The organism is Streptomyces monashensis (assembly GCF_001866665.1).
Taxonomy (GTDB): Bacteria; Actinomycetota; Actinomycetes; order Streptomycetales; family Streptomycetaceae; genus Streptomyces; species Streptomyces monashensis.
This window is the reverse complement of sequence record NZ_MLYO01000027.1, coordinates 56,560-113,420: the sequence shown is the minus strand read 5'-3', so window position 1 is coordinate 113,420 and position 56,861 is coordinate 56,560. Positions and strand designations below refer to the sequence as shown.

The 56,861-nt window shown below is 71.6% G+C and carries 50 protein-coding genes, 3 tRNA genes and 3 pseudogenes (1 of these 56 running past the window's edge); 31 read left to right on the top strand and 25 right to left on the bottom strand.

Annotation, left to right across the window (positions count from 1 at the left end; all coding sequences use genetic code 11):
* From BIV23_RS17340 to BIV23_RS17310, 7 genes are all read left to right on the top strand, one after another.
* Nucleotides 1–680 carry the 3' portion of an acyl-CoA synthetase gene (locus BIV23_RS17340; RefSeq protein WP_071381767.1) on the top strand. 772 nt of this gene lie to the left of the window's left edge, so the window shows 680 of its 1,452 coding nt (coding positions 773–1,452); its start codon lies beyond the left edge, outside the window; it ends in the stop codon at nucleotides 678–680.
* Entirely contained in the window at nucleotides 673–2,046 is a 1,374-nt protein-coding gene (locus BIV23_RS17335; protein WP_177239927.1) for a carboxyl transferase domain-containing protein, read from the top strand. Before BIV23_RS17340 ends, BIV23_RS17335 begins: the two co-directional genes overlap by 8 nt.
* 185 nt (nucleotides 2,047–2,231) lie before the next feature.
* Complete coding sequence (locus tag BIV23_RS51900) at nucleotides 2,232–2,717, top strand: CU044_2847 family protein (protein ID WP_071381766.1); 486 nt, start codon at nucleotides 2,232–2,234, stop codon at nucleotides 2,715–2,717.
* On the top strand, nucleotides 2,714–4,483 hold the full coding sequence (locus BIV23_RS17325; RefSeq protein WP_071381765.1) for a VMAP-C domain-containing protein: 1,770 nt from the start codon (nucleotides 2,714–2,716) through the stop codon (nucleotides 4,481–4,483). Before BIV23_RS51900 ends, BIV23_RS17325 begins: the two co-directional genes overlap by 4 nt.
* Before the next feature lie 40 nt (nucleotides 4,484–4,523).
* The gene (locus tag BIV23_RS17320) at nucleotides 4,524–5,585 is read left to right on the top strand and encodes an AAA family ATPase (protein WP_071381764.1); all 1,062 of its coding nucleotides are present in this window, start codon (nucleotides 4,524–4,526) and stop codon (nucleotides 5,583–5,585) included.
* Nucleotides 5,575–8,943 (top strand): SAV_2336 N-terminal domain-related protein, encoded by a 3,369-nt coding sequence (locus tag BIV23_RS17315; protein WP_071381763.1) that lies wholly within the window; start codon nucleotides 5,575–5,577, stop codon nucleotides 8,941–8,943. The genes BIV23_RS17320 and BIV23_RS17315 overlap by 11 nt, the downstream gene beginning before the upstream one ends.
* A 160-nt stretch (nucleotides 8,944–9,103) precedes the next feature.
* A complete protein-coding gene (locus BIV23_RS17310) occupies nucleotides 9,104–10,141 on the top strand; it encodes a rod shape-determining protein (protein ID WP_071381796.1) in 1,038 nt (345 codons plus the stop codon).
* A gap of 20 nt (nucleotides 10,142–10,161) precedes the next feature.
* Here BIV23_RS17310 and BIV23_RS17305 read toward each other — a convergent pair whose 3' ends face one another.
* Complete coding sequence (locus BIV23_RS17305; RefSeq protein ID WP_071381762.1) at nucleotides 10,162–11,571, bottom strand: MFS transporter; 1,410 nt, start codon at nucleotides 11,569–11,571, stop codon at nucleotides 10,162–10,164.
* Nucleotides 11,572–11,715: 144 nt separating this feature from the next.
* Here BIV23_RS17305 and BIV23_RS17300 point away from each other — a divergent pair, with 144 nt between their 5' ends.
* The 6 genes from BIV23_RS17300 to BIV23_RS17275 all read left to right on the top strand — a co-directional run bounded on the left by BIV23_RS17300 (nucleotide 11,716) and on the right by BIV23_RS17275 (nucleotide 16,143).
* Nucleotides 11,716–12,648 (top strand): LysR family transcriptional regulator, encoded by a 933-nt coding sequence (locus BIV23_RS17300; RefSeq protein ID WP_071381761.1) that lies wholly within the window; start codon nucleotides 11,716–11,718, stop codon nucleotides 12,646–12,648.
* A 543-nt stretch (nucleotides 12,649–13,191) separates the two neighbouring features.
* Complete coding sequence (locus tag BIV23_RS48610) at nucleotides 13,192–13,329, top strand: lasso RiPP family leader peptide-containing protein (RefSeq protein WP_245790555.1); 138 nt, start codon at nucleotides 13,192–13,194, stop codon at nucleotides 13,327–13,329.
* Between the two features lie 97 nt (nucleotides 13,330–13,426).
* The gene (locus BIV23_RS17295) at nucleotides 13,427–14,356 is read left to right on the top strand and encodes an asparagine synthase-related protein (protein ID WP_071381760.1); all 930 of its coding nucleotides are present in this window, start codon (nucleotides 13,427–13,429) and stop codon (nucleotides 14,354–14,356) included.
* A gap of 99 nt (nucleotides 14,357–14,455) precedes the next feature.
* A complete protein-coding gene (locus BIV23_RS17285) occupies nucleotides 14,456–14,713 on the top strand; it encodes a lasso peptide biosynthesis PqqD family chaperone (protein WP_281250157.1) in 258 nt (85 codons plus the stop codon).
* Nucleotides 14,710–15,132, top strand: coding sequence for a lasso peptide biosynthesis B2 protein (locus BIV23_RS17280; RefSeq protein WP_071381758.1), 423 nt, complete (start codon nucleotides 14,710–14,712; stop codon nucleotides 15,130–15,132). The genes BIV23_RS17285 and BIV23_RS17280 overlap by 4 nt, the downstream gene beginning before the upstream one ends.
* Nucleotides 15,133–15,444: 312 nt before the next feature.
* Entirely contained in the window at nucleotides 15,445–16,143 is a 699-nt protein-coding gene (locus BIV23_RS17275) for an SDR family oxidoreductase (RefSeq protein WP_071381757.1), read from the top strand.
* 103 nt (nucleotides 16,144–16,246) lie between these two features.
* Here BIV23_RS17275 and BIV23_RS17270 read toward each other — a convergent pair whose 3' ends face one another.
* The 11 genes from BIV23_RS17270 to BIV23_RS50350 all read right to left on the bottom strand — a co-directional run bounded on the left by BIV23_RS17270 (nucleotide 16,247) and on the right by BIV23_RS50350 (nucleotide 26,763).
* Nucleotides 16,247–17,344, bottom strand: coding sequence for an alpha-hydroxy acid oxidase (locus BIV23_RS17270; protein ID WP_071381756.1), 1,098 nt, complete (start codon nucleotides 17,342–17,344; stop codon nucleotides 16,247–16,249).
* 47 nt (nucleotides 17,345–17,391) lie between these two features.
* Nucleotides 17,392–18,726, bottom strand: coding sequence for an aminotransferase-like domain-containing protein (locus BIV23_RS17265; RefSeq protein WP_245790554.1), 1,335 nt, complete (start codon nucleotides 18,724–18,726; stop codon nucleotides 17,392–17,394).
* Between the two features lie 3 nt (nucleotides 18,727–18,729).
* A complete protein-coding gene (locus BIV23_RS17260; RefSeq protein WP_071381755.1) occupies nucleotides 18,730–19,638 on the bottom strand; it encodes a prephenate dehydrogenase in 909 nt (302 codons plus the stop codon).
* Nucleotides 19,638–20,555, bottom strand: a complete 918-nt coding sequence (locus BIV23_RS17255) for a phytanoyl-CoA dioxygenase family protein (protein ID WP_071381754.1) — start codon at nucleotides 20,553–20,555, stop codon at nucleotides 19,638–19,640. The genes BIV23_RS17260 and BIV23_RS17255 overlap by 1 nt, the downstream gene beginning before the upstream one ends.
* A gap of 52 nt (nucleotides 20,556–20,607) precedes the next feature.
* Nucleotides 20,608–21,672, bottom strand: coding sequence for a 4-hydroxyphenylpyruvate dioxygenase (hppD, locus tag BIV23_RS17250; RefSeq protein WP_071381753.1), 1,065 nt, complete (start codon nucleotides 21,670–21,672; stop codon nucleotides 20,608–20,610).
* A 106-nt stretch (nucleotides 21,673–21,778) separates the two neighbouring features.
* Complete coding sequence (locus BIV23_RS17245; protein ID WP_071381752.1) at nucleotides 21,779–22,285, bottom strand: flavin reductase family protein; 507 nt, start codon at nucleotides 22,283–22,285, stop codon at nucleotides 21,779–21,781.
* Nucleotides 22,286–22,434: 149 nt separating this feature from the next.
* Complete coding sequence (locus tag BIV23_RS17240; RefSeq protein WP_071381751.1) at nucleotides 22,435–22,629, bottom strand: hypothetical protein; 195 nt, start codon at nucleotides 22,627–22,629, stop codon at nucleotides 22,435–22,437.
* Between the two features lie 4 nt (nucleotides 22,630–22,633).
* Nucleotides 22,634–23,878 (bottom strand): ATP-grasp domain-containing protein, encoded by a 1,245-nt coding sequence (locus BIV23_RS17235; RefSeq protein WP_071381750.1) that lies wholly within the window; start codon nucleotides 23,876–23,878, stop codon nucleotides 22,634–22,636.
* A gap of 144 nt (nucleotides 23,879–24,022) precedes the next feature.
* Nucleotides 24,023–25,027, bottom strand: a complete 1,005-nt coding sequence (locus BIV23_RS17230; RefSeq protein WP_245790553.1) for an LLM class flavin-dependent oxidoreductase — start codon at nucleotides 25,025–25,027, stop codon at nucleotides 24,023–24,025.
* Between the two features lie 77 nt (nucleotides 25,028–25,104).
* Entirely contained in the window at nucleotides 25,105–26,331 is a 1,227-nt protein-coding gene (locus BIV23_RS17225) for an ATP-grasp domain-containing protein (RefSeq protein WP_177239926.1), read from the bottom strand.
* A 258-nt stretch (nucleotides 26,332–26,589) separates the two neighbouring features.
* Entirely contained in the window at nucleotides 26,590–26,763 is a 174-nt protein-coding gene (locus tag BIV23_RS50350; RefSeq protein WP_177239925.1) for a hypothetical protein, read from the bottom strand.
* Nucleotides 26,764–27,108: 345 nt separating this feature from the next.
* Between BIV23_RS50350 and BIV23_RS17220 the strand changes: the two genes are divergently transcribed.
* A complete protein-coding gene (locus BIV23_RS17220) occupies nucleotides 27,109–27,981 on the top strand; it encodes a helix-turn-helix transcriptional regulator (protein WP_177239924.1) in 873 nt (290 codons plus the stop codon).
* Nucleotides 27,982–28,025: 44 nt separating this feature from the next.
* Nucleotides 28,026–28,658, top strand: a pseudogene (locus tag BIV23_RS46350) (transposase); the annotation flags it as partial.
* 258 nt (nucleotides 28,659–28,916) lie between these two features.
* On the opposite strand, the gene BIV23_RS17210 reads toward BIV23_RS46350, so the two are convergent.
* The 3 genes from BIV23_RS17210 to BIV23_RS17195 form a co-directional block, all read right to left on the bottom strand.
* Complete coding sequence (locus BIV23_RS17210; protein ID WP_177239923.1) at nucleotides 28,917–30,167, bottom strand: MFS transporter; 1,251 nt, start codon at nucleotides 30,165–30,167, stop codon at nucleotides 28,917–28,919.
* Nucleotides 30,168–30,820: 653 nt separating this feature from the next.
* On the bottom strand, nucleotides 30,821–31,075 hold the full coding sequence (locus BIV23_RS50345; protein ID WP_071381744.1) for a hypothetical protein: 255 nt from the start codon (nucleotides 31,073–31,075) through the stop codon (nucleotides 30,821–30,823).
* A 446-nt stretch (nucleotides 31,076–31,521) separates the two neighbouring features.
* Nucleotides 31,522–32,001 carry a hypothetical protein gene (locus BIV23_RS17195; protein ID WP_071381743.1) on the bottom strand — a complete coding sequence of 160 codons (480 nt, stop codon included), beginning with the start codon at nucleotides 31,999–32,001 and terminating at the stop codon, nucleotides 31,522–31,524.
* Between the two features lie 146 nt (nucleotides 32,002–32,147).
* On the opposite strand from BIV23_RS17195, the gene BIV23_RS17190 reads away from it, so the two are divergent.
* Entirely contained in the window at nucleotides 32,148–32,372 is a 225-nt protein-coding gene (locus BIV23_RS17190) for a hypothetical protein (protein ID WP_071381742.1), read from the top strand.
* Nucleotides 32,373–32,450: 78 nt separating this feature from the next.
* On the opposite strand, the gene BIV23_RS17185 is transcribed toward BIV23_RS17190, so the two are convergent.
* From BIV23_RS17185 to BIV23_RS17175, 3 genes are all read right to left on the bottom strand, one after another.
* Nucleotides 32,451–32,527, bottom strand: a tRNA-Ile gene (locus BIV23_RS17185).
* A 187-nt stretch (nucleotides 32,528–32,714) separates the two neighbouring features.
* Nucleotides 32,715–32,787: transfer RNA gene (locus BIV23_RS17180), tRNA-Asn, on the bottom strand.
* Nucleotides 32,788–32,793: 6 nt separating this feature from the next.
* A tRNA-Asn gene (locus BIV23_RS17175) sits at nucleotides 32,794–32,866 on the bottom strand.
* Between the two features lie 160 nt (nucleotides 32,867–33,026).
* Here BIV23_RS17175 and BIV23_RS17170 point away from each other — a divergent pair.
* The 4 genes from BIV23_RS17170 (at nucleotide 33,027) to BIV23_RS17155 (ending at nucleotide 38,632) form a co-directional block, all read left to right on the top strand.
* The gene (locus BIV23_RS17170) at nucleotides 33,027–33,332 is read left to right on the top strand and encodes a hypothetical protein (RefSeq protein ID WP_071381741.1); all 306 of its coding nucleotides are present in this window, start codon (nucleotides 33,027–33,029) and stop codon (nucleotides 33,330–33,332) included.
* Between the two features lie 62 nt (nucleotides 33,333–33,394).
* Nucleotides 33,395–34,834 (top strand): FGGY family carbohydrate kinase, encoded by a 1,440-nt coding sequence (locus BIV23_RS17165; RefSeq protein WP_071381740.1) that lies wholly within the window; start codon nucleotides 33,395–33,397, stop codon nucleotides 34,832–34,834.
* A 139-nt stretch (nucleotides 34,835–34,973) separates the two neighbouring features.
* Nucleotides 34,974–36,707 carry an ABC transporter ATP-binding protein gene (locus BIV23_RS17160; RefSeq protein ID WP_071381739.1) on the top strand — a complete coding sequence of 578 codons (1,734 nt, stop codon included), beginning with the start codon at nucleotides 34,974–34,976 and terminating at the stop codon, nucleotides 36,705–36,707.
* On the top strand, nucleotides 36,707–38,632 hold the full coding sequence (locus BIV23_RS17155) for an ABC transporter ATP-binding protein (RefSeq protein WP_071381738.1): 1,926 nt from the start codon (nucleotides 36,707–36,709) through the stop codon (nucleotides 38,630–38,632). The genes BIV23_RS17160 and BIV23_RS17155 overlap by 1 nt, the downstream gene beginning before the upstream one ends.
* Nucleotides 38,633–38,671: 39 nt before the next feature.
* Here BIV23_RS17155 and BIV23_RS17150 read toward each other — a convergent pair.
* A pseudogene (locus tag BIV23_RS17150) lies at nucleotides 38,672–39,971 on the bottom strand (RNA polymerase sigma factor).
* A gap of 132 nt (nucleotides 39,972–40,103) precedes the next feature.
* Here BIV23_RS17150 and BIV23_RS17145 point away from each other — a divergent pair.
* Nucleotides 40,104–40,469: a hypothetical protein gene (locus BIV23_RS17145; RefSeq protein ID WP_071381792.1), complete on the top strand. Its 366-nt coding sequence runs from the start codon at nucleotides 40,104–40,106 to the stop codon at nucleotides 40,467–40,469.
* A gap of 9 nt (nucleotides 40,470–40,478) precedes the next feature.
* Here BIV23_RS17145 and dnaG read toward each other — a convergent pair whose 3' ends face one another.
* From dnaG to BIV23_RS17125, 4 genes are all read right to left on the bottom strand, one after another.
* The gene (gene dnaG, locus BIV23_RS17140; RefSeq protein ID WP_071381736.1) at nucleotides 40,479–42,374 is read right to left on the bottom strand and encodes a DNA primase; all 1,896 of its coding nucleotides are present in this window, start codon (nucleotides 42,372–42,374) and stop codon (nucleotides 40,479–40,481) included.
* A 38-nt stretch (nucleotides 42,375–42,412) separates the two neighbouring features.
* Complete coding sequence (locus BIV23_RS17135; RefSeq protein WP_071381735.1) at nucleotides 42,413–43,678, bottom strand: NAD(P)/FAD-dependent oxidoreductase; 1,266 nt, start codon at nucleotides 43,676–43,678, stop codon at nucleotides 42,413–42,415.
* Nucleotides 43,679–43,782: 104 nt separating this feature from the next.
* Nucleotides 43,783–45,057 (bottom strand): deoxyguanosinetriphosphate triphosphohydrolase, encoded by a 1,275-nt coding sequence (locus BIV23_RS17130; protein WP_071381734.1) that lies wholly within the window; start codon nucleotides 45,055–45,057, stop codon nucleotides 43,783–43,785.
* A gap of 33 nt (nucleotides 45,058–45,090) precedes the next feature.
* Nucleotides 45,091–45,882: a sirohydrochlorin chelatase gene (locus BIV23_RS17125; protein WP_071381733.1), complete on the bottom strand. Its 792-nt coding sequence runs from the start codon at nucleotides 45,880–45,882 to the stop codon at nucleotides 45,091–45,093.
* A 183-nt stretch (nucleotides 45,883–46,065) separates the two neighbouring features.
* Here BIV23_RS17125 and BIV23_RS17120 point away from each other — a divergent pair, with 183 nt between their 5' ends.
* The 3 genes and pseudogenes from BIV23_RS17120 (at nucleotide 46,066) to BIV23_RS53935 (ending at nucleotide 47,535) form a co-directional block, all read left to right on the top strand.
* The gene (locus BIV23_RS17120; RefSeq protein WP_071381732.1) at nucleotides 46,066–46,743 is read left to right on the top strand and encodes a SanA/YdcF family protein; all 678 of its coding nucleotides are present in this window, start codon (nucleotides 46,066–46,068) and stop codon (nucleotides 46,741–46,743) included.
* A gap of 6 nt (nucleotides 46,744–46,749) precedes the next feature.
* Nucleotides 46,750–46,954: pseudogene (locus BIV23_RS53220) on the top strand (molybdopterin dinucleotide binding domain-containing protein); the annotation flags it as partial.
* Complete coding sequence (locus tag BIV23_RS53935) at nucleotides 46,921–47,535, top strand: helix-turn-helix domain-containing protein (protein WP_107471188.1); 615 nt, start codon at nucleotides 46,921–46,923, stop codon at nucleotides 47,533–47,535. The pseudogene BIV23_RS53220 and the gene BIV23_RS53935, both read left to right, overlap by 34 nt.
* Here BIV23_RS53935 and BIV23_RS17115 read toward each other — a convergent pair.
* Both BIV23_RS17115 and BIV23_RS17110 read right to left on the bottom strand, forming a co-directional pair.
* Nucleotides 47,454–47,879, bottom strand: a complete 426-nt coding sequence (locus tag BIV23_RS17115) for a gamma-glutamylcyclotransferase family protein (RefSeq protein ID WP_071381791.1) — start codon at nucleotides 47,877–47,879, stop codon at nucleotides 47,454–47,456. The two genes, BIV23_RS53935 and BIV23_RS17115, sit on opposite strands and share 82 nt — an antisense overlap.
* 136 nt (nucleotides 47,880–48,015) lie before the next feature.
* Nucleotides 48,016–49,554: an MFS transporter gene (locus tag BIV23_RS17110; RefSeq protein ID WP_071381731.1), complete on the bottom strand. Its 1,539-nt coding sequence runs from the start codon at nucleotides 49,552–49,554 to the stop codon at nucleotides 48,016–48,018.
* A gap of 158 nt (nucleotides 49,555–49,712) precedes the next feature.
* Between BIV23_RS17110 and BIV23_RS17105 the strand changes: the two genes are divergently transcribed.
* From BIV23_RS17105 to BIV23_RS17075, 7 genes are all read left to right on the top strand, one after another.
* Nucleotides 49,713–50,447: a TetR/AcrR family transcriptional regulator C-terminal domain-containing protein gene (locus BIV23_RS17105; protein WP_071381730.1), complete on the top strand. Its 735-nt coding sequence runs from the start codon at nucleotides 49,713–49,715 to the stop codon at nucleotides 50,445–50,447.
* A gap of 355 nt (nucleotides 50,448–50,802) precedes the next feature.
* Entirely contained in the window at nucleotides 50,803–51,315 is a 513-nt protein-coding gene (locus BIV23_RS17100; RefSeq protein ID WP_071381729.1) for a hypothetical protein, read from the top strand.
* Between the two features lie 121 nt (nucleotides 51,316–51,436).
* The gene (locus tag BIV23_RS17095; RefSeq protein WP_071381728.1) at nucleotides 51,437–52,111 is read left to right on the top strand and encodes a class F sortase; all 675 of its coding nucleotides are present in this window, start codon (nucleotides 51,437–51,439) and stop codon (nucleotides 52,109–52,111) included.
* 176 nt (nucleotides 52,112–52,287) lie between these two features.
* Nucleotides 52,288–54,912, top strand: coding sequence for a nitrite reductase large subunit NirB (gene nirB / locus BIV23_RS17090; protein ID WP_071381727.1), 2,625 nt, complete (start codon nucleotides 52,288–52,290; stop codon nucleotides 54,910–54,912).
* Entirely contained in the window at nucleotides 54,909–55,259 is a 351-nt protein-coding gene (gene nirD / locus BIV23_RS17085) for a nitrite reductase small subunit NirD (RefSeq protein ID WP_071381726.1), read from the top strand. Before nirB ends, nirD begins: the two co-directional genes overlap by 4 nt.
* Before the next feature lie 63 nt (nucleotides 55,260–55,322).
* Nucleotides 55,323–55,907 carry a TetR/AcrR family transcriptional regulator gene (locus BIV23_RS17080; protein ID WP_071381725.1) on the top strand — a complete coding sequence of 195 codons (585 nt, stop codon included), beginning with the start codon at nucleotides 55,323–55,325 and terminating at the stop codon, nucleotides 55,905–55,907.
* 71 nt (nucleotides 55,908–55,978) lie between these two features.
* Nucleotides 55,979–56,746, top strand: coding sequence for an SDR family NAD(P)-dependent oxidoreductase (locus BIV23_RS17075; RefSeq protein WP_071381724.1), 768 nt, complete (start codon nucleotides 55,979–55,981; stop codon nucleotides 56,744–56,746).
* Nucleotides 56,747–56,861: the final 115 nt, after the last annotated feature.

Sequence of the window (56,861 nt, the reverse complement as noted above, 5' to 3'; positions counted from 1 at the left end):
CGGCCGCGCTGCCGGTGCACGACCACGAGCGGATCGCGGCGGCGACCGGGCGCCGGGTCATCGAGCGCTACGGCATGACCGAGACCCTCATGAACACCAGCGTCCGGGCCGACGGCGAGGCCCGGCCCGGGACCGTCGGCGTGCCGCTGCCGGGCGTGGAGCTGCGCCTCGTGGAGGAGGACGGCACGGAGATCGGCGCGTACGACGGGGAGAGCGTCGGCGAGATCCAGGTGCGCGGGGCGAACCTGTTCACCGAGTACCTGAACCGTCCCGACGCCACGGCCGCCGCCCACACCGCCGACGGCTGGTTCCGCACCGGCGACATGGCCGTACGGGAGCCGGACGGGTACGTCCGCATCGTCGGGCGCAAGGCCACCGACCTGATCAAGAGCGGCGGTTACAAGATCGGGGCGGGCGAGATCGAGAACGCGCTGCTGGAGCACCCCGGGGTGCGCGAGGCCGCCGTCACCGGGGAGCCGGACGCGGACCTCGGCGAGCGGATCGTGGCCTGGGTCGTCCCGGCGGATCCCCAGTCGCCGCCCACCGCCGAGGAGTTGGCCGATCACGTGGCCCGCCGTCTGGCCCCCCACAAGCGCCCCCGCGTCGTCCACCACCTCGCCGCCCTCCCCCGCAACGACATGGGCAAGATCATGAAGCGGGCGCTGGTGGCCGATGCCTGAGCGGCGCTCGGCACGGGAGTTCCTGGCCCTGGTCGCGGACCCCGGCAGCTTCGGCGAACTCCCCGCCCCGCAACGGGAGTCGAAGCCCGACGGGCCGCTTCGCTGGCAGGGCTACGACGCCTCGCGCGCCCGCGCCACCGCCCGCACCGGCGAGGAGGAGTCCGTCGTCTGCGGCACCGCCCGCGTCGACGGCGCCCCGGCCGTGCTGATCGCCTTCGAGTTCGGCTTCCTCGGCGGCTCGCTCGGCGAACGCACCGGGGACCGGCTGGAGGCGGCCCACGGCCACGCCCGCGCCCACCGGCTGCCGGTGGTGCCGCTGGTCGCGACCGGGGGCAGCCGGATGCAGGAGGGCATGCTCGCCCTCACCCAGCTCCAGCGCGTGGCCCGGCAGTCGGCCCTCACCCGCGCGGCGGGCCTGCCGCAGATCGCGGTGTTGCGGGACCCCACGACCGGCGGCGGCTGGGCCACCCTCGGCGCGGGCGCCGACGTCGTCCTGGCCCTGCCCGGTGTCCAGGTGGGCTTCGCCGGCTCGCGGGTACGGCCGGCGGACGCCGACCCGGCCGCCTACACGGCGGAGTCCCAGCTGGCGACGGGCGCGGTCGACGCGGTCGTACCGGCGCGGGAGCTGAAGGAGACGCTGGGGCGGTGGCTGCGCCTGCTCGCCCCCCGGCCCACGGCTCCGGCCCCCGTCGCCGAGGCGCCCCTGCCCCCGGCCCTGGGACGGACGGACCTCCCCCGCACCGGCTGGGACGCGGTCCGGCACGCCCGCTCCCCCGAACGCCCGCGCGCCCACGCCTACTTGGACGCCTACTTCACCCGTCGGCTCGGCATCAGCGGCGACCGGTGCGGCGGCACGGACCCCGACGGCATGCTCTGCGGGTTCGGCGAGCGGGACGGCCGCACCGTGGCCTACGCGGCACAGACCGGCACGGCGACCCGGCCCGCCGGGTACCGCACCGCCGCCCGGCTGATCCGGCTCGCGGACCGGCTGGGGATCCCCGTGCTGACCCTGGTGGACACCCCCGGCGCCGCGAACGACGCGGCGGCCGAGCGGCAGGGGGCCGGCCCGGCGATCGCCGAGGTGTTCGGCGCGGTGGCCGCCGCCCGCGTCCCCGTCACCACCCTGGTGATCGGCGAGGGCGGCTCCGGCGGCGCCCTCGCCCTGGCCGCCCCCGGCAACACCTGGGCCGCACCGGACAGCTACTTCTCCGTGATCGCCCCGGAACTCGCGACGGCCATCCTCAAACGCCCCGCGGACGAGACCGAGGCGACCGCCGGCCACCTGCGCATCCGACCGCAGGACCTGGTGGAGCTGGGGGTGATCCGGGGGATCGTCGAAACCCCGGACCACCCCCGCGCCCCTTAGGGGCGGGCACCACCGGCCGCTGCCTCACCCCCTGATCGCCGGTGCCGAGCGACGGTGGCGGATTCCCGCCAACCTCGGCCGACGCCTCGCCGCTCGCCGGGGAAAACGGGACTTGTGAAGCACCGTCCGTAACATAGGAGTTGGTCAGCGTCACGAACGAGTACGGACGGGGAGCGAGCGGCGCCATGGACGGGTTGATGGAGTTCAGGACCGAGGACGGCGCACTCGTGCTGGCAGAGGACGTCAGTACCCGTTCGGGCGCCCGCCTCGTCTCGCGCGGCGACGGGCCGGCGCTGGCGGCGCGCACGTTCGAGGGCGCGCTGGAGGGGGTCCGGGCGGCGGCCGCGTCCGCGCTGCGGGTCTTCCGGGACGGCAGCCTGCGCCCCGACGAGGTGGAGATCGAGTTCGGCGTGAAGCTGTCCGCGGAGGCCGGTGCGGTCATCGCGAAGGGGTCGACGGAGGGCCACCTGGTCGTCAAGCTCAGCTGGTCGGCGGGCCCGGGCGTGCCGGAGCAGGGCGCGGCACACCCGGTCGGCCCGGGACACGGCGCGCCGGGGCAGACCGTGCCCGGACAGACGCCGCTGCCGGGGCAGACCGTGCCGGGGCAGGGCCGGGCGGGGCAGGACACCGCGGGACCGGCCGCGTCGGGACCGGAGTCCGCCGACCGGTGAGGAGCAGCGCCGCCTGGCATGCCCGGATCCTCTGCGGCGACGAGGTGGGGGCCGGTTTCCTGGTCACCGGCCGCCGGGTGCTGACCTGCGCCCACGTCGTCAGGCGGAGCGAGCGGGCAGCGGTGTCCGTGTCCTTCCCGCACGCCCGGGAACTGGGCGAGGTGCCCGCGTCGGTCGTCGCCCACGGCGGCTGGGCCGGTGCGGTCACCGACCCCGGGGACGTCGCCGTACTCGAACTGGACCGCGACATACCGCTCGCCCCGGCCGCCTTCGCCCCGCCCGACGCCGCGTACGCCGACCCGTACCCGAAGCTGATCGCCTACGGCTTCCCCGAGGGCTACGACGAGGGCACGCTCGCCGAATACCAGGCCGTATCGGGCCAGTTGATCGCCGACGAGTGGCTGGAACTGGTCGCGTGGAGCGGGCACGGGCAGCCGCTCGTGGCCGGATTCAGCGGGTCCGCGGCGACGCTGCCGGACGGCAGGGTGGTCGGCATGGTCTCCGCGGCCTCGGGCACGGCCGAGGTGCGCAAGGGCCGCATGCTGCCGCTGGACGTCATGGCCCGGTACTGGCCCGGACTGGGCGAGCTGGTGCCCACCCCCGGCCACGGCGACGACGCCCGCCGGCGGCTGTACGCCCTGCTGCGGCGGGCGGCGGGCGACCCGGTGTGCGATCCGAACCGGCTGTACGTGGACGCGGTGGGCGCCTTCGGACCGCCCCTGCCGACCGGCGGTTTCGCCTCCCTGGGGGCGGCCGCCGCGTATGTGCAGTGGGAGGTCCCGGACCCGCGGGCGATGGGCCGCCTCGCCGACCGGCTCCAGGAACTGCTGGGGAGCGCTACGGCACGGCCCCCGGCGCCCGCTCCCCCGCACCCCTCCCCCGTACCCCCCTCCTCCGGCCCTTCCGCCTGGTCCCCGGTCGTCGTCGAGATCGATCACAGTGGCGCCGGTCCCGACCAGGTGACCGTCGAGGTGTCCGCGTACCGCGACGGACGGCGCCGGCCGGTGGGTGCGGGCCGGCTGCCGCGGACCGCCGTACGGGCCTATGTGCAGAGCCGTATCGACGAGGCCGTCGCGCACCTCGCCCCGGACGCCGACGAGCTGGTGACGTTCGTGCTGTCGCGGGAGTGGCTCAACGAGGCGGTGGCGCACTGGGAGTGCAGCGCGGAGGACAGCACGCCGCTCGGCTGCGCCTATCCCCTCGTGGTGACCGACCGCGCGCGCCACCACAGCGGCAGGCTGCGCCACCAGCTGCACAGGAAGTGGCAGAAGCTGGACGCGGGGCACGGGGCCGAGGTGCACCGGGTCGAGTGCGGCACCCGGGAGCGGCCTCCGAGCCTGCGCAAACGGCTGTGGGACGGCGACGCCGGACTGGCGGCCTTCGCGTCCTCGCCCGCGGAGGCGCGCCGGCACTTCGAGGTCGGCCTGACGGTCCCCGTCCCGATCCTCCTGTGGCCCCGAACCGGCTGCCCCGGCACCGCACAGGGGAATCCGGCCGGCTCCGGCGGTGGGCACGGGGATCCGGTCTGTGCCGGTGGTGCGCACGACACGCAGGCCTGTCCGGGAGTTGAGTTCCTCGACCGGCTGTCCACCTCGCTCGCCGGGGTCCCGCCCGCCGAACTCCCGCGCCACATCCTGTCGTTGCGGCTGACCGCGGAGGCCGCCGACGACCCGGACCGGCACTGGGCGAGAGACCTCCAGCTCCTCTGGGACGATCCACGCTGCTTCCCCGAGGCCACCGCGAGCCTGCACTCCCCCGTCGGCTGACCGACCGTACGCCCCCGTCCCCCACGGAGAAGAAGAACCCATGCCCCTGTGGCCCGTCTACACCGGTACGAACGAGCCGCACGACGGCATCACGAAGCTGCCCCCGCCGCCACCCTGGCGGGCCTTCGACGGCTCGCCGGTGCTCGACGCCCCGGACACGGCGGCCGACGCCTCGGCCGTGTCCCCGGACCGCCTGCACCGCGCCCGGACCTACCAGGCCACGGAGCAGACGGTCCAGTTGGTCAACGCGGCGCTGTATCTGCGCCGTCCGCTGCTGGTCACCGGCCCGCCGGGCACCGGGAAGTCCTCGCTCGTGTACGCGGTCGCCCGCGAACTGCGGCTCGGCCCGGTGCTGCGCTGGAACATCACGAGCCGCAGCACGCTGCACGACGGCCTCTACCAGTACGACCCGCTCTCCCGCCTGTACGCGGCCCGGCAGGCGGCCGACGCCACGGGCGGCGCGGACGGTACCGGCAGCACGGACGGCGCGGTCGGCACGGACGACGGGTCCGGCATCGAGCACCATCTGCGCCTCGGCCCGCTCGGCACCGCCCTGTTGCCGTACGCCCGCCCCCGCGCCCTGCTCATCGACGAGATCGACAAGAGCGACCTCGACCTGCCCAACGACCTGCTGAACGTGCTGGAGGAGGGCCAGTACGAGATCCCCGAGCTGGTGCGCGCCGCCCGGCTCGCCCCGGGCGGCGCCGCCGAGGTGATGGCCGACGGCACCGACGAGCGGGTCCCGGTCGCGCGCGGCCGGGTACGCTGCCGGGCCTTCCCCTTCGTCGTCCTCACCAGCAACGGCGAGCGCGAGTTCCCGCCCGCCTTCCTGCGCCGCTGTGTCACTCTGCATCTGCGGCAGCCGGACGACCGGCACCTCGCCGAGATCGTCCGGGCCCACCTGGGCGAACCCGACGCGTACGCGCAGAGCCTGATCGACCGCTTCCTGTCCCGGGCGGGCGCCGGCGACCTGGCCACCGACCAGCTGCTCAACGCTATCTACCTGGCCCGCTCCGCCGACCTGGACGCCGGGTCCCTGGAGCAGCTGGCCGAACAGCTGATGCCGTACCTCGGGCAGAGCGCGCAGCCCGATGTCTTCTGAGCGTCCCGGCTCCCCGGCTCCCCTGGCCCGCCTCGCCGACGTCCTCGCCGGGGCGGCCCACGGAGTCCGTCCGACGGCGCTCGAACTGGCCGAACTGCTGTGGCTGGCCCGGCACATGCGGCCCGACGCCCCCGCCTCCGATCCCGAGGTCACCACCGAACCCGAGGACACCGGCCGCGCAGCCGACCCGCCCCCGCCCCTGGCCCCGGTCGTGGCACGGCCGCCGGCCCCGTCCGAGCCTTCCCGGCCGCTTCCCGAACCCACCCGCGTCCCCCTGCACCTGCCCTCCCCCCGCGCCGCCACGGCGGCGGACCGGCGCCACACCACGCTCCTCGCCCCGGCACCCCCGATGCTGCGCCACCCGCTCGCGCTGCAACGCGCGCTGCGCCCGCTGGGCCGCCGCGTCGACGCACCCGTGGGCCACGAGCTGGCGGAGCGGGAGACCGTCGACCGCATCGCCCGGCTGGGCGCCGACCCCGAGTGGTGGCTGCCCGTGCTGCGGCCCGCGCGGGAGCGCTGGCTGCGGCTGAACCTGGTGTACGACGCCGGTCCCACCATGCCGGTCTGGCGCCCCCTGATCCGCGAACTGCACACGGTCATCGCCCAGTCGGGCCTGTTCCGCACGGTCGCCCTGTACCGCGCCGCCGCCGACGGCACCGTACGCGGCCCCGGCTCGCACGACCCCGCCGACGGCCGCGGCGTCACCCTCCTGATCAGCGACTGCATGGGCCCGCAGTGGCGCGAGGGGCCCGCCGGCACCCTCTGGTACGCCACGCTGCACCGGTGGGCGCGCCGGATGCCCCTGGCCGTCGTACAGCCGCTCCCGGAGCACCTGTGGCGGGACACGGCCCTGCCCACGACCCCCGGCCGCCTGTCGGCTCCGTACCCGGCGGCGCCCACGGCGACGCTGGCGTTCACCTCGTACGAGCGGCCGGAGTCCACCGGGGCCGACGGGATCGACGGGACCGACCGGGTCGTGCCGCTGCCCGTGCTGGAGCCGGAGCCGCGGTGGCTGGGGCACTGGGCGGGGCTGCTCACGGCGCCGGGCGGGGTGGAGTTCCCCGCCGCGGCGGCCGAGTTGGGCCGTCCGCTGCCGGCGGACACCGAGGACCGGACGGACGTCGGCCTGCTGTCCGCCGAGGAGCTGGTCCTGCGGTTTCGCGCGACGGCCTCCCCCGAGGCGTTCCGGCTGGCCGGCCATCTCGCGGTGGGGCGCCCCGATCTGCCGGTCATGCGGCTGGTGCAGGCCGCCGTCGAACCGGATCCGCGGCCCCGGCACCTGGCGGAGGTCGTCCTGAGCGGCATGCTCACCACGGTGCCGGGCGGCGCGCCCGGCAGCTACGCCTTCCGGGAGGGGGTCCGCGAGCTGCTCCTGCTCGGCCTGCCGCGCACCGCCCGCAAGCAGACCGTCGAACTCCTCGACCGGATGGGTGAGTTCATCGACCGCAGGGCGGGCCGGGCGCCGGGCGAGTTCGCGGCGTCGGTCCCGTCCGCGCACGGGGCGGGGACGGCCGTGGAGGGAGAACCGTTCGCCACGCTCAGCGAGGACAGCGTGCGACGGCTCGCCACGGACCGCACCGCGCAGGGCGTGCCGGCCGAACCCGAAGCCCCCGCCCCGGCCGGAGCCGGAGCCCGAGCCGGAGACGGGGCCGCTGTCGAAGCCGACGCCGTCGGCGACCGCTCCGGGATCCTCTTCACCGCCGACGCCCTCACCGGCCGCCCCGAAGCGCGCATCACCCTCGAAGCCACCGTGCACGACATCCTCGCGCGCGGCTCGCTCACCCCGCGCCAGTACGAGGTGGAGGTCCGCCCCGACGGCTACCTGGTGCGCGTCGAGCCCGGCGTCTTCCTGCTGCCCGTCCTGGTCGCCGTGCTGCGTGAACTCCCGTACGCCCTGGCCCGGCTGGCCGATCCGCCACGCCTGCGGGTGACCTTCGGCCGGACGCCCGCGCGGCTGCCCGAGAAAGCCGCGGACGTCCTGGTCGTCGTGGAGCCCGCGCTGTACGACGACTTCACCACCAGCTCCGCCGCCCAGGGCACCCGGCGCTTTTGGCCGCTGTACGGCGACGACGCCCCGGACAGCCCGCCGGTCGCCTGGTACTGCCCCCTCGGGGGGCCGGGGTCCCCGCGATCGGCCGAGCCCGGCGAACGCGGCCTGGTCCAGGGCCCCTTCATCGCCCGCGACCTGCGCGAGCTGGGTGTCCCCGCCCCGGGCCGCACCGCGATCGTCCACACCCGGCCCGACGGCCCGCTCCGGCTGCTCGACCCGATCCACCCGTACGGCACGCGTCCGCCGCTCCCGGAGACGTACTACTCGGTCGACCTCACCCCGCACCACGCCCGGCACACCCTGTCCCTGCCCAGCTCCGGCAAGGGCGTCTTCACGGCCACGGTCGAGCTGTCCTGGCACGTCGCCGCTCCCATCGCCTTCGTCCGCGGCGGGACCGCCGATGTCGCCGGGCTCCTGCTGGAGCATCTGCGCGACGTGGCGGCCCGCGTCACGCGCGGTCATCCGCTGCGCCGTGCGGGTGCGGCCCAGCGGGCGGTGAACGCGCAGGTGGGCGGCTGGCCGGTGCCGGGACTGGCCGTGTCGTACACCGTGCGACTGGTCCCGGAGGGCGCACCCGCACCGGCGGCGGAACCGTCGCTGCCGTCGCGGGGCCGGCTGGCGGCCCTCCTCGCCGGTGCCGGGAGTGTGCTGATCGGCTTCGACGGTCCGCTCGCCCGGCTGTTCTCGGCGCGGACGGCACGCGAGGCCGTGCTCGACCTGCTGTCGGTGGTGGCCGAACACCGTGATCCGCGGGACGCGCTGGCAGGCCGGGCGCCCGCCGTCGCGGGTGACACCGGCCGGGAGGCGTTCGTGCATCCGCTGGATCTGCTGCGCGCCTTCGCCCACGACCGGCTCGGCCCCGAGCTGCGGGCGCGCCTCGACGACCTCGAACTGCGGGCCGTTCCCGACGCGCCCGCGACCCACCTGTCCCGCGCGCTCGTCCGCGCCCTGCACGGGTCCGGTCGCCGCGTCAGCGTGGTGACGGACGTGGGCACGCAGGCCGTCCACCGCTGTCTGACGCCCGCCCGCCTGCCCCTCGCGGGCGTCCACGGCCGCCGGGACGACCTGGGCCTGCTGATGCCCGACCCCGACTGCCTGCTGCGCGCCCTGGGCGCCCCCGGCGCGCCGGCCCGTACCGGCGTCCTGATCAGCTCGTCGGTCGCCGAACTCACCGCCGCCCAGCAGCTCGGCCTCCCCTTCGTCGGGTACGCCCCCACCGCCACCGGGCGGCGGCACCTGCGCGAGGGAGGCAGCGAGATCACCCTGTCGTCGCTGGAACCCCTGCTGGAGGCCGCCCGCGCCCTGTGATCCAGCGGACACACCGGAGCGGCCGCAAAATACCCCCGTTCAGCGGCACCCCGCCCGGCCGCCCCCAGGGGGCGCCCGCTCCCGCCCCCGCGCAGGATGCAGTGTGTGGGGCCCGCCGTCCGGCCGGGCGCACCAGAGCCCGCGCACCGGGAGGATCGTCGTGACCGTCAGTCTGGAGCAGTTGCGCCGCTGCCACTTCGCCGTCGACCTGGGCGCGGCCCGCACCCGCATCTATGTGAAGGGGGCCGGTCTCCTCGTGGACCAGCCCTCCGCCGCCGCCGTGAACACCCGCACCGGCGCGCTCATAGCCGTCGGCGAGTTCGCGGAGCAGATGATGGGGCGGACGCCGGACTACATCCGGGTCGTCCGGCCGATCGCCGGGGGCACGGTGGTGGACATCGAGATGGCCCAGCGCATGCTGCGCCAGCTTCTCGGCGACAAGACGCGCCGCGCCCTGCGCCGCAACCTGCGGCTGCGCGCGGCGGCCTGCACCCCGCACGACGCGGATCCGCTGGCCCAGCGGGCGACCACCGAGACACTGGTCGGGCTGGGCGCGCGCAAGGTCGAGCTGGTGGACACGCTCATCGCCGCCGCCATCGGCTGCGGACTGCCCGTCGAGCGCCCCGAGGCCACCATGATCATGGTGTGCGGGGCGGCGGCCACCCAGGTGGCCGTCCTCTCGCTCGGTTCCATCGTGACCGCCGAGCGGATCCCGGTGGGCGGCGAGGCGGTGGACCACGCGATCGTGCAGCACCTGCGGCACGAGCACGAGCTGATACTGCCCAGCCAGTCCGTACGACCGCTGCAACTGGCGCTGTCCGGCAACGGGCTGACCGCACAGGGGCCCGCGCAGACCGAGATCCACGGGCGGGACGTGGCCACCGGGCTCGCCCGCAGCGTCCGGGTCGACACCGCCGCCGTACGGGAGGCGATCCAGACCCCGCTCACCGGTGTCCTGGACGGCATCGGCAAGGTGCTGCGCGCCTGCCCGCCCGACCTGGTGGCCGACCTCGCCGACCGCGGGATCACGATGGTCGGCGGTTCGGCGCTGCTGCCGGGCTTCGACGAGATGCTGCGCGAGGCCACCGGGATGCCGGTGCACATCGCCGAGCGGCCCGACATCTGCGCGGCCCAGGGGCTCGGCGAGATGCTGGAGGGCCGGATCGAACCGCTGGTCCTGAACCCGCTGGCCGCCTGAACCGCGCCACGGATCCTCGGTCACCGATCGCCGGTCCCGGCCAGCAGCAGCACCGCGAGCACCCCGACCCCCGCCAGCAGATACCCGGCCCCGGTGAGGCCGCCCAGCGTGCCCAGCACCGCGACGCCCAGGGCGGATCCGGCCTGCCGGATCCCGTTCAGCGCGCCCTGGCTCGTCGCCGCGTACTCCGGCGGCGCCGCGACGGCCACCGCGGCGGCGGCACCCGGGATGGACAACGTGCCGGCCGCGGCGAGCGCCAGCTCGGCGGCGACGATCAGCGCCAGCGGCGGATGGTGTCCGGCCGCGCAGGCCAGCAGCGCGCCGGCGACGACCGTGGCGGACATGCCGGTCAGCAGCACGGGACGGGGGCCGTAGCGGGCCACGAGCCGCCCGGTGAAGAACGGCATCACGCACACCGGGAACGCCATGGGCAGCGCGGCCAGTCCGGCCCGCAGCGGGGTCAGGTCGTAGGTGTGCTGGAGCCACACCGCGAGCAGGTACATCCCGCCGAAGTAGGCGAAGCACGAGACCGCGGCGGCGACCATCGCGGCCCGCACCCGCGCCAGGGCGAGCAGCGCGGGCGGCAGCACCGGGGCGGCGGCCCGGCGTTCCACGACGACGACGGCGCCGAAGCAGACGAGCGCGGCGGCGAGCGGCAGCAGGGCGCGCGGCGCGCCCCAGCCCTCGATCCCGGCCTCGACCAGCCCGAAGGTGAGCAGCCCGAGCCCGGCGGTGGACAGCAGCAGACCCGTCCGGTCCAGGGCGCGCGCGGCCCCGACCGGCGGCGCGGGCAGCCGGCGGGCGAGGAGCAGCGCGGCGAGGGCGAGGGGCGGGTTGACGAGGAACACCAGCCGCCAGCCGCCGAGTTCGACCAGGCCGCCGCCGAGCACGGGGCCGGCCGCGGCGCCGAGTCCGCTGAGCGCGGCCCAGGCGCCGATGGCGCGGGTACGGCGGCCGGGGTCGGGATACAGGTGGATGAGCAGCGCCAGGGAGGCGGGCACCAGCCCGGCCCCCGCGGCCCCGAGCAGCGCGCGCCCGGCGATCAGGCTGCCCGCGCCGGGCGCGAGCGCGCACGCCACGGACAGCGCGGCGAACAGCCCGAGTGCCGCGGCGTAGACCCGCCGGGCGCCCCAGCGGTCGGCGAAGACTCCGCCGGCCAGCAACAGCCCGGCGAAGACGACGGTGTAGGCGTCCACGGTCCACGGCAGTGCGGCGGCGCCCGGCCGCAGCGAGCTCTGGATGTCGGGTACGGCGACGTTGAGGATCGAGGTGTCCAGCAGGACGAGCAGGTTCCCGGTGGCGATCCCGGCGAAGGCGAGCCGGGCGGCGCGGCGGGGGGCGGTGGCGGCCGGTGCGCAGGGCGCGGACGGCGCGGCTGATCCGGATGCGGAGGGCCCGGCTGATCTGGAGAGGGGTTCGGCTGTGGTCATGCGGGCAGCGTGCCCCCGCGCGGGCCGATCCCGTGACACCGCAAGTCCGATAGCCCCATCGGAAAGTGCGATGGCAACACCCTGGGGGCGCGGAGACGCGAACCGACGGTCACCCCACGGCGTCCCACGACTACCCTTTTCTGCGTGGACTCCCGCTACCTCCGCGCCTTCGTCGCCGTCGCCGAGCACGGCGGCATCTCCGCCGCCGCCCAGGCCCTGGGCTACGCCCAGTCGAGCGTGAGCGCCCAACTCAAGCGGTTGGAAGCCGACTTGGGCGTGAGCGTACTGGTGCGGGCGGGCACGGGCACGGTGCTCACCGAGGCCGGCGGGCGACTGCTGCCGTACGCGCGCGAGGCGCTGGAGCTGGAGGAGCGGATGCGCCGCACGGCCCGCGGCGACCGGCCCCGGCTCCGGATCGGCACGCAGGAGTCGCTGGCCCACGTGTGGCTGCCCGAGGTGCTGGCCGCGCTGGAGTACGGCGCGGGCGGCGCGGACACCGGCCCGGACGCGGGCGCGGACGTCGTGCTGACGGTGGCGTCGCGCAGCACTCTGGAACGGGCCTTCGGCGCGGGCGAGTTGGACCTCGTCTTCGAGTACGACAACGGCCTCCGCTCGGTCCGCCCGCACGCGGTCGTGGGGCACGACCGTACGTTCCTGGTGGCGTCGCCGAGCCATCCGCTGGCCCGGCAGGAGACGGTGACGCCGGAGCAGCTGCTGGCCCACGAGTTCCTGGTGGCCGAACCCGGCTGCACCTCGGAGATGCTGGTGGACCGCTTCGGCGCCGACCTGCTGGCGGGCGCTCAACAGACCCTGCTCCAGGGCTCGGTGGCGGCCCTGCTGCGCCTTCTCGGCCATGGGCACGGCATCACCCTGCTGCCCGAGCTGACGGTCGCCCGGGAGCTGCGGGAGGGCGAACTGGTCGCGCTGCCGCTGACCGAACCGCTCCGCCCGGTCAGCATCGTCGCCCAGTGGCACCCCCGGCTGGGCGCGGCCGAGCACACCGTGCGCACCCTGCTCGACCTGGCCCGCCGCGCGGACCCCCTGCCCGAGGTGACCCGGACGGCCCGCGCGTCCTGAGCGGCCGCCCGGCCGCGGGTGTCAGTACGGCAGGATCCGCCCGGACGGGGTCCTGCGGTCGATCTCCTGCTCGCGGCGCGGGGCGGCAGGACGCCGGCTGACACGTACCCGGATACGACTGTCCATGACGCCTCCTCGGTCCGTACGACTCGGCAGTGGATGCCGGTAGGAGGTGCGTGCCCATGACACCGGCGCTTCAAGCCTGAACCGGCCAACTCGTCGCCCGGCCGCGAGCCCTGCCCGAGTCGTCCTCGACCGCCGCTCGAGCAGGCCGGGATCGCGGTACGCGGCGAACGCCCCGAACGCCTGGGGAGACTCATGCGCCTGCCAGTCCCGAAGATCGACGGCGCCCCGGTCATCTTCTGTCGCCTTCTTCGTTCAGTGAGCCGGTGGCGCACCTCCCGGCGTGCGCTGTCGCATGTCGAACCGCTTTCCCCCCTGCAGGTGGATTAGCTCGGTGCTGCCGGCTGCGGGTCACTCAGGTCTGCCTAACTGGCTTGCGGGAGGCGGGAGTTCGCCTCCTCGCGACCGGAGGTGATCGCCGTGCAGGAGACGCTGCAGAGCATGGAGACCGAGGACGTCTACGAGCCGCCGCTGCTGGCCGAGGTCGGGCGGTACGCCGAGCTGACCCAGGGCGAATTCGGGGACTGGCCCGACTTCCCTGTCGGCCTTTGGCTCTGATGAGCCCCACGGGTGCCGGTCCTGGCCGCAAGGGCCTGGGCCGGTACCCGGTGCCGAGCCGCCACGCTGTCACTCGTCCCCCACCCTGGAGATGTCGATGGGCGCCCCGCCGGCCCGCTGGTTCGTTGTCCTTCCCGACCGGGACCTGGCACCCGGTCTCCTCGACGGTCTGCGGGACACCGCCCGCCCGGCCGTGGTCCGGGTCGTGCCGCATGCTTCCGGCCGTCCGTGGCTGGTCGGCTGCTGGCCGGACGAGGAGCTGACCGCCTGCGCCATCGGTGACGTACGCCTGGCGGTCGCCGGGACGTGTTCCCTCGAGCCCGCAGAACTGACCGCGCGGGCCCGGCAGATCAGCGACACCGCGCACATCGAACCGGTGCTTTCGGGTGCCCACGGCTGCTTCCACGTCCTCGCGTCCGTCGCGGGGCACACGTACGTGCGGGGCAGCTTCTCCGGGCAGCGGCGGCTGTACCGGGCCGAGGCCGGTGGCGTCACGGTCTGCGCCGACCAGGCCCGCGTCCTCGCCCGGCTGACCGCGGCCGAGCTGGACACCGCGCAACTGGCGCTGCGGCTCACCGGTGACACCGTTCCGCATCCGCTCGCCTGGGGTGCGTTGTGGCGTGGCGTGGACGCCGTACTGCCCGGCACTGCTCTGGAGCTGGCGCCCGGCGGCGAGGTGCGCACCCGGCGCTGGTGGCGGCCGCCGGCGGCAGAACTGCCCCTGGGTGAGGCCGCGGCCGGGCTGCGTGCGGCACTGGAGCGGGCGGTCGCGTTGCGGGTCCGGCCGGACGAGGTGGTCGGCGCGGACCTGTCCGGCGGAATGGACTCGACCTCGCTGTGCACGGCCTGGTGCCCGAGACCATCCTGCGCCGCACCACCAAGGACCACTTCGGGTACGAATGGCAGGACGGCCTGCGCCGCAACCGGCGCGCTCTCGCAGCCTGGGCCGAGGACTCCCGCCTGGTGGCCGCCGGACTGGCCGATGAGGACGCACTGCGCCGAGCCCTGCTCTCGCCCCAGCTGCTGACCGGCGGGATCGCGGAGTTCGAGACCACGCTGGGAGTGGAGGCGTGGCTGCGCGGCCTGGAACACCAGCACACCCCGGGCGGCACGAGGGAGATGAACAGTGCACCGACTACGCGCTGACGTCACCGCCTGCGCCACAGGCGACGGCATGGTCCTGCTCGACGAACGCGCCGGGCACTACTGGCAGTTGAACGGCACCGGCACCCTCGTCGTGACGGCACTGCTGGACGGCGCCACGCCCGAGCAGGTCGCCGAACGGCTCGCCGCCACCCGCCCGGTCACCCCGGAGCGCGCCGCCGCCGACGTCACGGCACTGATCGCACACCTGGTGAAGGAGAGGCTGGTGACCGACTCGTGAGCCAGATCCTGGACACCGACGGCACCCGGCTCACCGCCCACGCCGCCGTCGCCGCCGCCCGGCACCTCGCCCACCTGCCACCGGGCCGGATCCGTGCCGTACTGGGCCTGGCCCGGCGAGGAGCCAGACCCGCCCGCTATGGCGAGGCCCTGCGGGCACGGCGGGACGTGACAGCCGTCAGCACGCTGTGCGCCGGCCGCTACTGCCTCCCACGCTCCCTGGCCACCGCCCTGCTGTGCCGCATGCGAGGCCACTGGCCCACCTGGTGCAGCGGCGTACGCACCTCACCGTTCGGGGCACACGCCTGGGTGGAGGCCGAGGGCAGACCCGTCGGCGAACCCGACGACACCGCCACCTACCGGCCGATGGTCACCGTTCCGGATGCACGGGCCAACTCGTCGCCGGGCCACGGCAAATGAAGTCGTCACCGAGCAGACCCAGCCGATGGGCGCTGAGAACGGTACTGGCGCGGTCTCGTGAGCGTGGCCCGGGCCCTGTGCGCCGCGTTGGGCCCAACTCGGCCGCCGACGGCTCCGGTTCGCCACTTCGTACGGCATCGTGGCTGGTCAGCGATGGTGTGCCGGCTCGGCGGGAAGCTCTCTGGGTATAGTGAAGGCGTTTCGGAGAACGGGCGGTGGCCCGGAGTCGGTCGGCCTCACGCGCAACCGCGCGCTCATCGACGCCCGCGACCCTGGCGGACCCCCGATGACCACATCACTGAGGAGTCCGGCATGGAACCCGTCACGCTGATCACTGGTGGCTCGACCGGAATCGGCGCCGCCACCGCCCGCGCCCTGCTCAAGCAGGGCCAGCGCGTGGCCGTCACCGGACGTGACGCGGACAAGCTGGCCGCCTTCGCCGCTTCGGCCGGAGCGGGCGGGCGACTGCTGACGATCACCGGCGACACCAGCGACGAGCACGATGTCGCCTCCGCCGTGCGCGACGTGGTGGACGCGTGGGGCCGGCTGGACAACGTCATCGCCAACGCCGGTTTCTCGCTGCCCGGCAACCTGGAGAGCCACGCCCCCGAGGACATGCGCGCCATGGTCCTCACCAATGTCCTGGGCCCGGCCCTGCTCGTGCGGGAGACCCTGCCGCACCTCAGGGAGTCCAAGGGCCGGATCGTGATCATCGGTTCGGTCGCCGGGGTGCGCAACACGCCCGGCAACCTGTACTCGGTCACCAAGTGGGCCGCGCACGCGCTGGCCGAGAACACCCGACTGCTGGTCGGCAAGGACGGGGTCGGCGTGACCGTCGTCGCCCCCGGGGTGGTGGACACCCCGTTCTGGGACAAGCGCGGCGGCACCCCCGAGGCGGCGCCGTCGATGACCGCCGAGCAGATCGCGGACACGATCGTCTTCGCCGTCAACCAGCCCGCGGGCGTGGACATCAACCACATCACCATGCGGCCCGCCGGGCAGCTCGGCTGACGCCGCGCTCCCGACGACCATACGAAAAGGCGCCCTCGGCCCCCGCCGCGTATCACGCGGTGCGGGCCGAGGGCGCCTTCGGTGTCCGGTTCGACGCGCGGCGTCAGGCGGAGAGGTGGGCACACCCGGGAAGGACCACCCCGGACCGCTCGAAGGCGGCCACGGTGGGCGCCCCCATCAGGGCCATGACCTCCTCGAACTCGCCCATGAGCAGCCGCAGGACGTCCGCGACGCCCTCCGCTCCGGAGTGGGCGAGCCCCCACAGGGCCGGGCGTCCGACCATCACCGCGTCCGCCCCCAGGCATAGGGCCTTGGCGATGTCGGCGCCGTGCCGGACCCCGCCGTCGAGGACGACGGCGCACCGCCCGGCGACGGTGTCCACGATCTCGGCGAGGGCATCGGGGGCGCTGCGGGAGAAGTCCAACTGACGGCCGCCGTGGTTGGAGACGACCAGCCCCGATACGCCGTGCCTGACGGCCAGTTCGGCGTCCTCCCCGGTGAGCACGCCCTTCAGCACCACGGGCAGGGAGGTCACTTCGCGCAGCCAGGCGAGGTCCTCCCAGGTGATCGAGGCGTCGAACTGCTCCTTGGAGTGCCGGGCGATGGCCGACTCCCCGTCCCGGCCGCCGTGCGAGGCGGCCATCACGTCGTGCGCCACATTGACCGCCCGGATGCCCGGGGGCACCGCGAACCCGTTGGCGGCGTCCCGGGGACGGAACGCCACCCTGGGCGCGTCGACGGTGAGGACCAGCGCGCGGAAACCGGTGGCCTCGGCCCGGTGGATCAGGTCCACCAGGAGGTCGCGGCGCTTGAGCCAGTACAGCTGCAGCCACAGCGGGCCGGTGGCCGCGGCGGCGATGTCCTCCAGCGTCCGGCTCGCGAACATGCTGACCGTGAGCAGGGCGCCGGCCTCACCCGCGGCTCGAGCCGTCGCCACCTCGCCTTCCGGGTGGGCGAGTTGGTGGTACGCCATGGGGGCGATGCCCAAGGGGGCGGCGAGGTCCGCCCCGAGCAGCTCGGTGCGGGGGTCGCAGTGGGAGACGTCGACGAGACAGCGCGGCCGCAGCCGGATCCGGTCCAGGGCCTCCCGTCCCGCCGCCAGCATCGACTCGGTGCCGCTGCCACCCGCGAAGAAGTCCCACACCGGTCCCGGCAGCCGTTCCTTGGCCGCTGCCTCGTAGGCGTGCAGCGCCAGCACCACATCTTCTCCGTTCGCCGTACTGGTCAGGGGGTTCGGGACACCGGCCGTCAGGCGGCGGTGCCGGTGCTCTGCGCGGTGATGAAGGCGGCCAGCCTGGCCATGCCCTCGGTGATGGACTCCGGGCTCTGCGCGCTGCACGACAGGCGCAGTTGGTGGGTGCCTCCGCCGTCCAGGTGGAAGTCACTCATCGGCGTCCAGAGCACGCCGTAGGTGCGCGCGGACAGCTCCAGGGCCTTGTGGTCGGCGGCGAAGGGCACGGTGACGACGGCGAAGAAGCCGCCGTCCGGACGGTTCCAGGAGATGCCGAGCTCGGCCCGGCGTTCCGCGGGGAAGTGCCGCTCCAGCTCGTCGAGGAGCGTGTCCATGTTCGTGCGGTAGTACGCGATGGCCCCGGCGTTCGCCTCGCGCAGTCGGCAGTCGCTCTCGATGAGCAGTCCGCCGATGACGGCCTGGCTGACGGCCGAGGTGTTGACGGTCGTCATGCTCTTGATCTTGGACAGCTCGTCGGCGAGCAGTGAGCGCCGGCCGCCCGGGCCGATGACCTCCTGGTCGGCGATGACGTAGCCCACCCGGGCCCCGGGCAGCGCCGTCTTGGCGAAGGAGCCCAGGTGCACCACGCGGCGGCCCGTGTCGAGGGCCTTGAGCGTGGGGCGGGCCGAGCCGGTCCGTACGAAGAACCCGTAGGGGTCGTCCTCCAGGACGAGCAGGTCCTCCTCCTCGGCAACGCGCAGCAGGCGCTCGCGGTCCGGGAGGCTCATGCTGGTGCCGGACGGGTTGGCGAAGTCCGGGACGACGTAGAAGGCCCGGACGCGTTCGCCGGCTTCCCTGGCGGCCCGCACGGCCGCCGACACGGCCTCCGGGTCGGGACCGGCGGGGCCCTCGGGCACGGGCCGCACCCGGATGCCCAGGAGCCGGGCCACGCCGGTGATGCCCACGTAGCACGGTGAGCTGACCAGCAACGTGTCCTCGGGAGCGGCGAAGAGCGCCCGCAGGATGAGGAGCATGGCCTCCTGGCAGCCGGTCGTCACCACGACGGCTTCCGGGGGTACCTCGATCCCCTCGTCGTTGGCGACCGTCCGGGCGATCAGCTCGTGGATGATCCCGTTGGTGCGGCCGTACTGGAACAGCTGGGTGCGCACCTGATCGCGCGACCAGCCCAGAGTCTCTTCCAGGTGGCTGGTGTACGTGTGCAGGTGGCGCGCGAGGTCCTCGGGCTCGAAGTCGCCCTCGGTGGGCCGACCGGGCGCGAAGGAGATGGCCTGCGGAAACCGGCCGACGACCTCGTTGAGGAAGTTCATGGCGTCGAGGACCGGGTCGCTGAGCGACCCGTGCAGTTCGTCGAGCGCCAGGGCGTGCGGGGACGGCAGGGCGGCTTGTGTCACCGCTCAGACTCCTCTCGGCGCGGCCGCGTAAGCCGTGCTCAGGGTGGTGGCCGGGGCGCGTGCGGGGATCCGGGCCCGGCCCTGTATGCCGCGGACCAGGGCCGTGGTGAGCCGATCCGTATGGACGCGCCGCTGCTCCGGCTCGTGGGCGGTGCCCAGGCCCTGCAGGGCGTCGACCACCTGGTGCAGGTCCTGCGCGAATCCGGCGAGGACGTCGGCGACGGCCACGGCGTTGGAGCCGAGGATGTCGGTCCACAGGTCGGCGCTGCCCGCGGCGAGCCGGGTGATGTCCTGCAGTCCCTGTCCGGCGAGCCCCAGCTGGGACGGGTCGCCGTGCAGTAACTGCCCCGCGAGCAGGCTCGACACCAGGTGCGGGACGTGCGAGGTGAGCGCCACCGCTCGGTCGTGCTCGGCATGGGCCATGACGACCGGCCGGGCGCGACACAACTCGGCCAGGCGCTGCGCGCGTTCGACGGTCTGCGCCCGGGTGTGCACGGAGGGAGTGAGCACCCAGGGCCGTCCGTGGAACAGGTCGTCCCGGGCGGCGAGCGGTCCGGACTGCTCCCGGCCGCCCATGGGGTGTCCGCCGACGAAGCGGGTCAGGTCGCAGCCTGCCTGGTCCGCTTCCCGCTGGGGCAGTTCCTTGATGCTCGCGGCGTCGGTGAAGTCGTGGGCGAGCCCCTGTAGTTGGTGTTCCTTCAGCGCCGCCGCGACGTGCCGCGGTGGTACCGCGATGACGGCCAGGTCGACCGGACCACGAGGTGTTCCTGCGATTCCGGCCCCGAGGTCCGCGGCGGTGCGCGCCGCTTCCGGGTTCACGTCGATCAGGTAGGTGGTCACGCCCCGGCCCCGAAGGGCCAGGGCGATCGAGGTACCGATCAGGCCGGTTCCGACCACTGCGGCACTTCGCATCAGTGGTCGCTCCACAGGAGCGGGAGATACTCAGGGTCGCTGTAGTCGGGCGTGCCCTCGGCGGTGCGCCGTACGAGCACGTCGTGGTTGTAGTTGACCTGGGTACCGTCCGAGCGGAAGAAGTCGCGGTAGCGGTTCTCGCCGTCCTGCAGGTGGAAGGAGATGGCGCGGCGCGGGCGGTCGCTGACGTTGGCACCGCTGCCGTGGTAGGTGCGGCAGTGGTGGAAGTTGACGTGGCCCTTGGGGATGAAGACCGGGATCTTGTTGACCTCGACCCCGTTGAAGGCCGCGTTGTCCTCCAGCATCTGGTCGAGCTCGGAGCGGTCGCGCTCGGCGAAGTGCAGGGAGGTGGCGTCGTTGTCGGCCGTCTCCTTCCACAGGTGGCTGCCGTCGACCATCGTGATGGTGCCCATCTCCTCACCGCAGTCGTGGAAGGGGATGAACGCGGTCAGCATCCGCTCGGAAGTGGAGGTGGACCAGTAGTGGCGGTCGAAGTGCCAGGGAACGATGTTCGACTGCTCCTGCGCCACCGGGGGCTTGTAGATGAGCGTCGACTGGAACACCCGGATCTGCTCGGCCTCGGCCAGGCGCGCGGCGACGGCGCCCAGCAGCGGCTTGCGCAGGATGCGGCCTATGGTGTCGTCCTCGTAGTGGATGTAGTCGTTGTGCCGCTGGACGTCGCCCTTCTCCGGCTCCCAGTACGCCAGCTTGGGCGGGCGTACCGGCAGGGTGCGGTCGCGGTGGCCGGCGTAGAAGCGCTCGCTGGCGGCCTCCAGCTGCTCGACCTCCTCGTCGGTGAACAGCTTCTTCGACAGGTACCAGCCGTGCTCGGCGTAGAAGGCGACGTCCTCGTCGGTCGGGAGCAGCGCGCGCTCCTCGTCGGTGAGGGTGAAGGTCTGGGCGTCCTGGATGGTCATGGTCTTCCTTACAGGTGCGTGGTTCGGTGCGGAGACGGCGCGCGGAGCCGGGTCAGGAGGCGGCCTTCTCGCGGGCGACCGCCTCGTAGAGCGCCTTGATGTTGCCGCTGCCGAAGGTCCGGGCGCCGTGCCGGTCGATGACCTCCCAGAAGTACGTCTTCCGTACGTGCTGGGACTGGGTGAAGATCTGGAACACCTGGCCCCAGTGGTCCTCGTCGATCAGGACGTTGGTCCGGCGCAGGTCCTCGACCTGGAGGTTCGGGCGCTCGAAACGCTCCTGGAGCTGTTCGTAGTACGAGCCCGGTGTCTGCAGGAAGTTGACGCCCCGCTTCTCCAGGGTCTGCACGGTGCCCACGATGTCGTCGCAGAGCAACGCCACGTGCTGCACACCGGCGCCGCCGTGGCGGGCCAGGAAGGTGTCGATCTGGCCGGGCTGACGGTCGGTTACCGGCTCGATCAGAGTGAAGGTCACCTTGCCGGACGGGCTCTGGACGACCTTGGAGTCCATGGCCTGGGTACCGACCTCGATGAACTCCTCGAAGATCTGCGAGAAGCCGAAGACCTTCTCGTAGAACGCGACCGTGGGGCGCAGCTGGCCGGCGGGCAGGCAGATCGCCGCGTGGTCCACGGTGCTGAGCAGTTCCTCGCCCGCCTCGGGGTCGGCGGCGATGATGTCCATCACGCCGGGCAGGAACTGCTCGCGGTCGCCGGTGCGCTGGACGAACCGGTGGGCGACGTCGCCGAAGCCCAGGACCGCGGCAGTGACCACCTCGGTGCCGTCCTTGCTGTGGACGGTGGGCTGCTCGACGGCGGTGGCGCCCCGCTCGACGGCCAGCTCGAAGGCCTTGGCGGCGTCGGCGACCTCGAAGGCGATGTTGGCGACGCCGTCGCCGTGCTGCATCACATAGGACGCGGCCGGGTGGGTGGGGTTGAGAGCGGAGGTGAGGACGACCTCGATGCCGCCCTGGCGCAGCAGCAGCGAGCGGTGGTCGGCCTGTCCGGTCTCGGGACCGGCTTGGCCGCAGATACGGAAGCCGAAAGCGGTGCAGAGGTAGAACGCGGACTGCTGGGCATCTCCGACGTAGAACTCGATGTGGTCTACGGCCCCGATATCCATGTAAAACCCTTCTGCTTCTATGGTCGACAGGAGAAAGTCGAGAGGTCGAGATGTCGGTGGAGGGTGACTGCCGGGCGAATCAGGGGATTCGCGTACGGACAACGCACTAGGCAGTGGAGAACTCGTTCAGTGGCGACCAGACGCCGTAGTCGCCCCGCCGGTAGAGAAGTGGCTCGCGGGGGAAGGTCTCAGCGCCTTCCACCCGGCCTATGAAAAGCCAATGGTCACTCACCTCGATCGCGTTTTCAACCCGGCATTCCGCAATTCCGAGTGCGATTTCGGTGAGCAGTGGTGCGCCTCCGGCAACGGCCGAGGGGCGCCATTCGACATGTGCGAACTTGTCCGTGGCCTTGCTCGCGAACACCTGCGAGGCGTCACGCCCGGACGAGGAGAGGAAGTTCACCGCGAACGCCTGCGACGACATGATCGCCGGCAGTGTGCGGGACCCCTTGCCGACGGAGACCAGCAGCGTCGACGTCGCTGCCGACACCGAGCAGACGGCGTTGCTGGTGAAGCCGTACGGCTCACCCGCTCCGTCCGTTGCCGTGACGATGGCGATCGGGGTCGGGAACGAGCCAAAGAGTTCGCTGAAGCGTACAGAACCGACGTCCATCAAGTTCCCCCGCGGAGCAGCTCGTGAATGTTTTCTGGCAGGCCGAAGCAACCGACGGCCCGTGATGGTGTGTTGTGACCGTCGCCGCTTCTCGGCGGCGGTCGGTCGGCGGTCGCGCGCACGGGAGTCTCCCCCCGTGCGCGCGGCGGTCATTGCGCGATCGCACCCGCGAGGGTCTCCTCCCGTGCGGCAATCGCACGGCCGAAGGCCCGTATCGTCAGCGGCAGCATGAGCGCGCCGAACGCGGTGAGCGCCACGGCCGGTACCAGGACGAGTTGTTGCGGTCCCAGACCGGATCCGGAGCCGGCCAGCATGAGCATGGCGGACTCGGGGGCCTGGAACACCCCCTCACTGCGGCACCGGAGCGGTTTCGATCCGGAACCTGGCGATGATCTCCCGGATGTCCTCCTCCACGGCCGACTCGTCGCCGGTGAGGATGAACCGCCCGCTGTGCACCGCGTCGTAGCTGCCGCCGGGCTCCATCACCTCACCCGGGGTCGGCACCAACTCCCGCCAGACCGTGGTGAAGTGGTCCCGCATGGAGGTCACCGAGACGACCTCGGCCGGCAGTCCGGCGGGCTTCGGGATGATCAGCCAGCCGCCGGACGGGTCGCCCGTCTGCGGCGGGACCGTCGCCCCGCCCTCGCACAGCGCGTCCAGCCAGAGCTCGAAGAGGTTGACCCCGAAGAGCTTGTCCGTGAGGTACGGCACCTCGGCCCCGCCGATGCGGCCCGCGATCTCCAGAAAGACCAGGTCTCCTTCTGCGGTGACGAAGAGTTCGAGGTGGAACGGCATGGAGGCCATGTTCAGAGCCGAGACGCACCTCCGTGCGAATTCCTCCACCCGGCTCCGCAGCGGGGAGGCTTGAACAACGACCGAACCGAGTGGCTGCCCGGCCGCCTCGAAGGACAGGCAGTCATTGATGTAGCGGGACACCGCCATGAACGGGATCTGCGAGTCCTCGCCGACAAACCCGTCCACGTGGTAGATCGGCCCGTCGATGTACTCCTCGAGTTCGTAGTCACCGGTGTCGATCTGATCCAGCAGCGTCGTGAGCGTGGCTTCATCCTCGACGCGGTGCACCCCCCTGCTCCCCGCGCCGGACACCGGCTTGAGTATCAGTGGGAACCCGGTCGCCCGCGCGAAGTCCACCGCGGACTCAGCGCTGCCACAGGAAGCGAACCGAGGCGTGCGGATACCGGCCTTCGCCACGGCTTCCTTCATCCGCAGCTTGTTCCGGTAGAGCGCCACGTCCTCGGGTCGCGGACCGGCGATGCCGAGTGCTGCGCGAACTTCGGCCGCGATACCGATCGTGGCCTCCGACACAGCGATGAGCCGGTCGACCGGGCCGACCCGGTCCGTGATCTTCTGAACCGCTCCGCACAGTGCCTCGAAGTCGTTGAGGTCTTCGACCTCGACCAGGTCGGCGATCCGCTCGGGATCGGCAAGGACTCCGGTGGCGCCGACCGCGTCGACCACGTAACTGACCTGGTGCCGCTCATGGTCGATGAGCTCCTCGAAGCGGCCCATCGAGAAGTCCCAGCGCGGCCCCTCCTGGAACCTCGGCCACCGGTTGATGACGACAATGTGCATGGTTACTCCTCCGTAGCTGTTCACGTACCTCGAACGAGCGAACGGCCCAGGTCGGAGCGTGATCGCTGCTGGGGTATTCGTGTACTGATCGCACGGCCACCGGATACGGTCCGGGCAGCGCGCGTAGGTGGTCGCCCTGCTCGCTCAGGACGCCTCTGCTGCCTCAAGGCGACGAATCAGGGGAGCGACATGAGTGAAGAAGTTCCTCATCTCGTCGCGGGTCGGCCAGCCGGAGAAGATGAACTCGCTGATGCCCGCGGCCTTGTAGCTGTGGAGGTAGCCGGCGACCTCCTCGTGGCTGCCGACCACGCACAGCGCCGGGCCGCCGCGGTAGGCCACGGCACCGGTCCAGATGTAGGGCGAGAGCCACTCGTCCTTGGCCGTCTCCGCCAGCCGGAACGAGGACTTGACCGCCTCGGAGTCGGTGCTGTTCACCACCTGGCGGACCCACTCCTTGTGCTCCTCGTCCGGATCGCGCACGAGCTTGGCGAGCTCCGCCACAGCCTCCTCGCGGGTGGGACGGGACAGCACGTGCATACGGGTGCCCACGCGGCGGCCCGCGTCGAGGAGCGGCTTGGTGGCCGCGGCCATGGCCTCGGGGGTGTCGCCGTAGCGCAGCCAGCAGTCGCCGGAGGCGATCGTCGTCTGCTGGGCGACGGCGGAGTTACCGCTGATGTAGATCTCCGGACGGCCACCGTTCTTGTGGCCGAGGCCGAGCGAGGCGTCCTTGACGGTGTAGTGCCGGCCGTCGTAGCTCAGCGGTGACTCGCCCTCCCAGAGGCCGCGGACGACCTCGAGGAACTCGTTGCACCGGGCGTAGCGCTCGTCGTGGCCGAGGAAGTCGCCGTATCCGGCCTGCTCCGCCGGGGAGATGCCGGCGACGATGTTGAGGGAGATCCGTCCGTCGGTCATCCAGGACAGCGTGTTGACGACCTGCGCGAACAGGGGCGGCGTCATCAGGCCGGGCCGGTAGGCCAGTATGAACTTGACGCGGTCCGTGACCTGCGACAGCGCACCGAGCACCGGCAGCGGGTCGGGAAGGTTCTTGGATATGCCGAACAGCAGGCTGTCGACGCCGAGTTCCTCGGCCTCCTGGACGAAGTCCTTGACCTCGCCCATGTCGAGCTTGCCGAAGTTGTATGCATCCATAGGCCGCGCCTGTCCCGTGTCGGGCGGCGAGCACCAGTGGAGGCGCAGGGGATTCATCTTCGATCCTTCCTTCCGTGTCAGGTGGTGACCACGCGTACGCGGTTACCGATCTCGGACCAGCGGTCGTGCGCCTCTTCCGGGGACTCCGCGGTGAAGACGACGGCCGCGACCCGGCAGCTGTAGTCCGCCTCATCGGTCTTGATGGGGGCGTCCCGTTCAATGAGGACGTGGCCCCCCACCACCCACGGCTCAGCCATCAGCTCGTCCCAGCCTTCGAGCCGCGCGTACGAACCTGCTCCGGCCGCGGTCAAGAAACGAATTCCAGCCGCCTTGGCGACCGGCGCGCCATACGCCGCCGCGCTCTGGGGATCCGCGCCGGTGATGTCCGCGAGAACCTTTCCGGGCAGCCTGAGGCCGGTGACCATCTCCATGAGCTCGGTGAGCTTGCCGCCGGGCAGGCGTGCGGCCACCTCGATGAGAACGGGGCGCCCCTCGCTGAGGCGCAGTTCGCAGTGGAACGGCCCCGTCGTGATCCCCACCGCCTTGACGACATCCGCGGCGTACGACGCCAGTTCGTGGCGGACAGCCTCGTCGAGCGGCGCGGGCGTGAGATGCCCCAGCTCCAGGAACCGCGGCTCGGGACCGAGCAGCTTCCGCGTCACCGCCACAACGGTGACCTCGCCGTTGCTGGCATAGCCGTCGGCGCTGTACTCCGTTCCCGCCACGTACTGTTCGACCATCGCGTCGGTGGTCAGCGCCCGGTCGAACTCAAGTCCCTCCTCGGCGTGAATCGCAGACAACGCCCTGCGTGCTTCGTCGAGGGAGTCGACGCGCGACACATGAACGCTCCCGCCGGAATCGACCGGCTTGATGACTGCGGGGAAGCCCACGTAAGCACAAGCTGCATCAAGTTCCGCCAGCTCACGGACCACAGTGAACCTCGGTACGTCCAGGCCGGCCGCAGCCACCGCCTCGCGCATCCTCGCCTTGTGCCGGACCTGGTCGACGGCCGTGCCGGCGAGACCGGGCAGTCCCAGCCGGGCGGACAGCCGGGCGGCTGCCGGTACGTAATATTCGCCGCCGGCGACAACAGCATGAATGGCGTTCCGCTGGTGGGACTGGACGACGGCAGCTTCCAGTACATCGCCGGAGTTGGTGTCCGTCGTGATCATCTCTGTCGCGGCAGATCGCACGGATTCGGCGACCCTTCGCCCTTCGGCCTCATAGGAAGCCACCACGACGTCCCAATTGAGAGAGCGGGCATGAGTGATATAGGCGTTCGCGGAGAATGCGGGTTGTACCACCAGGACACGATAAGGCACAGAGTTTCCTCGAATTCTAGCTGTGAGCTCGGCCATGGTTCACGTGACGAGAAATCAGACCTCAGCACATTGAGGATCACCGTCGTTCACGGCCACCATTGATGGAGAACTGGAAGTAGACCAGCACGCGCACTCCGGGAAGTCTCCCGAAGTCGATGGGCGACAATCCACCCGGTGGAGAGGCGGCTTCTCGCGCTGCGGCGCATCGGGCAGCGGGAACCCGCCGCGCTCTCCGCGCCGTCAGGATGCGGGGAGCTTCACAATATTCCAGCCGACATCGCCGGCTCGTACCACACTCGATCCGGCCGCAGGCACCGCAGCGACGGACGGCGAGAACGAGCCGTGCCCCACAGCTATCGCCACTGTCACACCGACGATGCCGCCGATGAACGCGACGCGTACGGTGCGGGTCATACGAGTAAAGATTGAACGAACATGCACAATGCATCTATCCATTCGTCTGAAGCCCATTGGACACGAGGTAGAAGGCCGGCTCGGCTCCCGCCGGCTCGGCGGCTGGTCACTCCAATGGAGTGAATTGCGCGCCCGACGTGCGGCAGGGCCGACGATTTCAGTCGGGGCAAAACAGCACATACCCGGCTCATGCAACTTTGTCACGTTTTCATAAATTCGGTATACGAATGCCCCAGCAGCGATCAAGCTCCGACCTGGGTCCAATCCTTCCTGAACCACCCCCGAGCAGGCCAAGCGCTAAGATGGCTCCGGTTTTTGCACTGCCAATGTTCACGGGGGTTCAATATGGACAAAGACGAAAAATGGGGAGGGCTCACGGCAGGGCCGAACACCCTATGCGGCGAAGCGAACACCGGGAGTCACTGCCGTCATGTGGCTCCGCCAAACGCTCAGACGAAATCGGATGAGTTCCTCAAGGGAATGGCCAAACACTTGACGGGCCTGAGCCGACTCGTCGATGAGCAGGCCAGCCGACTGCACGACATGCCGTTCGCAGCCGCCAACAGGAACTCGGGTATCCGCGAAATTCACGGCCTATCCACCATCGCTCAGGCCATCGATGACGCACTGTCGGGCTCCCGGCGGGAAATTCTTACCGCGCAGCCAGACGGTCCTCGCCCGAGGAAAGTTCTCGACGACGCCTTGGAAAGCGTGCGGCGTCACGTAGCCGCAGGCGTCGTAATGCGTACTCTCTATCAACACACGACGCGTTTCGACGAGGCGACAAAAGAATATGTCCAGGAGGTGACAAGACTCGGCGCTTCAGTCCGTACGCTCGACGAGTTCTTCGACCGCCTGATCATCGTCGACGACGTCGCCTTCATCGCCGCGAACGCAGATCGCACCTCTGCGGTCGCGGTGAGCGAGCCGGCCGTCGTCAGCTTTCTCCGCGACATGTTCAACAGATCGTGGGATCGAGCAAAGCCCTTCCCGTTCGCCCCAAATTATGCAGCGATGGCGGCAAGGGAGGTCATGCCCGCAATGCGTGACTCGATCAAGCGCCTGCTGATCAACGGCTACCCAGACAAGCAGATAGCCCGGCGGCTCGGCATCAGCGAGCGGTCGCTACAGAGCCACATCGCCAGCATGAAGCGAGAGCTCGGGGCACACAACCGGATGCAGATGGGCTATCTCTGGGGCAGGGGGAAAGGTGATTAGGACGGCCTGAGAGGGCGGGTTGTGAGCATTCAACCGGCTCTGGTGTGACCAGCGACTTATCCGACGAGCAGTGGTCGTTGGCAGAGCCGGTCATCACAGCCTGGAAGGACCGGCACCGGTCGGTGAGCGGCCATCAGGGCGCCCATGCGATGCGGGAGATCGTGAACTCGATCCTCTACCAGGGCAGGACCGGTTGCCCGTGGGCGTACCTCCCGCACGATCTGCCGCCGAAGAGCGCGTCGAACCACTACTTCGCCGCGTGGCGCGACGACGGGACCGACCAGGTCATCCATGAGCTCCCGCGCTGTCAGGTCCGAGAGCGGGCCCGCCGATCAGAGGACCCGACCCTGGTGGTCCTGGACACGCAGAGCGTCCACGTGGCCGCCGGGGTCCCCGCCTCCACGACCGGCCGGGACGCTGCGAAACGGGTCCCCAGTCGCCAACGGGCCCTGGCCGCCGATGTATTGGTCCTGGTCGTCGCGGTCATCGTCCCGGCCGCGAGCACGCACGACAACGCCGCGGGCATCGCCCTGCTGGACCAGGTCGCCGCGCACGGCACCAGCCTGGGCATCGATGTCGAGATCGTCGGACGCAACCCGCGGGACAGGGGGTTCGTCCCGCAGCCGAAACGCTGGAGGGTCGAGCAGACCTACGGGATCGTGGCGCATGGCCGCCGGCGACTACCTGGCGCTGCGCCGCTCATTCGGGTTCGAGCCGGACGAGCCGGGCAAGCTCGACATCCAGCTCTCCGACAGCCTGGACACGGAAGGCGTCGGGCTCCTCGCAGTCGAGCATGCGCTGCAGTGGGCCATCGCGCCGGACGCGTCGCCCTGCCGGCACTGGCTGAGGCTGAGTGCCGCACGCGGATTCGCAAACTGCTTGCATGCCATCGATGCCCGGCACGAGCCTGTGCCGGCAGGCCTGCTGCCGCGCGGCTACCGGCGGGTCTCGACGTCGATCCAGCGGAGTGAAGTCCCGGCGATGGCGAAAACCCCGCCGAGGGCCAGCCAGCCCCATACCGGGAACTGCAGCACGCCGCTTGTCATCACCACCGGTGCAAGCGATGTCGCTGTGGATGTCCCTGATTGGAACAGGCCCTGGTAGGCGCCGGCCTGGCCGTCGGGGGCGAGGTTGTAGCTCAGCGTGGTGCTCGAGGCCGCGAAGTACACCTCGGCGATCGTCATGACCAGCGCCGCGCCCAGGACCAAGACCGTCGCCGCGATCGCCGACCCGGATCGTGACACGACGAAGACTGCGCAGCCCAGGGCCAACAGCCATCCGGCGCGCTCGCCGTGCCGGACCGCGCCGACACTGTCCTCGCTGCCCTTGCTCAGGCGGACCTGGAGCAAGGCGACGAGGGCTGTGTTCATCACGAGCGACACCGCCACGATCGCCCGCGGTGCGCTCGTGTCGCGAACCACCCACAGCGGCAGGCCGACTTCGAAGACGCCGAACTGTAGCGCCAGGACCGTGCATATCGCACTGAACAGCACATAACGCCGATCTCGTAGCACGCCCGAGCGTCGGCGATCCTGCCCGGCGGCTACGGCGGCGGGCGTCTCGGCGATCGGGAGGCCGGCCAGCATGACCGCTGCGACGACGAAGGTCAGACAGTCACCGACGATGACGGCAAAGTAGGCGGTAGGCGTGTTCACGGCGAGCGCGATGCCGCCGACGCCCGCGCCGAGCCCGACCCCGACATTCGCCAGTGCTCGAAGCTTCGCCCGCGCCCTGACCACACCGTCCTGCGGCAGCGCTGTCGCCAGCAGCGCCCGGTACGCGACCACTGCCCCGCGATCCACCGCAGTGATCGGGCAGATCAACAGGAGGAACATCCAGAACGAATGCACTTGCGTATAACCCAAGATCCCCACGGCCTCCGCGGACCAGAGGACCATCAGCACACGGCGGGCACCCCAGCGGTCGGCAGCCCGGCCGAACGGCACGGACGCGAGGATGCCACAAACGCCGCCGAGAGCCAGTCCTGTGCCGAACTGAGCCGCCGTCATGTCCCCGACATGCGTGAAGAACAGCGCACTGTTCACCCGGAACAGACCGTTGCCGAACGTGTTGATCAGTGTCAGAGGCCAGAGCAGCCTGGCAGCGTGGTTCGCGGGCGCCCCGGAGCCTTCGGCCCGGGACGCCCGCGTCTTGGGTAGCGCAGGCATGAGGGAGCGGATTCCCACAGAGTTTCCTCGAATTCTAGCTCTGAGCTCGGCCATGGTTCACGTGACGAGAAATCAGACCTCAGCACATTGAGGATTACCGCCGTTCACGGCCACCATCGATGGAGAACTGGAAGTAGACCAGCACGCGCACTCCGAGCAGTCTCCCGAGGTCGATGGGCGACAATCCACCCGATGGAAAGGCGGCGTCGGCGTCTCGCGCTCCGGCGCATCGGGCAGCAGGAACCCCCCGCGCTCTCCGCGCGGTCAGGATGCGAGGTAGCTGTTCACGTACCCCATTCGAGTAAATTGCGCGTCTGACCTGCGGCAAAGCTGGCGATCGCAGTCGAGGCAAATCCAGCGCATGTCCGTCTCGTCCAACTTTTCCATAAGTTCAATCAACGAGAGGCCCTCAGGCCCCAGCGCCAATCCTTCCTCCACCACCCCCAAGCAGGCCAGGCCCCAAGACGGCTCCGGTTCCCGCACTGCCAATATTCGCGGGGTCTCATGTGGAACAAAAGCGATAAATGCGGACTCATGCATGACCAGTCATTGATCATTACCGAGGGGCGATTGATGCACTATCCACCGGATAAACGCCAACTTTGGCGGTGATCACGACCTGACCTGTGGCTTCGTGCGATCGGGAGGGCTGAGACCCCGCTAGGGACTTTTCAGGGACTTTCAGCGAGATCGGCGAACCATGTCTCGATGACAGCGAGGCCACGCGCGCCGGCCTCCGGCATGAAGTGAGTGTAGGTCCGGAGGGTGAACGCCGGGTCCAGGCCTTTTGGGGCCGGCTTGTCCTCGCCGAGGAACGTGGCGGCCTTGCGGACGATCTCGAGCTCGGTTTCCAGGGCGCCGTCCGTTGTCGATGTCGTCCTGGCGTAACCACTTCGACAACGTGACCGGATGGATGTCGAGGTCAACGGCGGTCTGCTTCTGTTCTTTCCCTGCCCGCACCAGCGCCCTTCGTGAAGGCCGTCAGTCAGCCGGCAGAACTGGAACCTGAGAGGTGGGGCAGGTCATCTGAACTGGCTTGCCCTGTGAGGTGGGTGGGAAGGATGTCGCTGTGCCGCTGCCGACGTCGTTCCACACCAGCGGCGTCGAGGTCAGGTGCCCGTCCCGCTGGATGTCGGCGGCCAGCCGGCGGAACTGCTCGTGCGGCAAGTACCGCGCTGCGGTTCCCCCGCTGTGCGGGAGTGGTCGACTAGCTGATCTGGGCGGGTTGACGTGGTTTCAGGTTCACCGGTTCGGCCGCTGCCTGGACGGCATGGTGCTTCTCCGCCTTCCTCGAAGTCCGGCACCTCGACAAGATGTACGACGCGATCGAGAAGCAGAACGCCGAGCGGATTCTCCACCGGCCTCGCGTCGATCAACTGCAGTCGAACCGCGACGACGCACACCGGGCCTGGGTGAAGGCGGCCGGGAAGATGGAGGAACGGCGAGCCGCCCGCCGGTCCTTCCTCGGCGCAAGCGCGGCCCTCGATGACGGCAAGAAGGGGCTGCGGAAGATCACCTCCGCCGCCACCATGCACCGCATCGACAACACCCGCAGCTCGGCCCTGTCCTGGGGGATCAGGCGCGAGCACGCGTTCTCCAAGAACTGGGCACAGCTCTTGGAGCTGCCGCCGGTCACCCGGCCGAAGCCGCTCGTCCGGACGCCCGAGCGCGTCGAGCACCGGAAGCGAACCGGCGAGAAGCCCGGCCCAGACATGGTCTGGACACCGGAACTGACCGCGATTTCCTTGACTTCGTCAAGACTGACTGGCTCTACGAGCTGTGGCGCTCGTTCATCTTCCTCGGCCCCCGTCGCGGCGAGATGGGCCGCCCTGCCGTGGACGGAGGTCAGCACCGACGCCCTGTGGTTGCGGATCTCCCAGCAGATCGTGGAAGTCGTGGCCAGGCGACGTCGCCGTCTTCTTCGTCCACGGTGCACGGCAGAAAGGGGATCTCAGGGCCGTTGGAGCGCAGGCCCAGACCGGCTCCGGCCTCTTCGGCATGATCACCCTGTCCGGCCGGGGACAGGACGACGCCGCGAACGGTGCCCTGAAGCGGATGGGCGACCACTGCGCCGCAATCGACCTGGAGTTGGTCCGAGTGAAGAACTGCGACGACCGGTATCCGGAGGAGCAGCGAGCCGACCTCTCGCTCACGCGCTTCACGATTGCCCGCTCCGGGCCTGCAGGCCCAGGTGTGCCCCTGGATCTTGAACTGAACGGATGAACGGGGGTCGCCACCCGCGGGTGGCGACCCCCGTTCTCGCGTTTCCGCAGGTTAGATCGATTCTGCACCTGCGGGTGCTGGTGGGGCGGGTGGGACTCGAACCCACGGCCGACGGATTATGAGTCCGCTGCTCTAACCGGCTGAGCTACCGCCCCATAGCGGCGTGTCGCGTACACGTGTGCGCGCCGTCTGCCGCAGCATAGCCGCTCATACGATCTCCTGCTTCGGATGGTCGGCTTCTGCGCTGCTCATGATCCTGAGGACACCACCGCGGCCGCGCCGGTTCCCGCGGACATGAAGCGGGCATGAAAAAGGACCCCTGAGGGGTCCTCGATCACTGCGCTCCCCCGACTGGACTCGAACCAGTAACCTGCCGGTTAACAGCCGGCTGCTCTGCCAATTGAGCTACGGAGGACCGAAGCTCCCCCGACTGGACTCGAACCAGTAACCTGCCGGTTAACAGCCGGCTGCTCTGCCAATTGAGCTACGGAGGATCGCCTCGATTGCTTCGAACGCACCTGCCTGGGTATTCGCCAGGGGGCGGGCGCTCGCTGCGACACATACATTAGCGCAAGCAGGGGGGTGCTCCGCCAATCGGTTCCCCTCGGTGCCCACGTCGCACCAGCAGACCCAGGCAAGGGAAGGGTGGCAGCCATGCGCTACCGGCTCACGTTCGTCGCCGGACTGGCCCTCGGTTACGTACTCGGCACCAGGGCCGGACGCGAACGCTACGAGCAGCTGAAGAAGGCCGTGCGCCGGATCGCGGAGAACCCGGCCGTCCGGAACACCGCCGAGACCGCCGCCCAGCAGGGCCGCCAGTACGCGGGCAAGGCCTTCCACACGGTCAGCGGCAAGGTCGGCGACCGGGTACCCGAGACGGTGAGCCAGCGGGTCCGCAACCTGCGCGAGCGCAACCTCAACGGCACCCCCGAGGACGACTGGGGCACGAGCAACACCTGAACCCCCACCCCTTTGGCCGCCCCTGACCCAAGCATCCTCAGGAATGCTGCAAAATTCGGTGCATGGGGATAGTCGCCGGCTTGGACAGCTCGCCAGATTTCACGCGCATCGTCGTCTGTGACGCGGACACCGGTGCCGTACTGCGGCAGGGCTACGCCCCGCACCCGGTGGAGGGCCGCCCCAGCGACATCGACCCCCAGGCCTGGCTGCTCTCCCTCGGCGAGGCCGCCGGCGGCGGTCTGCTGGAGGGCGTGCAGGCCATCGGGGTCTCGGCCCAGCAGAACGCCCTCGTCCCGCTGGACGCCCAGGGCAACACCGTGCGCCCGGCGCTGGTCGGCGGCGACAAACGGGCGCAGGTCGCGGCGGCCGATCTGCTCGACGCGCTCGGCGGGCGCGAGGCGTGGGCGCAGGCCGTGGGGAGCGTGCCGCAGGCCGCGGCGCCGGTCACCAAGCTGCGCTGGCTGGCGAAGAGCGAACCCGAGAACGCCCGCCGCACGGCCGTACTGCTCCAGGCGCACGACTGGCTGGTGTGGCAGTTGCTCGGCCGGCCCGTGCGCCGGACGACCGACCGCGGCGGAGCCTCCTCGACCGGGTACTGGTCGGCCGCCACCGCCGCCTACCGGCCCGATCTGGTCGAGCTGGCGCTCGGGCACCAGGCGATGCTCCCGGAGGTGATCGGCCCGTCCGACGCGGCCGGTACGACCCCGGAGGGGCTGCTGATCTCGGCCGGGACCGGGGAGACCATGGCCGCCGCGTTCGGGCTCGGGATCGGGCTGGGGGACGCGGTGGTCAGCCTCGGGGCGTCCGGGTCGGTCATGGCCGTCCACCCGGAGGCGCTCGCCGACCAGACCGGGATGATCACCTCCCTCGCCGACGCGACCGGCATGCACCTGCCGGTCGTCACCACCCTGAACGCCGTACGGACCCTGCGCGGCGCCGCCGAACTGCTCGGCCTGCCCGATCTGGAGAGCCTGTCCGATCTGGCGGCGAAGTCGACGCCCGGGGCGCACGGACTGGTGCTGCTGCCCTATCTGGAAGGTGAGCGGACGCCGAACCTGCCGCACACCGCCGGGACGCTCGCGGGGCTGCGCCGGGAGTCGATGAAGCCGGAACACCTGGCGCGGGCCGCGTTCGAGGGCATGCTCTGCGGGCTCGGCGACGCGCTGGACGTGCTGCGCGGGCGGGGCGTGGACGTGCGGCGGATCTTCCTGCTGGGTCAGGCCGCCGAACTGCCCGCCGTGCAGGCCTCGGCGCCCTCGCTGTTCGGCGCGCAGGTCGTCGTGCCGCAGCCGGCGGACTACGCGGCGATCGGCGCGGCCCGGCAGGCCGCCTGGGCGCTCGGTGTGTCGCAGGGCACACTCGACCCGCGCACCCCGCCGGCCTGGCAGGGCGCGGCGGCGCAGGTGCTGGAGCCGGGCGACGAGCTGGCGGTGGGTCAGGCGGTACGGCAGCAGTTCACGGCCGTGCGGGAGCAGACGCACCCGGGGGCGTTTCACTCGTAAGCGTCGTACGAGCTTCCGCACGCGTGGCCGTACGCGCTCGTCCGCCGGTTAAATCACTTGAGGTAACGCGGGTGGAGTGTCGGACGATAGGGGCCAAGGGCAACCGAACCGCCCTTTCGCCGACTCCGAGAGACGCAGCGTGCTCATACGACTTCTACGGGCCTACCTCAGGCCCTACAAGAAACCCATCGCCCTGCTGGTGCTGCTCCAGTTCCTCCAGACGTGTGCCACCCTCTATCTGCCCACCCTCAACGCGCACATCATCGACAACGGTGTCGTGAAGGGTGACACGGGTTACATCCTGTCCTTCGGCGCCCTCATGATCGGCATCTCGCTGGCCCAGGTCATATGCAACATCGGCGCCGTCTACTTCGGTGCGCGGACCGCCTCCGCGATCGGCCGGGACGTGCGCGGTGCCGTCTTCGACCGGGTGCAGTCCTTCTCCTCGCGTGAGCTGGGCCACTTCGGTGCCCCCTCCCTCATCACCCGTACGACGAACGACGTGCAGCAGGTCCAGATGCTGGCCCTGATGACGTTCACGCTGATGGTGTCGGCGCCCATCATGTGCGTCGGCGGCATCGTGATGGCCCTCGGCCTCGACGTGCCGCTGTCCGGGGTGCTGGTGGCCGTCGTTCCGGTGCTCGCGATCTGCGTCACGCTGATCGTGCGCCGGCTGCGGCCGCTGTTCCGCTCGATGCAGGAACGCCTCGACACGGTGAACCGGGTGCTGCGCGAGCAGATCAGCGGCAACCGGGTGATCCGCGCCTTCGTGCGGGACGGTTACGAGCAGGAGCGGTTCGGGAGGGCGAACGGCGACCTGACCGAGATGCAGCTGGCCACCGGCCGGATGCTCGCGCTGATGTTCCCCGTCGTCATGACCGTGGTGAACGTGTCGTCGATCGCGGTCGTGTGGTTCGGCGCACACCGCATCGACAGCGGCGACATGAAGATCGGCGACCTGACCGCGTTCCTCGCCTATCTGATGCAGATCGTGATGTCCGTGATGATGGCCACCTTCATGTTCATGATGGTGCCGCGCGCGGAGGTCTGCGCCGAGCGCATCCAGGACGTCCTCGCGACCGACTCCAGCGTGGTGCCGCCCACGGAGCCCGTCACCGAACTGCGGGCGCGCGGCCATCTGGAGATCCGCGCGGCCGGCTTCCGCTATCCGGGGGCCGAGGAGCCGGTGCTGAAGGGCGTCGACCTTCTCGCCCGGCCGGGTGAGACGACCGCCGTGATCGGCTCCACCGGCAGCGGCAAGTCCACGCTCCTCGGGCTGGTCCCACGACTGTTCGACGCGACCGACGGCGAGGTCCTGGTCGACGGCGTGGACGTGCAGCGGGTCGACCCGCGGCTGCTGGCGAGGACGGTCGGCCTGGTCCCGCAGAAGCCGTACCTGTTCGCGGGCACGGTCGCGACCAACCTGCGCTACGGCAATCCCGACGCCACCGACGAGGAGCTGTGGCACGCGCTGGAGGTGGCGCAGGCCAAGGACTTCGTCAGCAAGCTGGAGGGCGGCCTCGACGCGCCCATCGCGCAGGGCGGCACGAACGTGTCGGGTGGTCAGCGCCAGCGCCTCGCGATCGCCCGCACCCTCGTCCAGCGCCCGGAGATCTACCTCTTCGACGACTCCTTCTCCGCCCTCGACTACGCCACCGACGCGGCGCTGCGCGCGGCGCTCGGCCGGGAGACCGCCGAGGCCACCGTCGTCATCGTCGCCCAGCGCGTGGCGACCATCCGGGACGCGGACCGCATCATCGTGCTGGACGAGGGCCGGATCGTCGGCAGCGGCCGGCACCAGGAGCTGATGGCGGGCAACGAGACCTACCGGGAGATCGTGCTCTCCCAGCTGACGGAAGCGGAGGCTGCCTGATGGCCGGGCCCATGCGCATGATGGCCGGGAGCGGTCCCGACCAGCGCTCCATGGACTTCAAGGGGTCGAGCAAACGGCTCCTCGCCCAGTTCAGACCCGAACGGGTCACGATCTGCGCCCTGCTGCTGTGCACGGTCGCCAGCGTGGCCCTGAGCGTGATCGGCCCGAAGATCCTCGGCCGGGCCACCGACCTGGTCTTCTCCGGCATCATCGGCCGGCAGATGCCCGCCGGTGCCACCAAGCAGCAGGTCCTCGAGCAGATGCGGGCCCACGGCCGGGGCGCGGTCGCGGACATGCTGGGGAGCACCGCGTTCACCCCGGGCAAGGGCATCGACTTCGGGGCCGTCGGCAACGTCCTGCTGCTCGCGCTCGGCACGTTCATGGCCTCCGGCCTGCTGATGGCGATCGCGACCCGGCTGGTCAACCGGACCGTGAACCTCACCATGCTCCGGCTGCGCGAGCAGGTGCAGACGAAGCTGTCCCGGCTGCCGCTGTCGTACTTCGACAAGCGCCAGCGCGGTGAGGTGCTCTCGCGCGCGACCAACGACATCGACAACATCGGCCAGACGCTCCAGCAGTCGATGGGCCAGCTGATCAACTCCCTGCTCACCATCGTCGGCGTGCTGGTGATGATGTTCTGGGTCTCCTGGATCCTGGCGCTCGTCGCCCTCGTCACCGTGCCGCTGTCGGCGCTGGTGGCGACCCGGGTCGGCAAGCGGTCCCAGCCGCACTTCGTGCAGCAGTGGCGCACGACGGGCAAACTGAACGCCCACATCGAGGAGATGTACACCGGGCACACCCTGGTGAAGGTGTTCGGCCGCCAGGAGGAGTCGGCGCGGCAGTTCGCCGAGCAGAACCAGGCGCTGTACGAGGCAGGGTTCAAGGCGCAGTTCAACAGCGGTGTGATGCAGCCGCTGATGATGTTCGTCTCCAACCTGAACTACGTGCTGGTCGCCGTGGTCGGCGGACTGCGGGTCGCCTCCGGCTCGCTGTCCATCGGTGACGTCCAGGCCTTCATCCAGTACTCGCGGCAGTTCTCGATGCCGCTGACGCAGGTCGCCTCGATGGCGAACCTGGTGCAGTCCGGCGTCGCCTCGGCGGAGCGGGTCTTCGAACTCCTCGACGCCGAGGAGCAGGAGGCCGACCCGGTACCGGGCGAGCGGCCCGAGGAGCTGCGCGGACGGGTCCGCCTGGAGCACGTGTCCTTCCGGTACGACCCGGAGAAGCCGCTGATCGAGGACCTCTCGCTCACGGTGGAGCCCGGTCACACGGTCGCGATCGTCGGCCCGACCGGCGCGGGCAAGACCACGCTGGTCAACCTTCTGATGCGGTTCTACGACGTCTCGGGCGGCCGGATCACCCTGGACGGCGTCGACGTCCGGCGGATGACCCGCGACGAACTGCGGTCCGGGATCGGCATGGTGCTCCAGGACACCTGGCTGTTCGGCGGCACGATCGCGGAGAACATCGCGTACGGCGCCGCGCGCGAGGTCACTCGCGGGGAGATCGAGGAGGCGGCCCGGGCGGCCCACGCCGACCGGTTCATCCGCACCCTGCCCGAGGGCTACGACACGGTGATCGACGACGACGGCACGGGAGTCAGCGCGGGTGAGAAGCAGCTCATCACCATCGCGCGGGCGTTCCTGTCCGACCCGGTGATCCTCGTCCTGGACGAGGCGACGAGCTCCGTGGACACCCGCACGGAGGTCCTGATCCAGAAGGCCATGGCCAAACTGGCGCACGGCCGCACGTCGTTCGTGATCGCCCACCGGCTCTCCACGATCCGGGACGCCGACACCATCCTCGTGATGGAGAACGGCTCGATCGTGGAACAGGGCGCGCACGCCGAGCTGTTGGCGGCGGACGGCGCGTACGCGCGGCTCTACAAGGCGCAGTTCGCGCAGGCGGTGGCCGAGGTGGACTGACAGCGCAGAGGGGCCGCCCGTCCCGGGCGGCCCCCCGCTTCAGTCCAGATAGCCCCGCAGCTGGTCCGCGAACGCGTGATCCCGGAGCTTGTTGAGGGTCTTGGACTCGATCTGCCGTATCCGCTCCCGTGTGACGCCGAAGATGCGGCCTATCTCCTCCAGCGTGCGGGGCCGGCCGTCGGCGAGGCCGTAGCGGAGCTGGACGACCTTGCGCTCCCGCTCCCCCAGCGTGGACAGCACCGCCTCCAGGTGCTGCCGCAGCAGCAGGAACGCGGCCGACTCGACCGGGCTCGCGGCGTCGCCGTCCTCGATGAGGTCACCGAGGGCCACGTCCTCCTCCTCGCCGACCGGGGCGTGCAGGGAGACCGGTTCCTGGGCGAGCCGCAGCACCTCGCTGACCCGCTCGGGCGGCAGGTCGAGGTGGGCGGCGACCTCGTCGGGCGTCGGCTCGTACCCCCGCTCCTGGAGCATCCGGCGCTGCACGCGCACGACCCGGTTGATCAGCTCGACCACGTGCACCGGGACGCGGATGGTGCGGGCCTGGTCGGCCAGCGCCCGGGACATGGCCTGGCGGATCCACCAGGTGGCGTACGTCGAGAACTTGTAGCCGCGGGCGTAGTCGAACTTCTCCACCGCGCGGATCAGCCCGAGGTTGCCCTCCTGGACGAGGTCGAGCATGGTCAGCCCGCGTCCGACGTACCGCTTGGCGACCGAGACGACGAGCCGCAGGTTGGCCTCGATGAGCCGCCGCTTGGCCATCCGTCCCATCACGACGAGCCGGTCCAGGTCGAGCGCCAGCCTGGTGTCCAGGTCGGGGGTGTTGGCCAGCTTCTCCTCGGCGAACAGGCCGGCCTCGACCCGGCGGGCGAGTTCGACCTCCTCGGCGGCGGTGAGCAGCGGGATGCGCCCGATCTCGCGCAGGTACTGGCGGAACAGATCGGCGGAGGGGCCACCGGAGTCGGCCCGTGCGGCGACCGGTGCGACGGCGGGTTCGTCGGGCTCCTCGGGCTCTTGGGGCTCGTCCGTGAGCGCGTCCGCCGGCGGTTCGGCCGGCTCGGCGGGCGTGTCCTGCGGGTGCCCGTCACCGCGGCGCTGCGGGGGCACGGCCCCGAGGACGTCCGGCTCGGCGTCCGGCTCGTCCGCGGTGACGGTGGTGGCGCGGGTGGTGCGGGTGGCACGGGTGGCGCTGTCGGTCTGAGTGAGGGTCTGGGTCTGCACGGGGGCGACCTCCAGGATGATCGCTGCCGACCGAGTGCGACAGCGCTACTTCGGGAGCGGAGAGTCGACGGCCTGCGCTCCGAGGACTCGGGCACCGCCCCCAGTGTGGAGTACGACACATCCCCGCCACGAGGGGCGTGCGGTGACTTTTTGCGTTCGCCTGGTGACCGGATGGTTACTCAGCTCGTTGGACTATCCGAATGACATATGCGGCCAAGAGTGGGGCGCATCGACATGAGGCAGGATGGAAGGCATGAGCGAGATGGACGAGCTGCGGCGCCGCGTGGAGGCGCTGGAGGCGCGGGTGGACGAGGCCATGGCGGAGCGCACGACGACCCACAACCTCGCCGTGGGGGCGGACCGCGACGTGGCGGCTCTCCAGGTGCAGCGGCGTGCCGACATGCAGGTGATCAGGGCTCTGCGGGAGACACAGCTCGAACACGGCAAGACGCTGGCGGAGCACGGCAAGTTGCTCGGCGCCCTGGTGTCCGGCCAGGTGGCGATGATGGAGCAGATCGGAACACTCACCGGGCAGGTCGGGTCCCTCACCACACAAGTCGGCGCGATCACCGACCACCTCGGCATCGCACCTCCCGAGCAGCCCCGGGAAGAGGGCTAGCCAGCCCCTTTACAGCGCCTCCGCGCCGCGGGTCTTCAGGGACTGGTCGTACTGCTGGAGGACCCACAACTCGTTGTGCGCGGAGGCCAGTTGGGCCGGGTCGCCGCCGGCTTCCAGGCGGCGGGCGGTGATCTGGAGTTCCTGGACGCGGCGCTCCACGGCACGGCGGCGGACGGTCACGAGCTGTTCGCCCGCGTAGTTCTCGTCGACCGTGCGGCGCATGATCGCCTCCACGGCCAGCTCGGTGACCATGGCGCGGACCGTGTCGTCGGGGGCCGCCTCGCGGACCCGGACCAGGTACTCCTGGCTGTCCTGCACGCCGTACTCGGCGCCGCCCGCGTCCAGGATCGCCTGGCGGACGGCGGCGTAGGGGGCGGCCGTGAACTCGTCCACGCCGTACGCGTCGAAGGCCGGGGAGACCAGCTCCGGGCGCTGGAGGGCGAGTTTGAGCAGCTCGCGTTCGGTGGCGTAGATCGGGTTGCGGAGCTGGAGGGCGGGGCCCGCCGCGGCGGGGCGGGCGGCGGCCTCGTACGACCGCGGGCCCGCCGGGGCCGGGCCCTGGCCGCCGCGCTCGCGCGCCCAGCGGGCCAGCTGGGCCACCCGCTTGACCACGAACTGGGTGTCGAGGATGCCGAGCATGCCGGCCAGTTGGACGGCGACCTCGTGCTGGGCGCCGCTGTTCTTGATCCGGGCGACGATGGGGGCCGCCTCGTCCAGGGCGCCGGCGCGGCCCGCCGGGGTGTCCAGGTCGTAGCGGTTCACGATCTGGCGCAGCGCGAACTCGAAGAGCGGGGTGCGCGGTTCGGCCAGGTCGGCCACCGCCTCGTCGCCCTTCGCGAGACGCAGCTCGCAGGGATCCATGCCGTCCGGCGCGATCGCGATGTACGTCTCGGCGGCGAACTTCTGGTCGTCCTCGAAGGCGCGCAGCGCGGCCTTCTGGCCGGCCGCGTCGCCGTCGAAGGTGAAGATCACGCGGGCCGAGCCGTTGTCCAGCAGCAGGCGGCGCAGGATCTTGATGTGCTCGCCGCCGAAGGCCGTGCCGCAGGTGGCGATCGCGGTCGTCACGCCGGCGAGGTGGCAGGCCATGACGTCGGTGTAACCCTCGACGACCACGGCCCGGCTGGCCTTGGCGATGTGCTGCTTGGCCAGGTCGACGCCGTAGAGGACCTGGGACTTCTTGTAGATCGCCGTCTCGGGGGTGTTGAGGTACTTGGGGCCGTTGTCCGCCTCGTACAGCTTGCGGGCGCCGAAGCCGACGACCTCGCCGCCGATGTCCCGGATGGGCCACATCAGGCGGCCGCGGAAGCGGTCGATGGGCCCGCGGCGGCCTTCCTGCGACAGCCCGGACAGGACCAGTTCCTTGTCCGTGAAACCCTTGCCGCGCAGATAACGGGTGAGGTGGTCCCAGCCCTGGGGGCTGTAGCCGACGCCGAAGTGGACGGCCGCGGCCTGGTCGAAGCCGCGCTCGGCGAGGAAGGCCCGGCCGGTCTCGGCCTCGGGGCTGGTGGCCAGCTGCTCGGCGTACCACTGCGCGGCGATCTTGTGCGCCTCGACCAGGCGGATCCGCTCGCCGCGCTGGTGGGCCGGGTTGTACCCGCCCTCCTCGTAGCGCAGCGTGATGCCCGCCTGGGCGGCGAGCCGCTCCACCGCCTCCGAGAAGGAGAGGTGGTCCACCTTCATCACGAAGGTGATGGTGTCGCCGCCCTCCTGGCAGCCGAAGCAGTGGAAGAGCCCCTTGCTCGGGCTGACCTGGAAGGACGGCGACTTCTCGTCGTGGAACGGGCACAGGCCCTTGAGATTGCCGCCGCCCGCGCTGCGCAAGTGGAGGTACTCGGAGACCACGGCGTCGATCGGGACCGCGTCCCGTACCGCCTTCACGTCCTCGTCGTTGATCCGTCCTGCCACGAGGCGATTCTACGGGGCCGCACCGACACTCCCGATGGTCAGGAGGCGAGGCCGTCCAGGGGCACGTGCGGGTCGGCCAGGGCCTCCGTGTCCACCTGGGCCCGCGAGCGGATCAGCTTCTGGACGGGGTCTGTGACATCCCACACGTTCACGTTCATCCCGGCCAGCACGCGTCCCTCCTTCACCCAGAACGCGATGAACTCCCGCTTGCCGGCGTCACCCCGGATCACCACCTCGTCGTACGACCCCGGCGGTGCCCAGCCGCTGTACTCCATCCCCAGGTCGTACTGGTCGGTGAAGAAGTACGGCACCCGGTCGTAGCTGATCTCCTGGCCGAGCATCGCGCGGGCGGCGGCCGGGCCGCCGTTGAGGGCATTGGCCCAGTGCTCCACCCGCAGCCGGGTGCCGAACAGGGCGAGCGGGAAGCTCGCCACGTCGCCGGCCGCGTAGATGTCGGGGTCGGAGGTGCGCAGCCGCTCGTCGACGACGATGCCGCCGCCGTGCGCCCGGTCGGCGATCTCCAGCCCGGCCGCCTCCGCGAGACCGGTCCGGGGCGCCGCGCCGATCGCCGCGAGGACGTCGTGCGCCGGGTGCTCCTCGCCGTCGTCGGTGCGGGCCGCGAGCACCATGCCGTCCTGGCCGACGATCTCGGTGAGCTGCCGCCCGAAGTGGAAGCGGACGCCGTGCTCGCGGTGCAGCTCGGCGAAGACGTTGCCCAGCTCGGGGCCGAGCACGTGGTGCAGCGGGGTCGGCGACGGGTCGATCACCGTGACCTCCGCGCCGTACTCGCGGGCCGCCGCCGCGACCTCCAGGCCGATCCAGCCGGCGCCCGCGATCACCAGGTGCCCGTTGTCCCGGCCGAGCGAGCCGAGCACGCCCTTGAGCCGCTCGGCGTGGGCGAGCCGGCGCAGATGGTGCACGCCCGCGAGGTCGGTGCCGGGGATGTCGAGGCGGCGCGGCTCGGCGCCGGTGACCAGCAGCAGCTTGTCGTAGCGGACGAGGGTGCCGTCGTCGCCGAAGCGGACCGTCTTCGCCGCGCGGTCGATGCGGTCGACGAACTGGCCGAGGTGCAGCTCGACGTCGTTGCGCGCGTACCAGGCGGGCTCGTGCACGAAGACGCTGTCGCGCTCCTCCTTGCCGAGCAGGTAGCCCTTGGACAGCGGCGGGCGTTCGTAGGGGTGGTCGCGCTCGTCGCTGATCAGTATCACCCGGCCGGTGAAGCCCTCCGCCCGGAGCGTCTCGGCCGCCTTCGCGCCGGCGAGACCGCCCCCGACGATGACGAATGTCTGATCCGCGTCGACCACTTGATGCCTCCTCGTAAGGATGTCGCCATGTGTGAGCGTCCCGCACGCAGCGTCCTGCGGGAAGAGGGAGTGACCCGATCAGGCCACCGGAGGTCACTTTCCTCTCACATATGCCCCGTCAGTCTCGCGTGCAGGGACCGCGCGGACATGTCCGTGAGGGAGGCGATCTGGTCGACGATCACCCGCTTGCGCGCGTGGTCGTCGCCTGCCCCGTCGAACAGGGCCCGAAACTGCGGATCAAGACCGTCCGGCGCGCGAACCGTGAGCGCCTGCGCCAGTTCGGCCACGATCACCCGCTGGTCCGCGCGCTCCCGCTCCTGCTCGGCGCGCTGCATGACGTACCGGTCCGCGACCGCCTTGAGCACCGCGCACTCCATCCGGGCCTCGCGGGGTACGACGAGTTCGGCGCCGTAGCGGGTGAGCCGGCCGGTGCCGTACGCGGCGCGCGTGGCCCCCTCGGCGGCCAGGCAGAACCGGCCGATGAGCTGGCTGGTGGTGTCCTTCAGCCGGGCCTGGGCGACCGCGGTGCCGTCGTAGCCGTGCGGCCACCATTCCGCGTCCTGGAGGCGGTCGAGGGCGGCGGAGAGCTCGGCGGGGTCGGTGTCCGCCGGGACGTAGCGGCCGACGGCGACCTCGAACACCGCCTGCCGTTCGGAGTCGGCGTACAGGCAGTTGGGGTCGATGTGACCGGCGTGCAGACCGTCCTCGACGTCGTGCACCGAGTACGCCACGTCGTCCGACCAGTCCATCACCTGGGCCTCGAAGCAGGTGCGGGTGCCCGGCGCCGGGCCTCTGACCCAGTCGAACACCGGGCGGTCGTCCTCGTACACGCCGAACTTCCGCGACGCCGGGTCGGTGGGGTGGGCGCCGCGCGGCCAGGGGTACTTGGTGGCGGCGTCGAGGGTGGCGCGGGTGAGGTTGAGGCCGACGGAGCGTTCCGCCACGAACCGCTTGGGCTCGATGCGGGTGAGGAGCCGCAGGGACTGGGCGTTGCCCTCGAAGCCGCCGCAGTCGGCCGCGAAGTCGTTCAGCGCCTGTTCGCCATTGTGGCCGAAGGGCGGGTGACCGAGGTCGTGGGCGAGGCAGGCCGCCTCGACCAGGTCGGGATCACAGCCGAGGGCCGCGCCCAGTTCGCGGCCCACCTGGGCGCATTCCAGGGAGTGGGTGAGCCGGGTGCGGGGGCTGGCGTCCCAGGCCTGGCTCCGGGTGCCGGGGGTGACCACCTGTGTCTTGCCGGCGAGGCGGCGCAGGGCGGCCGAGTGGAGGATGCGGGCGCGGTCTCGCTGGAAGGCGGTGCGGCCCGGGCGTTTGTCGGGTTCGGGGGCGTAGCGCTCGGCCGAGGTGGAGCCGTAGATTCCGTTCGGTGCGGTGCCTTCCATGGCTCGACAGTAAGCCAGGCAGGCCGCTCCCCCTCAGGCGGCTTGCGCCGACGGCGTCGCCAGGCTCTGCTCGTAACGCCGCACGACCAGCCGGGCCATCGCCGGATGGTCCCCCAGCGGCGCCGCGGCGAGCCAGGGCGCCGCGGCCGCGCACTGGGTGGCGAAGCGGCCCGGGGCGGTGAAGCAGGAGGCGACCGCCACCCGGTGGCGGCCCCGCGCCGCCAGGGTGCGCAGGGCCGCCGGGACCGTCGGGCCGGCCGCCGCGGCGTAGGCCGGCAGGACGGGGACGCCCAGGCGGTCGGCGAGGAGGCGGGCGGTGCGGCGGGTGTCCGTGGCCGAGTCGGGGTCGCGGGAGCCGGCCGCGGCCAGGACCACCGCGCCGGAGCGGCGCGTGGCCTCGTCCGGATCCGTCGGCCAGCCGGCCTCCAGCAGGCGGTCGTACAGGGCCTCCGCCAGGAGCGGGTGCGGGCCGAGCGGGGGCGCCACGCGCACGTCCGCCCGCGCCTCGGCCGCCATCGCGGGGATGTCGCGCTTGACGTGGTAACCCCGGCTGAGCAGGAGCGGGACGAGGACGGCGGGGGCGCCGCCGAGCGCGGCGAGGGTGTCCGGCAGGAGCGGCGCGTTCAGCTCGATGTGGCCGAGGCGGACGGCCAGGCCGGGGCGCAGCTCGCGTACGCGGTCCCTGAGGGCCGTCACGGCGGCGAGCGCGCGCGGGTCCCGGCTGCCGTGCGCGACCAGGACCAGGGCGGGCCGGTCCGGGCGGCGGCAGGGCGGGGGGACCAGGCGGATGCGGGGCCCGGAGCGGGGAGGGGTCGACGCCGTCATGGATCGATCCTGCCGGGGCCGCGTTGCGGGGCCGTTGCCTGGCCGTCACGGGTGTTTTCCGCGGCTTCACGTCGTACACCTGCGCGGTGTGAGGCGAAACCGGATCCGGGGCGCCGGCGTCCTCCATGGTCGGGACCGCTCGCTTCGGGACCGCTCACCGGGGACGTCGGGGGGATGTGACGTATGAGGAACCGTCGACCGCGGCTGCCGCGCACCCGCACCGGGCAGCGGCGGCTGGTGCAGGCCGTGATGGCCGTGTGTGTGCTGGCGCTGCTGCCGGTGACGTGGCTGTACGCGTCCACGGCGGACCGGCTGCGCACGGTGGCCGACGCGCCGGCGGCGAAGATCGCCGTGGTGTTCGGGGCCGGGCTGTGGAACGGGGAGCCGTCGCCGTACCTCGCGCACCGGCTGGACGCGGCGGCGGCGCTGTACCGGGCGGGCCGGGTGAAGGTCGTCCTGGTGACCGGCGACAACAGCCGCACCGACTACGACGAGCCCGACGCCATGCGCGCCTACCTCAGCAGGCACGGCGTACCGGCCGGACGGGTCGTGCGTGACTACGCCGGATTCGACACCTGGGACTCCTGCGTGCGGGCCCGGAAGATCTTCGGGGTGGACCGGGCGGTGCTGATCAGCCAGAACTTCCACATCCGACGCGCGGTGGCGCTGTGCGAGGCGGCGGGCGTCACCTCGTACGGGGTCGGGGTCGCCGAGAACCACGACGTGACCTGGTACTACGGCGGAACCCGCGAGGTGTTCGCGGCCGGCAAGGCGGTCCTGGACGCGGTGTTCCGTCCGGATCCACAGTTCCTCGGACCGAGGGATCCGGGGGTGGCGCGGGCGCTCGCGGCGGGGCGCTGAACTTCGCCGACGCCGTGCGCCTCACGGCGGGCCGGGCCATGGCGCCCCGCTCGGGTCACCTCCGCCATCCCGCCCGGACACCGTGTTCATGCCCTTCCACCGGCCGGACGCGGGCCACGCCAACGCCCTGACCAACCCGGCACTCGCGCCCACGTCCCCGATGCCGGAGATCACGTCGTGCGCGGTGCGAGTGGAAGCATTGCGGAGTTGAGTGTGTCGGCAGACCTCAACGATCCCCAGCGCGCGCATTTGGCGAGGGCGTTCGGGTCCGCCCGCGCCGTGTGGAACGACGCCCTGCGTCTGCGGCGCGACGCCTATGACAAGGGGCTTCCGTATCCAAGCGCGACCGAGCTGTCCCGGCAGGTCATCGCGCAAGCCAAGCAGACTCCGCAACGAGCCTGGCTCTGCGAGGTTTCAGCGGTGGTGCTCCAGCAGTCCCTGCGCGATCTCGAGACGGCGTACAGCAACTTCTTCATCTCCAAAGGCAGCGCCCGTAAGGGCCCGTCGGCGGGTCCGCCAAGAATGAAGAGGAGGCAGTGCTCGCAGAAGCAGGAACCCACCCGAAACCGCTGCACGCGGCGGGGCAGGCGGGGCAGGCGGGGCAGGCGGGAATCACCCGCACTCACACGGGTGAGGACGTCAAGAGCACAACACGCTGTTCCTCTTTGGTTCGGCGTCAACGCTTGCAAGGACTCGTACAGCCGAACTGATCAGCGCCTGCACCAGTCGCCGCCCTCGATCCTGGTGCCGTGGGCACGCAGGCGGGCGGTGACCGGCGGGGCGGCGAGGTAGACCCAGGCGGGGGCGGCACTGCCGTCGGCGCGTACGACGTGCCGGGCGACGCGTTCGTAGAGGTTGCCCGGGTCACCCGGGGCGTACTCCTCCAGCCGGTCCAGTGCGGCGAGCAGGCCGTCGTACGACTCGGGGCGGGCGGTGACCAACTCCCCGTGTATCTCCGCGCCTTGGTGCTCGACGGCGTAGGGGTATCCGGGCCCGTCGTAGAGCACGGCACCCGGCAGCCGGGCCGGTTCCTCGGCGGTGGTGCGGCCGCGCAGGAACAGGTCGTGGTTGGCCTCGCCGGGACGCAGGGTGCCGTAGACGAAGAAAGGCAGCCGGGTCCCCGGTTCCGAAGTGATCACAGAAACGATTCTGTACCCGCAACGGCATCGCCGGCGACGGTGACGGCACCGCCTTCGGACCACTGGACAACCCACGGCGGGAAGCCCGGAAGGCCGGTGCCCCGCGGGCACCGGCCTTTCCCGTCGCGTCCGGTCAGACAGCCAACTCCGGCTCGGACTCCTGCTCCTGCTCCTGCTCCTGCTCCGGGGACTGGGCGGGCTGCTGCGGCTTGCGGTCGCGCATCACGGCCGTGGCCAGCACCGCCGCCGCCAGGACACCCGCCGCGCTGACCGTGAAGGTGGTGGTCATCGAGGAGGTGAAGGCCTCGCGGGCCGCGTGGAGGATGGCCGGGTGGGCTGTGGCGACCGCGCCGGCGATGGACTCGCGGGCCGGGAGGGGGGCGTCGGCAGGCATCCGGTCGGTGTAGCCGCTCGCGAGCAGTGAGCCGAGGATCGCGATGCCGAGGGCCGTACCGGCCTGCTGGATGGTGTCGTTCAGGGCCGAGCCGACGCCCGCCTGCTCCGGCGGGATGGTGCCCATCAGCGCGCCGACCGCCGCCGGCATGGCCGCACCCGCGCCGAGACCGAGCAGGCCCAGGGCGATCGCCGGGACGACGAAGCCGGAGCCGGCGTCGACCGTGGTGAGGACCGCGAAGGACGAGACCATGATCAGCATGCCGAGGAGGATGACGATGCGGTTGCCGGTCTTCGCGGCCAGCTTCACGCCTCCCGCGTTGCCGATGATCGCGGTCACGGCCAGCGGCAGGAAGGCCAGGCCCGCCTTGATGGGCGAGTAGCCGAGGACGAACTGCAGGTACTGGGTGAGGACCAGCAGCAGACCTCCGTTGCCGATCTGCACCAGAGCCAGGGAGAGCGAACCGCCCCTGAAGTTGCGCTGCTTGAAGAGGACCAACGGGACCATCGGGGAGGCGGTGACGTTCTCCCAGAGCACGAAGCCCGCCAGCGTGAGCACCGCCGCCGCGAGCACCGGCAGCTGGCCGGCGGCGAACGCGCCGTGCTGCGGGATCTCGATGATCCACCAGACCAGCGCGGTCATCCCGGCGGCGGACAGGATCGCGCCCAGCGGGTCGGGCTTCTGCCACGGCGCCCTCGACTCCGGCATCAGGGTCACACCGGCGAGCAGGGCCAGGGCGACGACGGGGACGTTCAGGAAGAAGATCGCGTGCCAGGAGAAGTGGGCGATCAGCAGCCCGCCCAGCACGGGGCTGCCCACCAGGCCGAGCATCGACACCGAGCCCCAGGCCGCCATCGCCCGGCCGCGCTCCTTCTCGTCGAAGACCGTGATGAGGATGGAGAGGGTGGACGGCATGATCAGCGCCCCGCCGACACCCATCGCGATCCGCAGCGCGACGACCTGGCCCGGATCCGCGGCGAACGTCCCCGCCAGTGACGCCGCACCGAAGAGCAGCAGCCCGGTCAGCATCACCTTCCGGCGGCCGAAGCGGTCACCGAGGCTGCCGGAGGTGAGCAGCAGACCGGCGAAGACCAGGACGTAGGAGTCGAGAATCCACTGGATGTCCTGGGCGCTCGCGTGGAGGTCCTCGGTCATCGAGGGCACGGCCACGGTGAGCGCCATGCTGTCGATCGTCAGGACGAGGGTGCTCAGGCAGAGCACGATGAGGATCCACCAGCGGCGCGAGCTGCGGTCTTCCGAGTTTTCCCGGCTCTTCATGGGTTTCCCTCCCTGGCGCGTACAGCGTTCTCGCTGCGCGTACATCGTTCCGCTCGATGCGCACACTGTACGCACTGCGGAACAGTGTGCGCAACCCTTGCACTCTGTACGCTGGATGCGAACGACGTACGCACGCAGGCATGCAGAGGAGTCCGCAGATGGCCCCACGGACCGACCCGAACCCGATCCCCTCCGTCTGGGCCCGGCAGCGGCGGGAGCCCGACCAGCCGTCCCTCAGCCGGGAGGCGATCGTGCGCGAGGCGATCGCCATGCTGGACACGGACGGCGTCGAAGCGCTCAGCATGCGCAAGCTCGGCGCCCGGCTGAACGCGGGCGCGACCTCGCTCTACCGGCACGTGGCCACCAAGGACGAGCTGATGGAGCTGGCCGTGGACGAGGTCGCCGCCGAGATCCGGGTGCCGGCGGGCACCGAGGCCGACTGGCGGGCGGGCGCCACCGAGGCCGCGCGGTCCTTCCGGGCCGCCGCACTGCGCCACCCATGGGTGTCCTCGGTGATGGGCCAGGCGGGCCTCGTCTACCTGGGCCCCAACCTGATGGCGTTCAACGAGCGGCTCGCCGCGCTGTTCGTCGAGGCCGGCTTCCCCGAGGCCGACGCGGCGATCAGCACCCTGCTCGGCTACGTGCTGGGCATGAGCACCACCGAGGCGGCGTGGCTCACCACGGTCGCCCGTTCCGGCCACACCGAGGCCGAGTTCGTCTCCCGCCTGCTGCCCGCCGCCCAGCAGGCCGCGGCCGGCCACGACAACCTCTCCGCCGCCTACGCCGCCACCGACGTGACGGCCGTCCGGGACCCCGCCCGGGAGCGGGACGCCAAGTTCGGGTACGGCCTCGACGTCGTCCTGGACGGCCTGGCCGCGCGACTGCCGCATTAGCCCCTGCCGCTTCCCGCGTGCCACCGGGACACGGCTTCCGTCTCCGTATGGCCGCCACCGCGCGCCGGCCCGCGGACCCGGCCGTACGCCCACCGGCCGGACCCGGGGAGCGCTGACATGCCGTCATCGGTTCCATGACGCCCGTCGCGCCATTCGTGTGTTCTTCGCGCCGGTCGCTTCCGCGCGCCCTTCGCACCGCTGTGACCTGCTGACACACCGCTCGGGTTGGGCCGTGTGGGGGGCGGGGGGTGACACCCGTTCGCCGCATTCCTGATGGGTCATCAGCAGGCGGAAGCCCGTGACTGCGACTTACCTCGATAGCGAACAGCCGAATCGCGAAGGTCTGGGGAACACCATGCGCCGCACCGCCCGTCTGCTGACCGGTATCGCGCTCGTCGGGGCGGCCGCGGCGCCCGCCTGGGCCGGCACCGCCGACGCCCTGGACGTCACTCCCGGCACGGTGGTGCCGGGCGGTCACGTCACGGTGAACACGGCCGCCTGCGGGAAGAACAGCGGCGGCGCGACCGGGGACGCGGGCGCGGTCGGCGCCGGCACCTTCCTGCTGGCGCCGAGCGCGCACGAGGGCGACGTGATCGGCCAGTTCGCGGTGCCGGAGAGCGCACAGCCGGGGACGTACGAGATCGTCGCCAGGTGCGCGGAGGGCAACCGGCAGGTGACGGGCGACCTCGTGGTGGCCCTGACCGCGGCGCACGGACAGGTGCAGCCGCACGGCAGTCTCAAGACGGGGGTCGGCGGCGCACTCGGCCCCGACCCCGTGCACACCGCGGCGGGTGTGGCGGCGCTGGCCGTCGCCGCCGCGGGCGGTACCTGGCTCCTGCATCGCCGGGCGAGAGGCGACGGGATCTGACGGACACCCTCCGCTGTCCGTCCGCCGGTACCGCACTTCCCGCCCCCTCCGGGTCCGATGCCCCTCGCGGCCCGGAGGGGGAGGGGATTTTCGGGGGTACGCCCCCGGGAGAGGGATCGACATGCGCAAAAGCGCCAGGAGAGCCGGGCGCGCCAGGAGTGCCGGGCTCGGCCGCGGCGCCCGGCTCGGCGACACCGCGATAGCCACGGTCACCGTCGTGGCCCTCGGTTCCGGGATGTGGCTGCTCGGCGGCGCCGGGACGCACGCACCGCCGCAGCCCGCCACCGCGGAGGGCCGCCCGGACCCGGGCGGCGAGCCCCCCGCGGCCCGCGCCCTGGCCCCCTCGCCGCCCACCCGGATCCGCATACCGGCGATCCGCGTGAACGCCCCGCTGATGGGCCTGGCCCTGACCGCCTCGGGCAGCCTGGACGTGCCACCCGCGCGGAACAAGAACCTGGCCGGCTACTACGAGGCCGGCACCCTGCCCGGCGAGACGGGCACCGCGATCGTCGCCGGGCACGTCGACAACGCCCAGGGGCCCGCCGTCTTCTACGACCTCGGCGCGCTCGAGCGGGACGCCCGCATCGAGGTGGACCGCCTCGACGGCTCCGTGGCCGTGTTCAGCGTGGACGCGGTCGAGGTGTACGCGGCCCGCGACTTCCCCGACGAGAAGGTCTACGGCGCGGCCCGCCGACCGGAGCTGCGCGTCATCACCTGCGGCGGCGGCTACTCGCCGACGACGGGGTACCAGGGCAACGTGGTGGTGTTCGCGCACCTGACGGGAAGCCGTCCCTGAGCCGCGCCCGTAGGGGCGCGGGGAACTGCGCGAGCAACCACGACGCTGCAGCAGACGCACGACTCCCTCGCACCCCCGGACCTCACACGCCGAAGCGCCGCAGGCTGAGGGCAGCGTTCCGAGCGGGAAACAGACGTGATGCCGCCGGGTAACGTCGGCGCCGCACGCTCGGGAGCATGACCTCGCATACACGTGCCCCCGGGGCCGCCCCCACGATCGTGCTCGTCGGCCACGGCATGGTCGGTCAGCGCTTCCTGGAAGCGCTCGCCGAGCGCGGCCTGACCGCCACGCACCGCGTGGTCGTCCTGTGCGAGGAACCGCGTCCGGCCTACGACCGCGTCGCCCTCACCTCGTACTTCTCGGGCAGGACCGCCGAGGACCTCTCCATGACCGACATGGAGTTCATCGACGCCCACGGCATCGAGCTGTACGTCGGTGACCCGGCCGACGTCGTCGACCGTGCGGCGAAGACGGTGACCGCCCGCTCCGGCCGGGTCTTCGCGTACGACACGCTCGTCCTCGCCACCGGCTCGTACCCCTTCGTGCCGCCCGTGCCGAACAAGGACGCCGACGGCTGTTTCGTCTACCGCACGATCGACGACCTGCTCGCGATCGAGGAGTACGCGAAGGGCGCCCGGACCGGTGCCGTGGTCGGCGGCGGGCTGCTGGGTCTGGAGGCGGCCGGCGCGCTCAAGGGGCTCGGACTCGACACGCACATCGTGGAGTTCGCGCCGCGTCTGATGCCGGTGCAGGTCGACGACGGCGGCGGCGCGGCGCTGCTGCGGACCATCGAGGGCATGGGGCTGAGCGTGCACACCGGTGTGGGCACGCAGGAGATCGTCACCGGGGCGGCGGGCGCCGTCAGCGGGATGACGCTGTCGGACGGCTCCGAACTCGGCGTCGACATGGTCGTGTTCAGCGCCGGTGTCCGCCCCCGCGACCAGCTGGCCCGGGACTGCGGCCTCGCGGTCGGCGAGCGCGGCGGCATCAGCGTGGACGAGCGGTGCCGTACGGTCACCGACCCGCACGTGTTCGCGATCGGCGAGTGCGCGCTGGCGGCGGACGGCCGGGTGTACGGGCTGGTCGCGCCGGGCTACGAGCAGGCGGAGACGGCCGCCGCCGCCATCGCCGCCGACGAGGGCGAGCAGTTGGCGTTCACGGGTGCCGACCTGTCCACCAAGCTGAAGCTGCTCGGTGTCGACGTGGCGTCGTTCGGCGACGCGCACGGCACCACCGAGGGCTGCCTCGACGTCGTGTACGCCGACTCCCGCGCGGGCCTCTACAAGAAGCTGGTCGTCGGCCGGGACGGCACGCTGCTCGGCGGCGTCCTGGTCGGCGACGCGGAGGCGTACGGCACCCTGCGCGCGCTGACCGGTTCGGTGCCGCCCGTCTCCCCCGAGTCCCTCGTCCTGCCCGCCGGAGCGGACTCGGGGGACGGGCTCGGCCCGGCCGCGCTGCCGGACGAGGCGGTCGTCTGCTCCTGCAACAACGTCACCAAGGGCGCGATCCGCGGCGCGGTCACCGAGCACCGGTGCACCACCGTGCCCGAGGTCAAGAAGTGCACCAAGGCCGGTACGACGTGCGGCAGTTGCGTCAAGGTCCTCGGCCAGCTGGTCGACGCCGAGCTGGAGGCGTCCGGCGTCGAGGTCGACAAGGGGCTGTGCGGCTGCTTCGCGCAGACGCGCGAGGAGCTGTACGAGATCGTCCTGAGCCTGCGCATCACGTCGTACCAGGACCTGCTCGACCGCTACGGCCGCGAGGGCGCCCGGGGCGGCGAGGGCTGCGAGACCTGCAAGCCGGCGGTGGCCTCGGTCATCGCCTCCCTCGCCCCGGTGATCGGCGCGAGCGGCTACGTCCTCGACGGCGAGCAGGCCGCCCTGCAGGACACCAACGACCACCACCTCGCCAACCTCCAGAAGAACGGTTCGTACTCGGTCGTGCCGCGCATCCCCGGCGGCGAGATCGCGCCCGAGAAGCTGATCGTGATCGGTGAGATCGCCCGGGACTTCGGCCTCTACACGAAGATCACCGGCGGTCAGCGGATCGACATGTTCGGCGCGCGGGCGGAGCAACTCCCGTTGATATGGGCCCGGTTGGTGGACGCCGGCTTCGAGTCCGGGCACGCCTACGGCAAGGCCCTGCGGACCGTGAAGTCCTGCGTGGGCTCGACCTGGTGCCGTTACGGCGTCCAGGACTCGGTCCGCATGGCGATCGACCTGGAGCTGCGCTACCGGGGCCTGCGCTCCCCGCACAAGCTCAAGTCGGCGGTCTCCGGGTGCGCCCGCGAGTGCGCCGAGGCCCAGTCGAAGGACTTCGGCGTGATCGCCACGGCGAACGGCTGGAACCTGTACGTCGGCGGCAACGGCGGCGCGACGCCGCGCCACGCCGACCTGCTCGCCCAGGACCTGTCGGACGCCGAACTGGTCCGCCTGATCGACCGGTTCCTGATGTTCTACATCCGCACCGCCGACCGCCTGGAGCGCACGAGCGTGTGGCTGGAGCGGATCCCGGGCGGCCTGGACCACGTACGCGACGTGGTGGTGCACGACTCGCTCGGCATCTGCGACGAACTGGAGGCGCTGATGCGGGCGCATGTCGCGGGCTACCGCGACGAGTGGGCCGAGACCGTCAACGACCCCGAGAAGCTCACCCGGTTCGTGTCCTTCGTGAACGCCCCCGACACCCCCGACCCGGTCGTCGCCTTCGTCCCCGAGCGCGACCAGATCAAGCCCGACCTGCCGCTGCTCGCCATCGGCAGGCGCCCCGCCGCCGACGTCCTGGAAGGAAGCACCCCGCGATGACCCTGGCTGTCGAGACCACGACCCTGAAGGCCCAACTCCGGCTCGCGGAGGGCTGGTTCACGGCCTGCGACGTGCACGCGCTGCTCCCGGGCCGGGGGGCCGCCGTCCTGCTCCCGGACGGCCGCCAGGTGGCCCTGTTCCGCGACCGCGCGGGCCGCCTCTACGCGATCGACAACCGCGACCCGTTCACCGGCGCGGCCGTCCTCTCCCGCGGCCTGACCGGCACCCACGAGGGCCGCCCCTACGTCGCCTCCCCCCTGCTGAAGCAGCGCTTCGACCTGGCCAGCGGGGAGTGCCTGGACGACGAGACGGTCCGGGTGACGGCGTACGAGGTCCGGGCGGCGTAGGCCCTCGCACCGCATCGGGGAATTTCTTGACCGATCGTTCTCGAAAAGTCTAGGCTCCGGCATGTGGCCAGGACCAAGGAATTCGATCCGGACGCCGCACTGCAGGCAGCCCTGGAGCTGTTCTGGCGGCGCGGCTACGAGGCGACGTCGATGGCCGACCTCGTCGAGCACCTGGGCATCGGCCGGGCCAGCCTGTACGCGACGTTCGGCAGCAAGCACGAGCTGTACCTGAAGGCGCTGGACCGCTACCAGGAGGGCAGTGACGCGCCCCTGGTGCGGGAGCTGTCCGGGCCGGGCCCCGCCCTGCCGGCCGTGCGGGCCGTCGTACGGCGCTTCGGCGCCGAGGCCACGGCCGAGGAGCGGCGCCTGACCGGCTGCTTCGTCACCAACACGGCCGCCGAGCTCGCCCCGCACGACCCGGCCGCGGCCCGCCGCGTCGAGCACAGCTGGGACCAGCTGGAGACCCTGCTGCGCGCGGCGCTGGTCCGCGCCCGGGCGCAGGGCGAGCTGGCCGCCGACCGCGATCCGCTCACGCTCGCCCGCATGCTGCTGGTCCTGATGCAGGGCCTGCGGGTGGTCGGCAAGGCCTCCTCGGACCCGGCCCGCGTCCGGGATGCGGTGGAGCAGGCCCTGACCCTGCTCGACTGACCACGCCTTCCACCCGGAGGGCGGTTTTGCGCACCTCATACTGAACCGATCGGTCAAGAAAAGAGGAGATCATGACCACCAGCCGTTTCACCGGCAGGACCGCCCTGGTCACGGGCGCGGGCTCCGGCATCGGCAGGGCCGTCGCCCGGGCGCTCGCCGCGGAGGGCGCCCGGGTCGTCGTCGCCGGGCGCAGGCAGGAGCCGCTGGACGAGACCGTCGCGCTCATCGAGGAGCAGGGCGGCAAGGCCCTCGCGGTGACTGCCGACGTCTCGCGCGCGGCTGACGCCGACGCGGTGGTCCAGGCCGCCGTCGGACACTTCGGCTCGCTCGACGTGGCGGTCAACAACGCGGGCGTCTTCCGCGGCGGGCAGCCCCTCGCGGACCTCCCGGAGGCGGACTGGCACACCCAGCTCGCCACCAACGTCACCGGGGTGTTCCTGGCCCTGCAGGCGCAGATCCGCCAGATGCGCGGCCAGTCGGCGGGTGGCTCGATCGTGAACGTCTCCTCCACCTTCGGACGGCACGCCGCAGCCCCCGGGGCGGCCGCCTACTCCGCGTCCAAGGCCGCCGTGACCGCGCTCAGCCGGGGCGCCGCCCTCGACCACATCCGGGACGGCGTCCGGATCAACGTGGTCAGCCCCGGCGCCACCGAGACCTCCATGTCCCTGCGACCGGGCGAGACCGAGGCGGGCCGGGCCGAGCGCGCGAGGACCACCCTCCCCCTCGGCCGCATCGCCACCACCGAGGAAGTCGCCGCCGCCGTCCTCTACCTGGCCTCGGAGGACGCGACCTCGGTCATCGGCACCGACCTGGTCGTGGACAGCGGCGCCACGCTGTGAGCGCCAGGGGGTGTCGTTTGGATCATCCCGGCGTCGCGGGCTCTGGCACGCACACCTGCGGCGTTGTCGTCGATCGCCGACTCCCCCACGCTCGGCTTCTCCCCCACTCTCGGCT

Bases quoted from the DNA above. Each gene is read 5' to 3' on its own strand.
- BIV23_RS17335 (WP_177239927.1), top strand. From the start codon at position 673: ATGCCTGAGCGGCGCTCGGCACGGGAGTTCCTGGCCCTGGTCGCGGAC.
- BIV23_RS51900 (WP_071381766.1), top strand. From the start codon at position 2,232: ATGGACGGGTTGATGGAGTTCAGGACCGAGGACGGCGCACTCGTGCTG.
- BIV23_RS17320 (WP_071381764.1), top strand. From the start codon at position 4,524: ATGCCCCTGTGGCCCGTCTACACCGGTACGAACGAGCCGCACGACGGC.
- BIV23_RS17315 (WP_071381763.1), top strand. From the start codon at position 5,575: ATGTCTTCTGAGCGTCCCGGCTCCCCGGCTCCCCTGGCCCGCCTCGCC.
- BIV23_RS17305 (WP_071381762.1), bottom strand. From the start codon at position 11,571: ATGACCACAGCCGAACCCCTCTCCAGATCAGCCGGGCCCTCCGCATCC.
- BIV23_RS17295 (WP_071381760.1), top strand. From the start codon at position 13,427: ATGGGCGCCCCGCCGGCCCGCTGGTTCGTTGTCCTTCCCGACCGGGAC.
- BIV23_RS17275 (WP_071381757.1), top strand. From the start codon at position 15,445: ATGGAACCCGTCACGCTGATCACTGGTGGCTCGACCGGAATCGGCGCC.
- BIV23_RS17260 (WP_071381755.1), bottom strand. From the start codon at position 19,638: ATGCGAAGTGCCGCAGTGGTCGGAACCGGCCTGATCGGTACCTCGATC.
- BIV23_RS17255 (WP_071381754.1), bottom strand. From the start codon at position 20,555: ATGACCATCCAGGACGCCCAGACCTTCACCCTCACCGACGAGGAGCGC.
- hppD (WP_071381753.1), bottom strand. From the start codon at position 21,672: ATGGATATCGGGGCCGTAGACCACATCGAGTTCTACGTCGGAGATGCC.
- BIV23_RS17245 (WP_071381752.1), bottom strand. From the start codon at position 22,285: ATGGACGTCGGTTCTGTACGCTTCAGCGAACTCTTTGGCTCGTTCCCG.
- BIV23_RS17235 (WP_071381750.1), bottom strand. From the start codon at position 23,878: ATGCACATTGTCGTCATCAACCGGTGGCCGAGGTTCCAGGAGGGGCCG.
- BIV23_RS17230 (WP_245790553.1), bottom strand. From the start codon at position 25,027: ATGGATGCATACAACTTCGGCAAGCTCGACATGGGCGAGGTCAAGGAC.
- BIV23_RS50350 (WP_177239925.1), bottom strand. From the start codon at position 26,763: ATGACCCGCACCGTACGCGTCGCGTTCATCGGCGGCATCGTCGGTGTG.
- BIV23_RS17220 (WP_177239924.1), top strand. From the start codon at position 27,109: ATGGACAAAGACGAAAAATGGGGAGGGCTCACGGCAGGGCCGAACACC.
- BIV23_RS17190 (WP_071381742.1), top strand. From the start codon at position 32,148: ATGATCACCCTGTCCGGCCGGGGACAGGACGACGCCGCGAACGGTGCC.
- BIV23_RS17170 (WP_071381741.1), top strand. From the start codon at position 33,027: ATGCGCTACCGGCTCACGTTCGTCGCCGGACTGGCCCTCGGTTACGTA.
- BIV23_RS17165 (WP_071381740.1), top strand. From the start codon at position 33,395: ATGGGGATAGTCGCCGGCTTGGACAGCTCGCCAGATTTCACGCGCATC.
- BIV23_RS17155 (WP_071381738.1), top strand. From the start codon at position 36,707: ATGGCCGGGCCCATGCGCATGATGGCCGGGAGCGGTCCCGACCAGCGC.
- BIV23_RS17145 (WP_071381792.1), top strand. From the start codon at position 40,104: ATGAGCGAGATGGACGAGCTGCGGCGCCGCGTGGAGGCGCTGGAGGCG.
- BIV23_RS17130 (WP_071381734.1), bottom strand. From the start codon at position 45,057: ATGGAAGGCACCGCACCGAACGGAATCTACGGCTCCACCTCGGCCGAG.
- BIV23_RS17125 (WP_071381733.1), bottom strand. From the start codon at position 45,882: ATGACGGCGTCGACCCCTCCCCGCTCCGGGCCCCGCATCCGCCTGGTC.
- BIV23_RS17120 (WP_071381732.1), top strand. From the start codon at position 46,066: ATGAGGAACCGTCGACCGCGGCTGCCGCGCACCCGCACCGGGCAGCGG.
- BIV23_RS17110 (WP_071381731.1), bottom strand. From the start codon at position 49,554: ATGAAGAGCCGGGAAAACTCGGAAGACCGCAGCTCGCGCCGCTGGTGG.
- BIV23_RS17105 (WP_071381730.1), top strand. From the start codon at position 49,713: ATGGCCCCACGGACCGACCCGAACCCGATCCCCTCCGTCTGGGCCCGG.
- BIV23_RS17100 (WP_071381729.1), top strand. From the start codon at position 50,803: ATGCGCCGCACCGCCCGTCTGCTGACCGGTATCGCGCTCGTCGGGGCG.
- BIV23_RS17095 (WP_071381728.1), top strand. From the start codon at position 51,437: ATGCGCAAAAGCGCCAGGAGAGCCGGGCGCGCCAGGAGTGCCGGGCTC.
- nirB (WP_071381727.1), top strand. From the start codon at position 52,288: ATGACCTCGCATACACGTGCCCCCGGGGCCGCCCCCACGATCGTGCTC.
- nirD (WP_071381726.1), top strand. From the start codon at position 54,909: ATGACCCTGGCTGTCGAGACCACGACCCTGAAGGCCCAACTCCGGCTC.
- BIV23_RS17075 (WP_071381724.1), top strand. From the start codon at position 55,979: ATGACCACCAGCCGTTTCACCGGCAGGACCGCCCTGGTCACGGGCGCG.